The 46,887-nt window shown below is 38.0% G+C and carries 44 protein-coding genes and 1 pseudogene; 19 read left to right on the top strand and 26 right to left on the bottom strand.

Annotated elements, in window-relative coordinates:
* Positions 1 to 159: 159 nt before the first annotated feature.
* Together AC1M84_RS13410 and AC1M84_RS13405 are read right to left on the bottom strand one after the other, a co-directional pair.
* Entirely contained in the window at positions 160 to 726 is a 567-nt protein-coding gene (locus tag AC1M84_RS13410) for a peptidylprolyl isomerase (protein ID WP_481595162.1), read from the bottom strand.
* Positions 727 to 892: 166 nt separating this feature from the next.
* The gene (locus AC1M84_RS13405; RefSeq protein ID WP_092768668.1) at positions 893 to 1,963 is read right to left on the bottom strand and encodes an alpha/beta hydrolase; all 1,071 of its coding nucleotides are present in this window, start codon (positions 1,961 to 1,963) and stop codon (positions 893 to 895) included.
* A gap of 199 nt (positions 1,964 to 2,162) precedes the next feature.
* On the opposite strand from AC1M84_RS13405, the gene AC1M84_RS13400 reads away from it, so the two are divergent.
* Positions 2,163 to 2,615 (top strand): cell envelope integrity TolA family protein, encoded by a 453-nt coding sequence (locus AC1M84_RS13400; RefSeq protein WP_092768671.1) that lies wholly within the window; start codon positions 2,163 to 2,165, stop codon positions 2,613 to 2,615.
* Positions 2,616 to 2,809: 194 nt separating this feature from the next.
* Here AC1M84_RS13400 and AC1M84_RS13395 read toward each other — a convergent pair whose 3' ends face one another.
* Complete coding sequence (locus AC1M84_RS13395) at positions 2,810 to 3,070, bottom strand: molybdenum ABC transporter substrate-binding protein (protein ID WP_180029016.1); 261 nt, start codon at positions 3,068 to 3,070, stop codon at positions 2,810 to 2,812.
* A gap of 707 nt (positions 3,071 to 3,777) precedes the next feature.
* Between AC1M84_RS13395 and grpE the strand changes: the two genes are divergently transcribed.
* Positions 3,778 to 4,350, top strand: coding sequence for a nucleotide exchange factor GrpE (gene grpE / locus AC1M84_RS13390; RefSeq protein ID WP_257219952.1), 573 nt, complete (start codon positions 3,778 to 3,780; stop codon positions 4,348 to 4,350).
* 118 nt (positions 4,351 to 4,468) lie between these two features.
* Complete coding sequence (gene dnaK / locus AC1M84_RS13385) at positions 4,469 to 6,415, top strand: molecular chaperone DnaK (RefSeq protein WP_481592405.1); 1,947 nt, start codon at positions 4,469 to 4,471, stop codon at positions 6,413 to 6,415.
* Between the two features lie 41 nt (positions 6,416 to 6,456).
* Here the strand turns inward: dnaK and AC1M84_RS13380 are convergent, their stop codons facing one another.
* From AC1M84_RS13380 to tyrS, 3 genes are all read right to left on the bottom strand, one after another.
* Positions 6,457 to 7,368 (bottom strand): DUF6236 family protein, encoded by a 912-nt coding sequence (locus tag AC1M84_RS13380; protein ID WP_481590919.1) that lies wholly within the window; start codon positions 7,366 to 7,368, stop codon positions 6,457 to 6,459.
* A 122-nt stretch (positions 7,369 to 7,490) separates the two neighbouring features.
* Positions 7,491 to 9,428 (bottom strand): ATP-binding cassette domain-containing protein, encoded by a 1,938-nt coding sequence (locus tag AC1M84_RS13375; RefSeq protein ID WP_481595161.1) that lies wholly within the window; start codon positions 9,426 to 9,428, stop codon positions 7,491 to 7,493.
* A gap of 151 nt (positions 9,429 to 9,579) precedes the next feature.
* Positions 9,580 to 10,812 (bottom strand): tyrosine--tRNA ligase, encoded by a 1,233-nt coding sequence (tyrS, locus tag AC1M84_RS13370; protein WP_481595160.1) that lies wholly within the window; start codon positions 10,810 to 10,812, stop codon positions 9,580 to 9,582.
* A gap of 63 nt (positions 10,813 to 10,875) precedes the next feature.
* Between tyrS and AC1M84_RS13365 the strand changes: the two genes are divergently transcribed.
* On the top strand, positions 10,876 to 12,003 hold the full coding sequence (locus AC1M84_RS13365) for an anhydro-N-acetylmuramic acid kinase (protein WP_035269457.1): 1,128 nt from the start codon (positions 10,876 to 10,878) through the stop codon (positions 12,001 to 12,003).
* Positions 12,004 to 12,050: 47 nt separating this feature from the next.
* Here the strand turns inward: AC1M84_RS13365 and AC1M84_RS13360 are convergent, their stop codons facing one another.
* Together AC1M84_RS13360 and AC1M84_RS13355 are read right to left on the bottom strand one after the other, a co-directional pair.
* The gene (locus AC1M84_RS13360; protein ID WP_481595159.1) at positions 12,051 to 12,353 is read right to left on the bottom strand and encodes a monooxygenase; all 303 of its coding nucleotides are present in this window, start codon (positions 12,351 to 12,353) and stop codon (positions 12,051 to 12,053) included.
* A gap of 11 nt (positions 12,354 to 12,364) precedes the next feature.
* The gene (locus AC1M84_RS13355) at positions 12,365 to 13,099 is read right to left on the bottom strand and encodes a DsbA family protein (protein ID WP_481595158.1); all 735 of its coding nucleotides are present in this window, start codon (positions 13,097 to 13,099) and stop codon (positions 12,365 to 12,367) included.
* 117 nt (positions 13,100 to 13,216) lie between these two features.
* Here AC1M84_RS13355 and AC1M84_RS13350 point away from each other — a divergent pair, with 117 nt between their 5' ends.
* Together AC1M84_RS13350 and AC1M84_RS13345 are read left to right on the top strand one after the other, a co-directional pair.
* On the top strand, positions 13,217 to 14,131 hold the full coding sequence (locus AC1M84_RS13350; protein ID WP_481595157.1) for a LysR family transcriptional regulator: 915 nt from the start codon (positions 13,217 to 13,219) through the stop codon (positions 14,129 to 14,131).
* A 107-nt stretch (positions 14,132 to 14,238) separates the two neighbouring features.
* Entirely contained in the window at positions 14,239 to 15,084 is an 846-nt protein-coding gene (locus AC1M84_RS13345; RefSeq protein ID WP_092768699.1) for an alpha/beta fold hydrolase, read from the top strand.
* 35 nt (positions 15,085 to 15,119) lie between these two features.
* Here AC1M84_RS13345 and erpA read toward each other — a convergent pair whose 3' ends face one another.
* From erpA to dnaA, 7 genes are all read right to left on the bottom strand, one after another.
* Entirely contained in the window at positions 15,120 to 15,455 is a 336-nt protein-coding gene (gene erpA / locus AC1M84_RS13340; protein WP_035268624.1) for an iron-sulfur cluster insertion protein ErpA, read from the bottom strand.
* Between the two features lie 143 nt (positions 15,456 to 15,598).
* Complete coding sequence (locus AC1M84_RS13335) at positions 15,599 to 16,603, bottom strand: putative solute-binding protein (RefSeq protein WP_035268621.1); 1,005 nt, start codon at positions 16,601 to 16,603, stop codon at positions 15,599 to 15,601.
* A 286-nt stretch (positions 16,604 to 16,889) separates the two neighbouring features.
* Entirely contained in the window at positions 16,890 to 17,897 is a 1,008-nt protein-coding gene (locus tag AC1M84_RS13330; protein WP_092768702.1) for a putative solute-binding protein, read from the bottom strand.
* Between the two features lie 307 nt (positions 17,898 to 18,204).
* On the bottom strand, positions 18,205 to 20,673 hold the full coding sequence (gyrB, locus tag AC1M84_RS13325) for a DNA topoisomerase (ATP-hydrolyzing) subunit B (protein ID WP_035268615.1): 2,469 nt from the start codon (positions 20,671 to 20,673) through the stop codon (positions 18,205 to 18,207).
* A 55-nt stretch (positions 20,674 to 20,728) separates the two neighbouring features.
* Positions 20,729 to 21,811: a DNA replication/repair protein RecF gene (gene recF, locus AC1M84_RS13320; RefSeq protein WP_481589591.1), complete on the bottom strand. Its 1,083-nt coding sequence runs from the start codon at positions 21,809 to 21,811 to the stop codon at positions 20,729 to 20,731.
* Positions 21,812 to 21,840: 29 nt separating this feature from the next.
* A complete protein-coding gene (dnaN, locus tag AC1M84_RS13315) occupies positions 21,841 to 22,989 on the bottom strand; it encodes a DNA polymerase III subunit beta (RefSeq protein WP_180028822.1) in 1,149 nt (382 codons plus the stop codon).
* A gap of 106 nt (positions 22,990 to 23,095) precedes the next feature.
* Entirely contained in the window at positions 23,096 to 24,481 is a 1,386-nt protein-coding gene (gene dnaA / locus AC1M84_RS13310) for a chromosomal replication initiator protein DnaA (RefSeq protein ID WP_092768712.1), read from the bottom strand.
* Positions 24,482 to 25,125: 644 nt separating this feature from the next.
* On the opposite strand from dnaA, the gene rpmH reads away from it, so the two are divergent.
* The 5 genes and pseudogenes from rpmH (at position 25,126) to mnmE (ending at position 29,221) form a co-directional block, all read left to right on the top strand.
* Positions 25,126 to 25,260, top strand: a complete 135-nt coding sequence (gene rpmH, locus AC1M84_RS13305; protein ID WP_000831329.1) for a 50S ribosomal protein L34 — start codon at positions 25,126 to 25,128, stop codon at positions 25,258 to 25,260.
* A 32-nt stretch (positions 25,261 to 25,292) separates the two neighbouring features.
* Positions 25,293 to 25,685, top strand: coding sequence for a ribonuclease P protein component (gene rnpA, locus AC1M84_RS13300; protein ID WP_035268604.1), 393 nt, complete (start codon positions 25,293 to 25,295; stop codon positions 25,683 to 25,685).
* A 9-nt stretch (positions 25,686 to 25,694) separates the two neighbouring features.
* Positions 25,695 to 26,016: pseudogene (yidD, locus tag AC1M84_RS13295) on the top strand (membrane protein insertion efficiency factor YidD).
* 5 nt (positions 26,017 to 26,021) lie between these two features.
* Positions 26,022 to 27,776 (top strand): membrane protein insertase YidC, encoded by a 1,755-nt coding sequence (gene yidC, locus AC1M84_RS13290; RefSeq protein ID WP_481595156.1) that lies wholly within the window; start codon positions 26,022 to 26,024, stop codon positions 27,774 to 27,776.
* An 80-nt stretch (positions 27,777 to 27,856) separates the two neighbouring features.
* On the top strand, positions 27,857 to 29,221 hold the full coding sequence (mnmE, locus tag AC1M84_RS13285; RefSeq protein ID WP_092768715.1) for a tRNA uridine-5-carboxymethylaminomethyl(34) synthesis GTPase MnmE: 1,365 nt from the start codon (positions 27,857 to 27,859) through the stop codon (positions 29,219 to 29,221).
* 47 nt (positions 29,222 to 29,268) lie between these two features.
* Here mnmE and AC1M84_RS13280 read toward each other — a convergent pair whose 3' ends face one another.
* Positions 29,269 to 30,462, bottom strand: coding sequence for an MFS transporter (locus tag AC1M84_RS13280; protein ID WP_481588058.1), 1,194 nt, complete (start codon positions 30,460 to 30,462; stop codon positions 29,269 to 29,271).
* A gap of 217 nt (positions 30,463 to 30,679) precedes the next feature.
* Between AC1M84_RS13280 and AC1M84_RS13275 the strand changes: the two genes are divergently transcribed.
* Positions 30,680 to 31,381 (top strand): DsbC family protein, encoded by a 702-nt coding sequence (locus AC1M84_RS13275; protein ID WP_481592399.1) that lies wholly within the window; start codon positions 30,680 to 30,682, stop codon positions 31,379 to 31,381.
* A 52-nt stretch (positions 31,382 to 31,433) separates the two neighbouring features.
* Here the strand turns inward: AC1M84_RS13275 and AC1M84_RS13270 are convergent, their stop codons facing one another.
* From AC1M84_RS13270 to AC1M84_RS13250, 5 genes are all read right to left on the bottom strand, one after another.
* Positions 31,434 to 31,685 carry a GlsB/YeaQ/YmgE family stress response membrane protein gene (locus AC1M84_RS13270; RefSeq protein ID WP_035268591.1) on the bottom strand — a complete coding sequence of 84 codons (252 nt, stop codon included), beginning with the start codon at positions 31,683 to 31,685 and terminating at the stop codon, positions 31,434 to 31,436.
* Between the two features lie 149 nt (positions 31,686 to 31,834).
* Complete coding sequence (gene hpt / locus AC1M84_RS13265; RefSeq protein WP_035268589.1) at positions 31,835 to 32,362, bottom strand: hypoxanthine phosphoribosyltransferase; 528 nt, start codon at positions 32,360 to 32,362, stop codon at positions 31,835 to 31,837.
* A 136-nt stretch (positions 32,363 to 32,498) separates the two neighbouring features.
* A complete protein-coding gene (locus tag AC1M84_RS13260) occupies positions 32,499 to 32,630 on the bottom strand; it encodes a hypothetical protein (RefSeq protein ID WP_257219949.1) in 132 nt (43 codons plus the stop codon).
* Positions 32,596 to 33,927, bottom strand: a complete 1,332-nt coding sequence (gene guaD, locus AC1M84_RS13255; protein WP_481595155.1) for a guanine deaminase — start codon at positions 33,925 to 33,927, stop codon at positions 32,596 to 32,598. Before guaD ends, AC1M84_RS13260 begins: the two co-directional genes overlap by 35 nt.
* A gap of 52 nt (positions 33,928 to 33,979) precedes the next feature.
* Positions 33,980 to 35,035 carry a Rieske 2Fe-2S domain-containing protein gene (locus tag AC1M84_RS13250; RefSeq protein ID WP_481595154.1) on the bottom strand — a complete coding sequence of 352 codons (1,056 nt, stop codon included), beginning with the start codon at positions 35,033 to 35,035 and terminating at the stop codon, positions 33,980 to 33,982.
* A 152-nt stretch (positions 35,036 to 35,187) separates the two neighbouring features.
* Here AC1M84_RS13250 and AC1M84_RS13245 point away from each other — a divergent pair, with 152 nt between their 5' ends.
* The gene (locus AC1M84_RS13245) at positions 35,188 to 35,763 is read left to right on the top strand and encodes a nucleotidyltransferase family protein (RefSeq protein ID WP_481595153.1); all 576 of its coding nucleotides are present in this window, start codon (positions 35,188 to 35,190) and stop codon (positions 35,761 to 35,763) included.
* A 68-nt stretch (positions 35,764 to 35,831) separates the two neighbouring features.
* On the opposite strand, the gene AC1M84_RS13240 is transcribed toward AC1M84_RS13245, so the two are convergent.
* Positions 35,832 to 36,794, bottom strand: a complete 963-nt coding sequence (locus AC1M84_RS13240; RefSeq protein WP_481595152.1) for a TerC family protein — start codon at positions 36,792 to 36,794, stop codon at positions 35,832 to 35,834.
* Positions 36,795 to 37,430: 636 nt separating this feature from the next.
* Here AC1M84_RS13240 and AC1M84_RS13235 point away from each other — a divergent pair.
* On the top strand, positions 37,431 to 37,718 hold the full coding sequence (locus tag AC1M84_RS13235) for a GNAT family N-acetyltransferase (protein WP_035268578.1): 288 nt from the start codon (positions 37,431 to 37,433) through the stop codon (positions 37,716 to 37,718).
* A 21-nt stretch (positions 37,719 to 37,739) separates the two neighbouring features.
* The gene (locus AC1M84_RS13230; RefSeq protein WP_035268576.1) at positions 37,740 to 38,027 is read left to right on the top strand and encodes a GNAT family N-acetyltransferase; all 288 of its coding nucleotides are present in this window, start codon (positions 37,740 to 37,742) and stop codon (positions 38,025 to 38,027) included.
* Between the two features lie 33 nt (positions 38,028 to 38,060).
* On the opposite strand, the gene mpl is transcribed toward AC1M84_RS13230, so the two are convergent.
* Positions 38,061 to 39,431, bottom strand: coding sequence for a UDP-N-acetylmuramate:L-alanyl-gamma-D-glutamyl-meso-diaminopimelate ligase (mpl, locus tag AC1M84_RS13225; RefSeq protein ID WP_092768737.1), 1,371 nt, complete (start codon positions 39,429 to 39,431; stop codon positions 38,061 to 38,063).
* A gap of 252 nt (positions 39,432 to 39,683) precedes the next feature.
* Between mpl and AC1M84_RS13220 the strand changes: the two genes are divergently transcribed.
* A complete protein-coding gene (locus AC1M84_RS13220; protein WP_035270328.1) occupies positions 39,684 to 40,028 on the top strand; it encodes a DMT family protein in 345 nt (114 codons plus the stop codon).
* 16 nt (positions 40,029 to 40,044) lie between these two features.
* On the opposite strand, the gene AC1M84_RS13215 is transcribed toward AC1M84_RS13220, so the two are convergent.
* Positions 40,045 to 41,307, bottom strand: a complete 1,263-nt coding sequence (locus AC1M84_RS13215) for a DUF2254 domain-containing protein (protein ID WP_481589601.1) — start codon at positions 41,305 to 41,307, stop codon at positions 40,045 to 40,047.
* Positions 41,308 to 41,593: 286 nt separating this feature from the next.
* Here AC1M84_RS13215 and purE point away from each other — a divergent pair, with 286 nt between their 5' ends.
* From purE to AC1M84_RS13200, 3 genes are all read left to right on the top strand, one after another.
* On the top strand, positions 41,594 to 42,106 hold the full coding sequence (gene purE, locus AC1M84_RS13210) for a 5-(carboxyamino)imidazole ribonucleotide mutase (protein WP_035270333.1): 513 nt from the start codon (positions 41,594 to 41,596) through the stop codon (positions 42,104 to 42,106).
* Between the two features lie 15 nt (positions 42,107 to 42,121).
* Complete coding sequence (locus AC1M84_RS13205) at positions 42,122 to 43,243, top strand: 5-(carboxyamino)imidazole ribonucleotide synthase (RefSeq protein WP_180028799.1); 1,122 nt, start codon at positions 42,122 to 42,124, stop codon at positions 43,241 to 43,243.
* Positions 43,244 to 43,904: 661 nt separating this feature from the next.
* Positions 43,905 to 45,185 (top strand): lytic murein transglycosylase, encoded by a 1,281-nt coding sequence (locus tag AC1M84_RS13200; RefSeq protein ID WP_481595151.1) that lies wholly within the window; start codon positions 43,905 to 43,907, stop codon positions 45,183 to 45,185.
* Positions 45,186 to 45,242: 57 nt separating this feature from the next.
* Here the strand turns inward: AC1M84_RS13200 and AC1M84_RS13195 are convergent, their stop codons facing one another.
* Positions 45,243 to 45,617: a hypothetical protein gene (locus tag AC1M84_RS13195; protein ID WP_035270344.1), complete on the bottom strand. Its 375-nt coding sequence runs from the start codon at positions 45,615 to 45,617 to the stop codon at positions 45,243 to 45,245.
* A gap of 100 nt (positions 45,618 to 45,717) precedes the next feature.
* Positions 45,718 to 46,635 (bottom strand): matrixin family metalloprotease, encoded by a 918-nt coding sequence (locus tag AC1M84_RS13190; RefSeq protein WP_180028797.1) that lies wholly within the window; start codon positions 46,633 to 46,635, stop codon positions 45,718 to 45,720.
* Positions 46,636 to 46,887 lie beyond the last annotated feature (252 nt).

Below are 46,887 nucleotides of genomic sequence, written 5' to 3'. Positions count from 1 at the left end.
GAGCATTTCGAAATCATTGCAAGTGCTTTTAACCCCATGTTTTATTGAGTGTTCTATTTTTATGCACCATTATGATTCATTAATAATCACATTTACACTTAACCCTATAATATTGAAGCAAAAATATTAATTTAATATTTCTGCTTCTTTTTTTAATCACTATTTCGCTTTTGAAGGTTTTATATTCACACTTAAAATTTTAATAGGATTTTTTGGCACATCTTGATGCATACCAAATCTACCAGTAGGCACTTTTGCAATTTTATCGACAACATCCATGCCTTTAGTTACCTGACCAAACACAGCATAACCAGGATTCATTGGCGCTTTATTTAGAAAATCATTATCCGCAATATTGATAAAAAATTGGCTTGTTGCTGAATCAGGCTGGTTTGTACGTGCCATGGCTAAAGTGCCACGGTTATTCTTTAAGCCATTATAAGACTCGTTCTTGATTGGAGGTCGATTCACTTTTTCTTTCATCGATACATCTAATCCTCCACCTTGGATCATGAACCCTGGAATAACCCGATGGAAGATTGTGCCGTTATAAAAATTAGCTTTCGCATAAGTTTCAAAGTTCTTTGCTGAAATCGGAGCTTTATCATTAAACAACTCGATTTCGATATCTCCTGCTGATGTTTTGATTTGCATATGCGTATTTGCTGCCAAAGACAAAGTACTCATCGCCGCAACAGAAACACCTAACATCATTTTTTTTAACATACGCTATCCTCTTATTGATTTTTTTATCTTATCTATTATTCATGAATCAATCGCCAGAAAAGATTCAGTTTTTTGTTAAGCATCAAAGTATTTTTATTCGATTACTCTATATAAAGAAAAAATCCTGAGTTTCGTTTGAATCTCAGGATTTGAAAGTAAGCATCTATTAACTATTTTTATCCCAAAATCTTCTAAACTCTTTACTCATTTCAATCAACAATTTTTTAGAACGCCCTGAGACTAGCGTTAGATTAATAAATCCGTGTGTTTGATCTTCAAAATCTTGATACAACACTTTAGTGCCATTTTGACGTAATTTGTGGGCGTAAATTTTGCCTTCATCATGCAATACATCATGTCCCGCTGTAACAACATAGGCTGGTGCCAATTTTTTTAGATTACCGTATGTTGGGGAGATTAGTGGATTATCCAAAGCAACTTTATGTCTTGTCGCGTAGTATTCTGTCACATAGTCAATATCGCTGTTGGTTAATACTAAACCATCTTTATACGCAAAGAATGATGGATGACGACTTTTGAAATCTACCGCAGGATATATTAAAAATTGAGCTTGAGGCGCATAACTGGCATTTAATGCACGTTGAGCAACGACAGCACTAATATTACCGCCAGCACTATCTCCTGCTACAGCAATACGATTTTTTAAGATTTTAAAGTGACGGCGATTTTGATATACCCATGCCAATGCGTCTTCACATGATTGAATCAATGATTGTGGAGAAACTTCTGGCGCTAAAGGATAATCAATACTGATCACTTGTACTTTTGCATAATTCGCAATGATTCGGCACGCTTCATCATGTGTATTCACACTTCCGACAACAAACCCACCACCATGATAAAACACAATCATTGGTAATTTTTTATTCGGAGCAGGATGATAATGTCTGGCAAATACAGTACCACTTTGTAGAGGAAGACGAATATCTTCTACATATTGAACATGAGATGATTTATGTGTGATGGATTGGATTTGATTTTCAAATTCTTTTCTTGATTTATCAATATCAGCGCCAATAAAGCCTGATTTTCCTTGTTTCAACTGTGCAGCCATCAAGCATTTTGTAAAACTATCGAGTTGAGGATAGTCATAGGGATAGCCAAGTAACTTCACTAGAGATTCTTGAACGATCTTTGGGAGTCGATCTAATGCACGTCCTGCAGAACCCTGACCATTTTCAAGTAATTGTTGTATTTTTTGATTCACGATTCCGATCCTTTTAAAAATCCGTATTCTTCATAATTTCTACACGATCAGCCATTTCATGACTATTTTGTTAACTAAGTCTACTGATCAATATACAAACTTCAATTCCATTTACGCTAATCTTACTATAGCAGTCTTGTCATTGACTATTTAATCCAACATCAGGAATTTTTTGGTTGTCCTGATTCAACATATAAAGGTGAAAGCTATGGCAATAAAAGTAATGATAATGTCATTGGCCACAGCAGTTCTTGCAGTCGGTTGTGTGGCCTTCCCTGACGATGGCCCTTATTATAATGGTAATTATGACCATCGTTATGATCGTGATTATGATCGCAACTATGACCGTCAACGTTGGGAGAGAGAACGCGCACAACGTTTACATCAACAGCGCCTTGAACAAGAAAAGCGCAAACGTGAATATGAACGTCAACGCCAACAACGTGAATTAGCAGATCGACGTAATAAAGAACGTGCTGAGCATGATCGTCGTAAACAGATTGAACAACGTCAAAAGGAAATTCTAAAACAACGTCAAGCTGAACGTAATCGTTGGAATCAAGATAATCGTAAAAAAGCGATTGAAGAACAACGTAAGCGCTTAGAACAGGACCGCAAGAAGCGAGAACAGGAACGTCAACACGATCGCCGAGATCGTTAAGCTTTCTTGGACTCAAGACAATTGATTTAAAGTTACCTCACAAACCTAACATTCACATTTGAATGTTAGGTTTTTTTAAGTGCTGTGATTCTAAAAATAGACAGTAAAGGCATCCTATTTACTCTCTATTCTCTGCTTTTTCATAAAATTTAATCCATTATAAGCAGTTTAAATGAATTAAATTTCATTGCATTTTACTCAACAACTTGAGGGGCTTCTGCACCTTCAGCTGGGACAGCTTGAATCGGTTCAGCAGACTCTACACTTGGGTCAGCTTGTACAGCCACACCATTTTGGGTATCCATTTCAGTAGTTGCCGCTTGCGCTATAGAAGCATCTGTTTGTGTGGTCGGCTGAGTCGCTTGAGCAGTTTCAGCAGATTGGTTTGAAGTACAACCTACAGTAGCAAAACCAATAGCTGCAAATGCCAGGGAAATGAGACCTAATTTTTTCATTGTTTAATTCCTTACTTGAAACATTCAAAGTCAGAGTTAACTTTGAAGGCTTATCATTCCTGACTTTTTTATTTCATGCGTCAGTTCTTGGTTCAAGTTTCGATGACTTCAGGTTGAACTTATGAAAAAAGTGTAAAGAAAATGCAATTCAACTTTTATAGTTGAATATATCTCCTAAGCCATTTATTTAATTTATTTTTTAGTGAATATGTGGTGCGATATAAGCCCTTTTTGAAGGTGACTGAATCACAGTGTGGCTACACGGTATATCGGTTGCTTAACATTGTTACTCAGATCTCGACAAGCAAAAAAAAACTCATCCAAGGAGGTTGGATGAGCTATTAAAAAGCAAAAACAAAATAAATAGAAACTACAGCGTTAGTATCTGGTTAAAGATAATACAGTTTTGATTATTTAAAAGGAAAGACTTGTTTTATCTGAATCTATATTTTTTATATATAAAATATACACTAAATCATATTTTTATAATCTTTCTTCAGCTCATCTCCTCTTCTTATTCTAGACTTTAGATTTCTCTAAATGGATCGAAAAATTTTCATTCCTTGTTGTAAAGATGAATTTAGTAGAAATAAACATCGTTTAAGCTTGAATTATTTATAGTCGCCCACATTACCTTTGTATTGATGAATTACACACGCATGGCAGTTCAGATTAACGCAGTTAACACTGATGCCAAAGGACTGTACATGTTTAAAAACCCATTTAAGCGGAGATCTTCCATGGCAAATGAGCAAAACGAACAAACTCAGGACGTTCAAACGGAACAAACTGAACAGCAAGTTGAAAATCAACAAGCTGAAGTTGAAGTTTCTGTAGAAGACCTTCAAGCGCAAATCGCAACGCTGACTGAAAACTTAAAATATGAAAAAGCAGTTGCTGCAAATGCGAAGTATGAAGCAGAAAAAACCAAAGAACGTTTAGAGCGTGAAGCGGATACTGCGAAAAAATTTGCTTTAGAGAAATTTGCAAAAGAATTATTGGATTCAGTTGACAACCTTGAACGTGCAATTGCTGCTGCAGGTGATGAAAAAACTCCTTTATCAGAAGGTGTAGAACTCACACTGAAGTCATTATTAGCAACATTAGAAAAATTTGGTGTTGTGGCAGTTGACACTGAAAATGGTTTTAATGCTGATTTGCATCAAGCAGTAGGTATTGCTCCAGATGCAAAAGCGGGTGAGATTGGTACGGTACTTCAAAAAGGTTACACCCTTTCTGGCCGTTTACTTCGTCCTGCAATGGTCATGGTAGGCCAATAAGTCAAGAAATACGGGAGTTTGTAAAAATTTTTTAAGTTTTTAACTTGAAAAATAATGAATGGCTCTCATATCGGATAACAAGTGAAAGATCACAACAAAATTTTCGAGGAACACATCAATGGCTAAAATTATTGGTATTGACTTAGGTACTACAAACTCATGTGTTGCAGTACTTGAAGGCGATAAAGTTAAAGTAATCGACAACGCTGAAGGCGCTCGTACAACTCCGTCTATTATTGCGTATAAAGATGGCGAGATCCTTGTTGGTCAATCAGCTAAACGTCAAGCGGTAACAAACCCGAAAAATACATTATTCGCGATCAAACGTTTGATCGGTCGTCGTTACGAAGATCAAGCAGTTCAAAAAGATATTGGTCTTGTACCTTACAAAATCATCAAAGCTGACAATGGCGATGCTTGGGTTGATGTAAACGACAAGAAACTAGCACCACAACAAATCTCTGCAGAAGTTCTTAAGAAAATGAAGAAAACTGCGGAAGATTACTTAGGTGAAACAGTTACTGAAGCGGTAGTTACTGTTCCTGCATACTTCAACGATGCTCAACGTCAAGCAACGAAAGATGCTGGTAAAATTGCTGGTTTAGATGTTAAACGTATCATCAACGAACCAACAGCTGCAGCGCTTGCGTTCGGTATGGACAAGAAAGAAGGCGACCGTAAAATCGCAGTTTACGACTTAGGTGGTGGTACTTTCGACGTATCAATCATTGAAATCGCTGACCTTGATGGCGACCAACAAATCGAAGTGTTGTCTACTAATGGTGACACATTCCTTGGTGGTGAAGACTTTGATAACGCGTTAATCGATTACTTGGTTGAAGAGTTTAAGAAAGAACAAAATGTGAATCTGAAAAATGATCCACTTGCGTTACAACGTTTGAAAGAAGCTGCTGAGAAAGCGAAGATTGAATTGTCTTCTTCTAATGCAACTGAAATTAACCTTCCATATATCACGGCTGATGCGACTGGTCCTAAACACTTAGTGATCAACGTAACACGTGCGAAATTAGAAGGTCTTGTTGCTGACTTAGTTGCTCGTACAATCGAGCCATGTAAGATTGCACTTAAAGATGCAGGTCTATCAACTTCTGATATCTCTGACGTGATCTTGGTTGGTGGTCAGTCTCGTATGCCACTTGTACAACAAAAAGTACAAGAGTTCTTTGGTAAAGAGCCACGTAAAGACGTGAACCCTGACGAAGCTGTGGCAATGGGTGCTGCGATCCAAGGTGCTGTACTTTCAGGTGATAAGAACGACGTTCTATTACTTGACGTAACACCGTTGACACTTGGTATTGAAACAATGGGTGGCGTGTTAACTCCAATCATCGAGAAAAACACAACAATCCCTGCGAAAAAATCACAAGTGTTCTCTACAGCTGCTGATAACCAGCCTGCAGTAGACATTTCGGTTTACCAAGGTGAACGTAAAATGGCTCAACAAAACAAATTGTTGGGTAACTTCCAATTGGGCGATATCCCACCTGCTCCACGTGGCGTGCCGCAAATTGAAGTATCGTTCGACATCAACGCTGATGGTATCTTGAAAGTATCTGCGAAAGACAAGAGCACTGGTAAAGAGCAATCAATTCAAATTAAAGCAAACTCAGGTTTGAGCGATGCTGAAATTGAAGCGATGATCAAAGATGCTGAAGCGAATGCTGAAGAAGATCGTAAGTTTGAAGAACTTGCTAAAGCACGTAACGAAGCTGATGCATTAGTTTCTTCTGCTCAAAAAGCAGTAAAAGACCTTGGCGAACAAGTAACTGCTGATGAAAAAACTGCGGTTGAAACTGCTGTTTCAGAACTTGAAGCTGCAACCAAAGAAAATGATGTTGATGCGATCAAAGCGAAAACTGAAGCACTTCAAAACATCATCATGCCGATCACTCAACGTGCTTATGAAGCTGCGCAGGGTGCTCAAGGTGGTGCGCAAGGTTTTGATCCAAATGCATTCCAAGGTGATGCTGCTGGTCAACAACAAAAAGCGGACGACGGTGTTGTAGATGCTGAGTTCACTGAAGTTAAAGATGACAAAAAATAATTTGTCACTTTAAATAAAAGACCGCGCGAAAGCGCGGTTTTTTAATTTTGGTTATTAAACTTTTGCAGAATTATTCCATTACTTATTGCTGAGGATATGAATTGAAATTCAGGGGAATTCTGCTTTGCTTCATGAATTTTTTGTTTAGAACTAAATAAATTAAAAAATGTTTTTCCAAAATTATATGTTCCTGAAAGATTAAATCCACCAAGAACTAAATCACCTGCAGCTAAACCAACTTCTAAAAGTTCTGACTTATTATGCCGAATATCACTAATTAAAGATTTCATAGAGTAATATCTAAACCTACATGAAAAAGCGTGCTCATAATCTCGAATCGCTCTTTCAAACTCTTCCAGCTCATAACATTTTGCTAAATCTCTACGTGCTAAATTCTCATGAGAACTAATCTTTTCAAATAATTTATATTTAGCAAAATGTAATCTATCTAATTCATCCAAATAATCTTCTCTAAATTTTCTTAATGTATCAATCGGAACATACGTACTTGGATAAGGTAAACATTTTGAAATTTCAACTCGAATAGAATCCTGTTCAATTAAACTTTCAGATTCAATACTATTAAATCCCTCAGCAACATTATTATAAATTATCCAATCTGCATCTTTATTTTGTCTTCTTACACTTTGACATGCTAATAATGATTCTAATGCCATTCTTTGCATTTCTGATGAATGCATTGACTGTGGGGGTGCATTAGAATAAAACTCAATGACACCATTACTTCTAAATTCTTCAATTACATCATTAGTAAAATGAAACATTGGAATTTGTGTGACTATTATATTATCCCAATAAAGCCCATAAAACATTAAATCTGCATGTGTTAAATCTTTAGCAACAAGTCCATTTTCATTCGAAACACCACCCATTCCTGAAATTATTAAACCTTTAGTAATTCTTTTCTTTTTAAATTGAATTATGTCACCCATTATAAAACTCAAAAAATTATTAATATTTTCAATATTTAATCACATAAATAAAATTATATAACTCAATATTTTATAAAAAAAGCCCAATTTTCATTGGGCTTTTTTTATTTAGAAATTATTCATTAATCTTCGAATGAACTTTCTAACTCTTCAAGTTCCATCATCAGTTCAAGCATTTTTTCTTCTGCTTGTGCTAATTTTCCTTTTAGTTCCGTTTGTTCATTCATCAATTTTAAAAGATCATCTTTCCGAGACGCATCATAAAGTGATGCATCCCCTAAAGCATCCTCAATTTGACCTAAACGTGGTTGGATTTTCGCAATCTCAGCTTCCAATTTTTCAATATTTTTACGAATTGGGCGGCTCATTTCACGGCGACGCGCAGCTTCTTTACGCTGTGCTTCTTTATCTACTTTAGAAACTACAGGCTTATCGATCACTTGAGATTTTACTGGCTCAGGTGCTTGCTGCCCTTGCTTCATCAACTCTGCACGTGCTTGACGTAACCAGTCTGCGTAAGCGACCAGATCACCTTCAAACTCACGACATTTACCGTTATGCACTAGGAGTAATTCATCACAGACACTTGCAATTAATTGGCGTTCATGTGAGACCAACACCACTGCCCCCTCAAAGTCTTGTAGTGCCATAGTTAATGCATGACGCATATCCAAGTCTAAATGGTTGGTCGGTTCATCTAAAATTAAAACATTTGGACGCTGCCAGACAATCAAAGCCAATGCTAAACGTGCACGCTCACCCCCAGAGAAGCTTTCACACGGCGTATCCATACGCTCACCAGAGAAACCAAAACTCCCTAAGAAGGCACGTAAAGTCGCTTCACTAATCTTTTTATCTGCAATACGAGATAACTGCAACATTGGACTCGCATTACCATCTAACGCATCCATTTGATGTTGGGCGAAATAACCAATATTAAGTAATTCGGATGCTTTGCGTTGACCTTGAATTAAAGGTAAATCACCCACCAATGATTTAATTAATGTGGACTTACCTGCACCATTCATTCCCAGTAAACCGATACGGCTGGTTGGCGTGATTTGTAGTTTCACATTGGTCACAATCAGTTTTTTACCATAACCAATATCAGCACTATCCAGTTGTAACAACGGAGAACTCATTTTGGTCGGTTCACGGAAGCTAAAGGTAAAAGGCGTATCGACATGCGCAGCAGAAAGCTCTTGCATTCGTTCGAGCTGTTTAATACGGCTTTGTGCCTGTTTTGCTTTGGTTGCCTTAGCTTTAAAACGATCGATATATTTTTGCAGATGTGCACGTAGCTCAAGCTGTTTCTCATAGGCTTGTTGTTGTTGAGCTAAACGTTCACTTCGAGTACGTTCAAAGGTTGAATAGTTGCCGGTATAAAGCGTTAGTTCTTGGTTTTCGATATGTAAAATATGGTCGGTAATGGCATCCAAGAAATCACGGTCATGCGAAATCAGTACCAATGTGCCTTCATATGCTTTTAACCAGTCTTCTAACCATAAAATAGCGTCTAAATCTAAATGATTCGTCGGTTCATCAAGTAAGAGTAAATCTGAACGACTCATCAAAGTACGCGCAAGATTTAAACGCATACGCCATCCACCAGAGAAACTTTTTACACTAAGTTCTGACTGATGTTCAAAGAAGCCTAGGCCAGCCATCAGTTGTGATGCTTTAGACGGCGCTGAATAGCCACTAATTTCATCAAAACGACCATATAAATTTGCCAAATCTTGATCAGACAATCCGTCAGGATGCTCAAGTTTGTGTTGGATATCCCAATACTCTTCATCACCGGATAGAACGAAATCAATCGCTTTCATATCCAGCGCTTTAATCTCTTGCGCCATATGTGCCACTGTCCAAACCGATGGTCGTGTCAATGAGCCACCATCTGATTCCATGCCCCCAAGTAATGCTGAAAACAACGTCGATTTTCCTGCACCATTGACACCTGTTAAACCAATCTTCCAACCAGGGTGAAGTTGCATAGACGCTTTTTCAAATAAAATGCGACCGCCGCGGCGAATGGTAAGTTGGTCTAACTGAATCATAGATATTCAAACAAATAAGTATTGGATGGCACATTTTAATGGATTTCAACCAGAACAACCAAAAATTAATCCATCTTTCATCTTCATTTCATTCTTGACATAAAAAAGCCATCACTTGGGATGGCTTTTTAATCATGCAAAACTTAATGATTTAGTCAGTAAAAGTTACTTTAGCAATGGCCTTTTTACCTGCTTGAACAATCACTGTTTTGTTTTCGTTAATTGAGAATGATGCATCCACCACTTCCCAATCAACTTTTACGGCTCCACGTGAAACAGCATCTTTTGCTTGCGCTGCATTTTTGGTTAAACCTGCTGCACGAACAATAGAAGCAATAAACATTTCACCACCGAATTCACCACGTGAAATCGTCACTTCTGGCGTTCCTTCAGGAAGCTCACCCTCTGTGATGATATTCCCTGCACCTTTATGTGCATTCGCAGCAGCTTCGCTTCCATGGAAACGCTCCACTAACTCGAGCGCTAAGATACGTTTAATTTCTTGAGGGTTACGACCTTCAGCCATTTCTTTCAATAAGCCTTCGATCTCTTCCATTGACTTGAAGCTCAGCAGTTCGAAATATCGCTCAATTAAGCTGTCTGGCATCGAAAGTACTTTTTGGTACATCACACCAGGTGCATCAAATACACCAATGTAGTTACCTAAAGATTTAGACATTTTGTTGACGCCATCTAAACCTTCAAGAATTGGTACAGTGATACACACTTGTGGCTCTTGATTATAACGACCTTGTAAAGTACGCCCCATCAGCAAGTTAAAGGTTTGATCTGTACCACCTAACTCAACATCTGCCTCAAGCGCGATAGAGTCATAGCCTTGCACCAATGGATACAAAAACTCGTGAATCGCAATCGGCTGTTGGTTGTTATAGCGTTTAGTAAAGTCATCACGTTCAAGCATACGTGCAACCGTTTGCTGTGAAGCCAATTGGATCAGATCAGCAGCAGTTTTTTGAGCAAACCATTCTGAGTTAAACACCACCTTAGTTTTATTTGGATCAAGAATTTTGAACACTTGTTCCTGATAGGTTTTCGCGTTTTCTAAGACTTGCTCACGTGACAATGGTGGACGAGTTGCACTTTTACCTGTTGGGTCACCAATCATCGCAGTGTAATCACCAATCAAGAAGAATACTTCATGACCTAAGTCTTGGAACACTTTAAGCTTGTTAATTAATACCGTATGACCTAAGTGTAAGTCTGGTGCTGTAGGATCAAAACCCGCCTTAATTTTCAAAGGACGATTCAATTTTAATTTCTTCAGAAGATCTTCTTCTGAAATAATTTCATGTGTGCCTCGTTGAATGAGGGCAAGTTGTTCTTCAGCAGGCAGGAAATTTGACATCACAAAACCCAAATACATCTGTTGTTCAATTTGTGCGATATACTAACACTTTTTCAGCACAATGCAGGCTTAAGAATAATCATGACCACAATCTACATTGGTGTAATGACTGGCACGAGTATGGACGGCGTCGATTTTGTAGCCGCTTCTTTTGATCCATTACAGATCCATGCAACGCTGACATTAGCCTTTGATCCAGATTTACGTGATGAACTGATGGCACTTACTTTGCCAGACGATAATGAAATTGACCGCATGGGTAAAGCTGATGTCGCTTTAGCACAGATGATCGGTCATGGAATCAATCAACTTATACAAGAAAATAATCTCGATAGAACTCAAATAAAAGCCATTGGATCTCATGGTCAAACGATTCGTCATCGTCCCGAACATGGATTTACCCTTCAAATTGGTGATCCCAACATTATTACTGAAATCACTCAAATTCCTGTGGTATCAGATTTTAGACGCCGTGATATGGCTGCTGGTGGTCAAGGTGCACCTCTAGTGCCAGCATTCCATCAAGCCTTATTTCAGCATCCGACGATACACCGTGTGATCTTAAATCTCGGTGGAATTGCCAATGTCAGTATGTTACCTGCGGGTGATCCTAAAGGCGTATATGGCTTCGATACTGGACCAGCCAATATTTTGATGGATGCTTGGTGTGAACGTTACACAGGTCAGCCTTATGATGAAAATGGCAATTGGGCTGCTTATGGTACGCCTATTCGCGCTTTGCTTGATCGTTTGCAATCACATGACTTTTTCTCGAAAGAGCCGCCAAAAAGTACCGGTCGTGAAGACTTTAACTTGGAATGGTTAGATGAACAAATTGCCGATTGGCGTAGCGATGTTGAATACGATGAACTTGAAGATACGCCTGAAAATGTTCAAGCAACGCTGATGAAACTCACGACACGTGCCATTAAAAAAGCCATTTATCGTTCCCCTATGGACACAGGTGAAGTTTATGTCTGTGGAGGTGGTGCATACAACTCACAATTATTAGAACAATTACGTTGGCGTTTACGTAAACATGAGTGGAGTGTTCAAACCACAGCAGATTTGGGATTAGCACCGACTTGGGTGGAGGCGACCGCTTTTGCGTGGTTGGCTATGCGATTTGTAAACCAACTTGCTGGTAATTTACCTGAAGTGACAGGAGCTCAAGGAGATCGAGTTTTAGGAACGATCACTGCGGTTTAAATGAAGAATCGGTGTATCCACTATCCTGAGTTGATACATCGATTAACTTAAACAGGTGCAAAATTCAATTTTGAAAGTGCCGAGTTAACAGCAAAGATCCGATATCTACATTCAGTAAAGCCATTTTCCCTTAAACGCTGAAGATGCATATTTAGATAGTCCTCTGCATCTGCTTGGCTTTCAAATAAGTAAATTCCACCTGCTTCTTTGGATACTTCATTTTCAGTCCAAATTTTCCAAATCAAGCCTTTCTCATTTGCTATTGAATCCGCGAGTGTTTTGAAACTTTCAAACATTTCATGACCCCAAGGTCCATCATAGGGAAAATCAATTTGTAGAATAATCGCCATTCAACTTTTCCTTATATACGCGCATCTTTGATTAAGTCATCAATAGCTTGTGTTAATTTTTCCAATGCCACATGACCAGAGCCTATGATTTTGACATTGTCTCCATGACGTATCGCAAAACTTGGGAACCCTTTTATGCCCCAACTTCGATTAAGCTTGAACTCTTCATAGGTCGCTGCTTGGGTCTCAGGTAATTCAAACAACGTTGAGAATACGTCAAAATCCAGCTCAAACGTTTCACATATACTTCGATAATATTCAAGCTCGTTCGGATCTTCACCATCCACATAAAATTTATATTGGATTGCTGAAAAAAATGCCAAAAGTTTTTCATCATGATGATCATGGTCTTGCCAAAGTTGTCGAGCAACGTAAACAGCACGTGCTGAAGGCTCGGTATCATAGTTAAAATGTGCTCTTTCTAACAATTTTTCAGTGAAAGGTTGTTTAGTCAGTCTCTGAATATTTTTCCATTCGGTGCGTAAAAAATTCTTGAAAGTATCGGTCCAAGCATCACCTCCACCAGGTCTTAAACCACCGCTAATCACTTGAAAGCCAACACCATGCTGAATTGCATATTCACTCGCTTGTTTAATGATATTTGAACTTCCCCAACACCATGAGCACATTGGGTCACCCACATAAATCAGGCTGAGGTCAGATGCTACATTGACCACTGCATTTTGGCCTTTTTCCAATTCGGCTACTGAACAAGTACCAGTTTCTAAATCACAATTCATTGTCATTGCTATGTCCTCAATTTGCTAAATCAGATCATTTGCTACATCGGATCAATTGACTTAACTTAGCGGTTATATAATGATGTGAATAGACAATAAAAATGAAAGGTGGTGTTCGATTTTATGAACAGCTTACCCTACTCAATCGATGACCTATATTGGTTCGTACTGATTGCAGATGCTGGAAGTTTATCCGCGGCAGCAAGACGTTATGATATTGCTAAATCCACGTTATCCAATCGACTTTCAAGACTTGAAGAATCCTTAAATATTAGATTATTAAATCGAAATACCAATTCAAGCTCACTAACTGATGCTGGGAAGATTTTCTTAAAAGAAATCTCCCCCCTATTTCATCAAATTGAATCGCTGACGAACGATCTCACACAATTAGAAATACAACCCAAAGGTCGAATTCGAATAGCTGCTTCGGGAACTTTTGGAAAATTGGTGGTATTGCCTTTAATCTCTCAATTTTTAATTGAATACCCACACATTGATATTGAAATTGATTTGAATGACAGCAAAGTTGATTTAATTTCTGGAGGATATGACTTAGCCATCAGACTTGGTGATTTAGCAGACTCTACACTCCATGCTCAAAAGGTTGGACAAGTTCGAAGAATTTTATGTGCCAGTCCGACCTATCAAATGCATTGTGGCATTCCTGAACACCCAGAGCAACTGTGTGATCATCATTTTATCTCGCATAACCGCGAGCTGTCCAAAATCACACTTTTCAAAAACGGTACGATAAAAAAATTTAAAATTTATACACATCTGATGGTGACACCATCCGAACATGGACTTGCTGCTGTAGAAGCACATTTAGGTATTGCCGCCGTTGCAGAAATCCAAGTGGCCCATCAATTAGTCAACTCAACGTTAATTCATATTTTACCTGAATGGTCTCTAATCCCTGAAGATGTCCACTTGGTTACTCCGAGCTTAAGCTATCGGACCTTAGCTTTGAGACTTTGCTTAACGTTCTTACAAAAACAAATCCCAATACAAATACACCGTTTAATCAACCCATAATATTGTCAGACAATGAACGACCTTCTTTCACCTAGAACTGACCCGTTCAGCCCTAGTTCTATCATCCAAATTTGATAAAGATATGTAAAGGAAAGAGGATATAGATCATGGAAAAACAACAACGAATCACTGAGTTTCAAAAAGGTAATCTTATTTTTGATGTAATAGATAGCGGTCCAATCGATGGCAGTCCAATTGTGCTATTACATGGTTTTCCTGAAACATCAAAAATTTGGCAGCATAGTGCCGAAATACTAAACCAACATGGTTTTCGCACCTATGCGTTAAACCAACGTGGATATAGCTTAAGGGCTCAACCGAAAAAACGCGCAGATTATGCCATTCAACATTTAGCAGATGATGTAAATGTTCTACTCGACTTAATTGGAGAGCCTTCATATATCGTAGGACACGACTGGGGCGCAGTCGTTGCTTGGGAAGTTGCTCTACGTTATCCTAATAAAATTAAACATTTGACCGCGATCTCCGTCCCTCACAAAGCAGCATTTATGCGGGCTTTTTACAGCAGTACACAACTTTTTAAATCCTATTATATGGGACTATTTCAGCTTCCATGGATACCTGAGTTGCTCTTTAATAAAACACCTCAAATTGGCGAGGCTTTATTAAAAAATTCTGGAATGACAGTTGAACAATTAAATGACTTTAAACAAGAAATGATTATAGAAAAACGGCTCAGCCCATCACTCAATTGGTATCGAGGTTTACCTTTTAGCTCTAATAAAACGCTATTCAATAAAGTCAAAGTTCCCACTTTATTTATTTGGGGCAAAGATGACGTTGCAATTGATGCTAAAGGGGTTCAGTTCAATCAAAATTATGTTGAAGGTCCATATACGGAAATTCATTTAGAGGCGAATCATTGGATTCCAGTTCAAAATTATCATGAGCTGACTGATTTAATTCTGAAAGAACAGCAAAAATTATCATAAAAAAAGCCCGCTTAGCGGGCTTTTTTTGCTGCATATTAAATTGAGAATGAAGATCCACAACCACATGTCGTTGTCGCATTAGGATTTTGCACGATAAAGCGAGATCCTTCCAAACCTTCGACATAATCAACAACTGAACCAACGAGATATTGATAACTCAGTGAGTCAACAAGCATCTTCACATCACCATTCACAAATTCAGCATCGTCTTCATTTTGAGATTCAGCAAAATTGAATCCGTAAGAAAAACCAGAGCAACCACCACCTGTCACATATACACGTAACATCAAATCTTGATTTCCTTCGCTCTCACGAAGTTGACGAACTTTATTCGCAGCATTGTCAGTCAGCTCAAGTGCTTGGGCAGTCATGATGGATTCCTCAAAAAATTAAATAGGCTTTGAAATTAAAAGACCATATATCAAGTATAACATACTCAATATATGGTCATAACTCGAACTTTAAAGTTTATTCAAAGTAAATTTATCGGATTTAAATGTAACGTCCTATGAACTTATTTGTAGTTCTCATCCTGCAAGCTACATTCAAAGTTTGTCGGTTCATTCTTACAACGGAACTGCCAAAGTAGTTTCATCATTTGTTTGTTGTAAACACCTTGTTTAGTAAGTGCAATACGAGATTCACGCATCAATTTTTGGTAACCAGGTTTATCTCCAGCTGGAACATTCATCCAATATTTAGCCGGAATATCCGCTTTCATTTTGCCTAAAATTTGATTCGCACGTGGTAACTGTGTTTTCACCCAATCACGCGATTTCTGTCCGAAACCTTCAGGGAATTTATCATGACGAATGATGATATTACCGGTCACTTGAAGAATTGGATAATTCACAATTGCACCTTTCGTTCCTAGCCCTTTATGAAGTTCTAAAGGACGGAATACCGCTGCTGGTGCACCAATAATATCAACTTGGCCATTATTGAATTTACTACCAAAATTAGTGACATCAGAACTCACTGCTTGCGCACCAATTTGCTGTACCATAATTTTTTGTGCCTGATCATAATCAAGTACGGCGATCTTTTTACCCGCAGCTTTAGCAACCGTATTAATACTACGATCACGCACCATTAAATAAGCATCGCCAACAGGAATCACACCTGCAACTTCATAGTTGCCATTTTTCATATGTTTTGCAAAGGTTGGACTTGCTAAACCTTGCATGACTTTAACAGCTAAATTGAGATTAGTAATCGCACCAATGGCATCTAAAGAGCCAGTGAAATTATTAAACTGACGACCGCGCATCCCTGTGATACTTACACCGTCACATTTACCTGCTTTGAAATCTTCAGCAATTACGCCTTCATTTTGTCCGACTTTAAGCTCAATATCAGCTCCCCACTGCTTAGCAGCAAGTTGATAATCTTTCATTAACGCATAGACATCGCCGTTTTTCCCGACGAGATCAAACACGCAGACGACTTGCTTTGCTTGTGAAGCCGTTGCAGCAGTCATTAAACCTGCTGATAGCAATAATGTTTTGGTTAAATTCATTTTATTGTTTCCTATTCCTTCTTTCTTATATTCTCGAATATCCCATATCAAACACCTTAAACTTCAGTGTCAGTGTGTTGAACTAAAATGAGATTACACGATCCAATTGTGTAGATACTGATCCTGAGATGCTGTATGTATATGGTTTTTAGATACAGATCATTTAAATAGTACTTATTGTGATTAAAGCATACTTTTTTCTTATAAATGTGCATTGGCAAAAATGACATAAAATGAATAAAAAAATCCTAGACCAGGTCTAGGATTTTTTCTTTAGAAATCAGAATTATTCACCACCAAGTGAACATTCGAAGTTGGATTTATCGACAGAGCAACGTGCTTTCTTAAGAACAGACATCATCTCTTTGTCATAAATACCTTGTTTAGTGAGATCCATACGACCATCACGAAGTAGTTTTTGATATTTCAGCTTTTCTTCAGCTGAGAATTGCATTTTGTACTTAGCAGGAATTTCACTCTCTAAACGCTTGATCATTGCGTAGCTTTTCGGCAAGTTTTTAACAAACCAATCACGTGATTTTTGACCAAACCCTTCAGGGAATTTTTCAGGCTTCATCACAAAGTTTGCTGTAATGTGTACTACAGGGAAATCAAACATTGCCCCTGTATTGCCTAAACCTTTATAAATTTCAAGAGGCTTATAGGCATATGCTGGTGCACCCACCATATCCACTTGACCATTATTGAACTTCGCAACAAAGTTCGAAACATCAGATCCGACTGCTTGAGCACCGACACGTTGCACCATAATTTTTTGTGCTGGGTCATAGCTTAATACTGCGAATTTCTTACCAGCGGCTTTTTCAATAGAATCAATTTTTTTATCACGCACGAAAATATATGCCGCGCCTAGTGGTGCAATACCAGCAACTTCATATTTTTTCCCACCGAGATTTGTGACCATCTTTGCAGCATTACGTTTGTCTAAAGCAAAAGTAATCGCACGTTGTGCAATTGCATTTGATGGTGCGCCACCTAAAGAGTCAATCGAACCCACAAACTTGTTATATTGACGAGAACGCATCGCTGTTAAGAAAACAGCATCACACTTACCTGCTTTAAAATCATTATCGGCTACAGCCTCATCTTGACGTGGAATCAGATTGATATCTGCCCCCCAACCCTTTGCTGCCAATGCCCATTCCTGAGCCATTTGGAACGATTCACCAGACTTACCGAGTAAATCAAATACACACACATCAACCTTTGCTTGAGCAGTTGAAACCATACCCATGGTTGAAGCCGCCAATAAAGCCAGAGTTGTTTTTTTCATTCTTAGTTCCTTTTAAGCATTTAAATGGATTCTTTTCCATGACAAAAATTTTAATCACTCTCTATTTAAAAAAATAGAGCTATTGCTCTATTTTTTATTATTCAATTATAAGTTGTTGAATTTTATAATTTTAATTATTTATTAATTTCGTAAACGCTTATTTAATTATCTTTATATTTCATATAATAAATAAAATATGTGACTTCAAGCACATCATTTTATTGAAATTAATTCCAAAAAAATGACTTAAGATTTTAGATTGATACAAAAAAAGCACTCCTAAGAGTGCTTTTTTTAACTTATAGCATTAAGCATCAATATCTGCATTCAATGCATTCTCTTCAATAAATGCACGACGTGGTTCAACATCATCACCCATGAGACAAGAGAACATGCGATCTGCTTCAATTGCATCATCAATCGTCACTTGAAGCATATTACGATTTTCAGGATCCATCGTGGTCTCCCAAAGCTGCTCTGCATTCATCTCGCCCAAGCCTTTATAGCGTTGGATCATCATGCCACGGCGTGAATCTGCCAATACTTGTTGCCATACTTGATGGAAGTTAGCAACATTGACTTTACGCTCACCTTTTTGCAAATAAGCCCCGTCTTCAAGTAACGTAAACCAACTCTTTGAGTTTTGAAGTAAACGTTTATATTCACCTGAACCCAATAAACCAGCATCTAATAAATAGTGATGAGGAAGGTTGTGTACATACACTGTTAAACGTGGCCAATAATGTGTTTCACGTGAACCATCTGCGAGTTCTTTTTCGAATGCTTCGAGCGTGAATTCAGGTCTTAAGCTTGGCTGTTGTGTTTCAATTGCTTGACGCAATTGCTCAGCCCAAGACGTCACATAAGCTTCATCTTGATTTTGATCTAATTTAAATGCATCTAAACCAAGTAAAGCATCTAACAAAGTTGCAGGATAACGAATCGTTAATCGCTGTAAGCTTTTTTGTGATGTCTGATAATCAGCAATGACTTTTGCAAGCGCTTCACCACGAATCGCAGGTGCGTCAGCACTGATATGTAATGCCAACTCATCAATTGCATTCGAAATTAAATATGTTTCAAGCGCATCATTATCTTTAATATACTGCTCTTGCTTACCTTTCTTTAATTTATAAAGTGGTGGCTGAGCAATATAAATATGACCACGTTCCACTAATTCCGGCATTTGACGGAAGAAGAACGTTAATAACAGCGTACGAATATGTGAACCATCCACGTCCGCATCGGTCATAATAATAATTTTGTGGTAACGTAATTTGTCTGGATTATATTCTTCACGACCGATACCACAACCTAATGCTGTAATCAGTGTTCCGACTTCAGCAGAAGAAATCATCTTGTCAAAACGAGCACGTTCCACGTTTAAGATTTTACCTTTGAGCGGTAAAATCGCTTGCATTTTACGGTTACGACCTTGTTTCGCTGAACCACCTGCTGAATCACCCTCGACAAGATATAGTTCAGATAAAGCTGGATCTTTTTCTTGGCAGTCCGCCAATTTACCTGGAAGACCTGCTATATCAAGCGCACTCTTACGGCGAGTCATTTCACGTGCTTTACGCGCCGCATCGCGTGCACGTGCGGCATCAATAATTTTACCCGCAATTGATTTAGCTGCAGCTGGATTTTCAAGAAGATACTCTGAAAAAGCTTTATTCATTGCTTGTTCAACAGCAGGTTTTACTTCACTCGATACCAATTTTTCTTTGGTTTGAGAAGAGAATTTTGGATCAGGAACTTTCACTGAAACAATTGCTGTTAAACCTTCACGTGCATCATCACCAGAAACTGCAACCTTCTCTTTTTTGAGTAAGTTTTCGTTTTCCATGTAGTTATTAAGGCCACGAGTTAAAGCAGCTCGGAAACCAGCTAAGTGAGTACCACCATCTTTTTGAGGAATGTTATTGGTAAAGCAACGTACGTTTTCTTGGTACGTATCATTCCATTGCAATGCAACTTCAACACCAATGCCATTATCAGCTTGCGTGGTAAAGTGAAAAATATCGTTAAGATGCGTTTTTCCTTCGTTAATGTATTTAACGAATTCTGATAAACCACCCTCATAATCAAATACATGTTCTAAACCAACACGTTCGTCACGTAGAACAATTCGGACGCCCGCATTTAAAAATGACAGTTCACGTAAACGACGAGCTAAAATATCGACATTGAAAATGGTCTGACTGAATGTTTCAGCACTTGGATAAAAACGTACACGAGTACCTGAACGATCTGTATCGCCCACCACCTTTAAAGGGTATTGAGGGTCACCATGGCGGTATTCTTGTTCATGAATTTTACCAGCACGATGAATTGTGAGTTCCAGTTTACTAGACAAAGCGTTTACAACTGAAACACCTACACCGTGTAAGCCACCAGAAACCTTATAGCTGTTGTCATCAAACTTACCACCCGCATGAAGAATCGTTAAGATGACTTCAGCAGCAGATACACCTTCTTCAGGGTGAATATCTGTGGGAATACCACGACCGTTATCTGCGACAGAAACAGATTCGTCTTCGTGAATGGTAACCAGAATTTCATCACAGTGACCAGCAAGGGCTTCATCAATCGAGTTGTCCACCACTTCAAACACCATATGGTGTAAACCAGTACCATCATCCGTATCACCAATATACATGCCTGGACGCTTACGTACTGCGTCTAAACCACGTAATACCTTGATGCTAGAGGAATCATAAGCCTTTTCAATGGTTTGTTCTGTTTGAGAAGCAGCTTGATCTTCTGAACTCATGGTTACTCCCTAGTGAAAAAAAGGTCTATCCAAAGATGGAGAAAACTTCAAAAAATTATTGCACAACAACTTGAACAGAACCGTTTTCAACATTGAATAATTGATAGGAAATAGACAAATCATGTAAATGCTTTTGTACAGATTCATGGTCTAAAGTGGTAATGAAAACTTGACTACCAAGTTGGCTCAATCGCTCAATTAAACGTTGTTGTGCGGTTATATCTAATTCTGCTGTCACATCATCTAATAATACCACAGTTTCCTTATTAGACGCATGCAACATTGCGATCTGTGACAATTTTAAAGCCATGATTAATAATTTTTTTTGCCCCCGTGACAGTACGGCATCTGCATCTCCTGTTGGGGTTTTTAACTTTAAATCTGCCCGGTGTGGACCATATTCTGTATAGCGTCTTTCGCAGTCTTTTTGATGATACAAAATCAAGTCTTCAGCCAAGCCATGTTCCACATGAAAGCCTGCTGCATACTCCATATGGATCTCGATATCTGGTAATAGTGTTTTAAGATCTTGCTGAAAAAATATCTGCCACTGTTCAACAATGGACTGACGTTGTAAATGTAATATTTCACCGTACTCACTAAGCATTTTGTTCCATGCTTCTAAATCTTGCAGCGTCAGATTACGTTTTGATTTTAATAAGCTGTTTCGTTGTTTTAAAGCTCTAGAATAAAATTGCCATGCATAGTAAAAATCTGGTTCCACGTGAAACATTAACCAATCTAGCAATTGTCGTCTTGGTTTAGCTCCGTGATCAATAATATCTGTACTCAGAGGGTCAATAAGCTGTAATGGTAAAATTTTGGCTAGCTGTCCTTGCGTGGCAATACTATCCCCATTCACTTTAATATTTTGCTCACCTGTAATGAGCTTTTGCATACCAATCTTTTCAGTAGCAGACTGTGCAAATACAATCGCATCCTGCATTTGATTTTGAATGTAATGTTTAGGAATATGTGTACGAAAAGATCGACCAGTGGCTAATAAGTGAATTGCTTCTAATATAGACGTTTTTCCTGAACCATTTTGTCCATAAAAAACATTAAACGGTTGCAACTCTTGGAGTGCAACCGCTTTTAAATTTCTCACACGCTGGATATTTAAACGCGTAATGAACATGACCAGATTAAACTAAATCAAAAACAACATTAAACACGCATCGGCATGACGACATAGGTTTGATCTTGATGTGCTGGATCTTGAACCAATACAGATTGGTTTGCCTCAGTCATCGTCATTAATACATCATCACCATCCAGCACATTCAATACATCCAAAATGTATTGTGCGTTGAATGACATTTCCATAGGTGCATTATTGTATTGAATCGCAAGATCTTCAACTGCCTCATCTTGCTCTGGATTATTGGCACGAAGTTGTAGTGAATCTGGATTGAAGTTTAAAAATACTCCACGTAATTTTTCATTACTCAGGATAGCAACTCGCTGTAATGATTGTTTGAAAATATCATGTGCAATCGTAACTGTTTTATCACCGCCACGAGGAATAACACGTCGATAATCAGGGAATTTACCATCAATTAATTTTGTAGTAATACGAACAGTAATATCACCCTGCTCTTTATCACGGCTTGGAATTGTCAAAGTAACATTCAGGAGCTCACGACCAATTAACAGCGAGAGTTGATTATCTTCGATACTCAATAGACGCTGTAATTCACCGACCGCTTTACGAGGCACAATTGCTTGCACTAACTGCGAAGCATTTGAACTTGCCAATGTTTCACAAAGAGCAAGACGATGTCCATCTGTCGTCACTGCACGAAGCTGATTTTCATCAATTTCAAGTAAAGTACCTGTAAGATAAAAACGGACATCCTGAACAGCCATCGCAAAAGAGGTTTTTTCAAATAAACGTTTTAGTTCACGTTCAGTGACCTGAACTTGAGTCCCTTGACTATTTTCAGTCGTTAATAAAGGGTAATCCTCAGCAGATAATGTTCCTAATACAAAGCGGCTATTACCAGATTTCAAAATACAACGCTGGTCTTCTGTGATTTGTAAATCAATCAGTGCTGCTGTCGGTAAAGATTTACAGATATCCATCAATTTACGTGCGGGTACTGTGGTTTGACCTGCTTGTAAACATGCTCCCTCTAAAAGCGTTGTACTCGCAACAAGTTCAACTTCAAGATCGGAACCTGTAATCGTCAGTGCATCTTGAGTAACCTGAACTTTGACGTTTGAAAGAATATTTAACGTATGGCGACGTTCTACAGCACCTACAACATGAGACAAAACATTGAGTAAGCTTTCTTTCGCGATCTTCAAACGCACGATGGATTTCCTCTAAAAACAGTATATCGACGACAGACTAAAACACTTTTAATCATGTACTATGCGGCAGAATATGCCGCATTGCAAGAATAGAATTTAAACAGATTTAGCTTTGTAATAAGCGCATTAAATTTTTGTAATCTTCATTAAAGATAGGATCTTCAGCACACAAACTCTGCACTTTTTCACAGGCATGCATGACTGTACTGTGATCACGACCACCAAATGCCATGCCAATTTCAGGAAAACTGTCACCCGTTAATTCTCTCGCAAGCCCCATTGCTAATTGACGTGGTCGAGCATAAATACGAGTTCGTTTAGGTCCAACCAACTCTTTCAATGGGATACGAAAATATTCACTGACTACACGCTGAATATTTTCGGTGCTAATAGTACGAGCACGAATCGCAAGAACATCTTTCAGTGATTCTCGCACCACATCTAAGTCGATTGGTGTCCCTTTAAAACGAGAAATCGCGACGACTTTATTTAATGCACCCTCAAGTTCACGTACGTTTGCCACAACTTGCTGTGCAATAAAGAGCGCACAGTTACGAGGCAAATCGATACCATTACTTTCAGCTTTTTTAAGTAAAATCTCAATTCGAGTTTCAATATCAGGCGGTTCTACCCCTACCGATAATCCCCATGAAAAGCGAGATACCAAACGAGGATCTAACTCGGTCAACTCTTTAGGATAGCGATCTGAGGTTAAAATAATTTGTTTAGATTCATCTAATAAGGCATTAAACGTGTAAAAAAACTCAACCAAGCTGGCTTCTTTACCTGCAAGTAAATGAATATCATCAACTAAAAGTAAGTCTAATGAACGGCAATTCTTTTTAAATTCTTCGACTTTACCTTGTTGAAGTGAGCTCACAAAATCCTGAACAAAACTTTCAGCAGTCATGTACATCACACGAGCATTTGGTTTAGCTTGTAATAAAGCATTACCCACTGCTTGCATCAAATGTGTTTTACCTAAACCGGTCGGACCGTATAAAAATAACGGGTTATGTTGAGGTTCGCCTAACTGAGTTAACACTTTACGGCAGGTTTCTGCCGCCATCTGATTTGAACGCCCTTCGACGAACAATGCAAAATTAAACAGAGGATTTAATAATCGTTTTTTTGATGTTTTTGCATTTTGCTGCTCATTGCTTTCTTTTTTTGCTCTGACTACAGGTGCTGCTGCTGAAGACTCAAGCGCTGCAGTTGTTGTCGCTGGTTGCTCTGAAGCAGATAAAATCGCGCCTGGTCGTGAGTCGACTAAAATTTCAACTTTACAAACACGTCCTTCAGACATTTGTTCTGCAAGAATGCTAATTAATTCTAAATGATGTTCTTGAATATAGCGTGTCCAGTAAGGATTAGGTGCATAAAGCTTTAAAACACCATCTACCTCTTCGGCAACCAATGGACGTATCCACATTGCAAAGACATTATCTGAGAGCTCTTGTCGCAAGCGATTTAAGCAGTCTGTCCACAGCATGTGAAACCCCTCATTCCATTTAAATTTAAAAACAACCCCATGAGATTGGGGAGGCAATCATACCCAAGTTATCCACATATGTCATGAGTAATTTTGAACTTTAACCACAAATAATCAAATTTAAAAGTCTAAATTTAAATTTAAAACAGGGTGTGGATAAGGTTTTCCACAAACTGTGGATAAATAAAAACAATAACTTATCCACAATCTATAAAAAATATGGAAACATAGTTATCAACAACATAAGTATATATATTTTAAAAAAAATAATGCCTTATCCATAGAAAATTACAACCCTAATAATAATAAATTTAAATTTATAAATTTGAATTTATTTAATAAGATTCTGTTTTCTGTGGATAATCACTCCTTGTGTTTAAATTTAAATTCAAATTTAAAAATCAGCCATAATTGAATTTCATCTTGTGTATAAGTTTATGGATATTTCTGTGGTTAACTCAAATACTATAATAAAAACATATATTTATTTTGTGTATAAATAGATTATTTAACAAATTTGTATCTTTCTCAGAGTCAAGCAACTTTCATCAAAAGTGTTACACAATACTGTTTAATATTGACAGAACAAACAATGCACAATACAATCGCGAACCTTTATAGAACACCAACTTTGGAGTTTCGATATGAAACGTACTTTCCAACCATCTGAATTAAAGCGTAAACGCGTTCATGGTTTCCGTGCTCGTATGGCGACTAAAGCTGGCCGTCAAGTATTAGCTCGTCGTCGTGCAAAAGGTCGTCACAGCTTAACTGTTTAATACCAGTTTAGTTTATCGACGATTTGGGTGTTATGACACTTTATAGTTTCAGTCCAGAGGTGAGAATCCGCTGTGCTGCAGATTACAAAGGTGTATTTGATGGTGCGCTTTTTAAAGTGCATCAACCCCATTTCTTATTTTTAGCTACACCAACTAAACAGCCTAAAAGCCGTTTAGGTATTGTTGTTGCTAAAAAGAAAGTGCGCCGTGCACATGAAAGAAATCGAATAAAACGTATTGCTCGCGAAAGTTTTCGCTTAAATCAGCAAGATATAGATTTATTGGATATTGTGGTCATGCCTAAGGTAGGTATTGAGTCGATTCCGAATGCTGAATTGCATAAGCAATTACAATTTGCATGGCAGAAGCTACAGCGTCTTGTAAAAAAACATCATAAAATATCAGTTCCCTCTCCTCAAAGTTAGAGGTGGCCAATGGTCCGTATATTGCATTGGTTGATTCGTTTCTATCAAATTGCGATTAGTCCGCTCCTTGGACCTCGTTGCCGTTATTTCCCAACTTGTTCTCAATACTCGTTAGAAGCTATTCATATACATGGCCCGATTAAAGGTGTCTGGTATGCAACGCGACGGATTTGTCGTTGCCATCCGTGGGGTGGAAGTGGATATGATCCTGTTCCCAAAAAAGCAATTCGTTTTATTTCATTTCAGCAAATAGATTCTCAAATGACTCACGTTACTGTACCCTTGCGTGAGCGTTTATTGAACCAAAAATCACTCTAACCAATTGGGGTAATCGATATGCAACAATGGGCCAGGTTTGCAATTCTCGGGGCCATGTTTGTCACCGCATATTTGCTTATTCTTGCTTGGCAAAAAGACTATGGTCAAACTGAAACAACTGCTGCGACAGCACCTGCTGCCGTCGTTGCCCAAGATGTTTCTGCTGATCTGCCAACGAGCCAAACGACAGCGGGTTTAACTGATATTCCGCAAGCAAATATTGCAGCTGAACAACAAGACACAACTACACCTGCAACAGCAAATCAACAATTAGTTGCTGTTCAAACTGATTTATATCATCTTTGGATTAACCCTAAAGGTGGTGACATTGTCCGTGTTGAACTACTCAATCATGATAAAAGTAAAAATAGCGAACAACCGTTCGTTATGCTTGAAAATGATGAGAAACGTACTTATGTCGCTCAATCAGGTTTAATTGGTTTAAATGGACCTGACAGTAGCCGTAGTGGACGTCCAACATTTGAGTTTGAAAAGTCGACTTATACTTTAGCTGATGCTCAAGCAACCACCAATAAAGATGGTGAAGCTGAGAAAGTGTTAAAAGTACCAATGGTATTAAAAACGGCTGATGGTGTTGAAATCATCAAAACGTTCACTTTCCAAGAAGGTGCATATCCAGTTAACGTAAGTTATCAAGTGATTAACCGTAGTCAGCAAAACTGGCAAGGTCAAATGTTTGGTCAGATCAAACGTGACAACTCTGAAGATCCAGGTAAAACTGATCAAGGAATCTTTACACTGGGCACTTATTTAGGTGGTGCTTGGGGTACACCAGATGAACACTACAACAAATTAAAATTTGATAATTTTAATGAAGAAAAGTTAAGTGTTGAGGCTCAAGGTGGTTGGGTTGCAATGGTTCAGCATTACTTTGTAAGTGCTTGGGTACCTGGTAACTTCGGTAACCAGCCGTATTCTGCAAAAATGGAGTCACGTAAATCTGCTGATGGTATGAATATCATTGGCTTTACTTCGCCTACCATTAATGTGCCAGCTGGCAAAACAATGACTGTTGATGCAACATTCTACTCAGGTCCAAAAATTCAATCTGAATTAAAAGACTTGGCAACTGGTTTAAATCAAACGGTTGATTATGGTTGGTTATGGCCAATTGCGAAATTGCTATTCTTAGGTTTGCAATTCTTCCATGGCATTGTTGGAAACTGGGGTTGGTCAATTATTCTGTTGACAATTCTTGTGAAACTTATTCTTTGGCCTCTTTCATCTAAGAGCTATCGCTCTATGGCGAAAATGCGTGTGATTGCACCAGAAATGCAACGCATGAAAGAAGAGTTTGGTGAAGACCGTATGCGTTTCTCACAAGAAATGATGGCACTTTATAAGCGTGAACAAGTCAATCCATTATCTGGTTGTTTACCTTTACTTCTTCAAATGCCAATTTTCTTGGCTTTGTATTGGGTGCTCATGGAGTCTGTTGAGTTACGCCACGCTCCTTGGTTAGGTTGGATTCAAGATTTATCTGCAATGGACCCATGGTTTATCCTACCATTGTTGATGGGTGTGACGATGTATGTTCAACAAATGTTGAACCCACAGCCGACAGATCCAATGCAAGCAAAAGTCTTTAAGTTTATGCCGATTATTTTCACGGTGTTCTTATTGTTCTTCCCTGCTGGTCTTGTGCTTTACTGGATTGTCAACAACTTGATCACGATTCTTCAGCAAGGTCTGATCAATAAGAGTGTTGAGAAAGCTCGCTTAGCAAAAGAAGATACAGCATCTATGAACTAAGTTTTGTTAGTAGCTGAATCGATCCGCTTAAGGTGATATCCTTAGGCGGATTTTTTTTGCCTTGCTTTGAGATCATTTCAATGACGAACCTACAACATCAAACCACTATTGCTGCGATTGCAACACCGCCAGGTCGTGGAGGTGTAGGTGTAATTCGACTGTCTGGTCCTAAGGCATATGCCATAGCAGAGGCTTTAACTGGTAAGGCACTCGGTCCTGCTCGTTATGCTGCATTTCGTCAATTTCTTGATGCGAATGGGCAAGTCATGGATGAGGGTTTGGTCATTTGTTTTCCAAATCCGAATTCTTTTACGGGTGAAGATGTAGTTGAGTTGCAAGGTCATGGTGGACCAGTGATTCAAAATACATTATTGGGCCGACTGTTAGAGCTAGGCGCAATTGCAGCAAAAGCGGGTGAGTTTTCAATGCGCGCTTTTGAAAATGGAAAAATGGATTTAGTCCAAGCCGAAGCAATTGCTGATTTAATCGATGCTACTTCACAAGCAGCTGCTCGTTCTGCAGTACGATCATTACAAGGTGCATTTTCGTCCAAAGTAAATACGGTATTAGAAAAACTCATTCACTTACGATTGCATGTTGAGGCGGCGATTGATTTTCCGGAAGAGGAAATTGATTTTCTTGCAGATGGAAAAATTTTAGCGTTATTGGAAGATGTGCAAGCATCAGTGGGTGCAGTACAACAATCAGCACGCCAAGGTCAACTTCTGCGTGAAGGCTTACAAGTGGTGATTGCAGGGAAACCCAATGCAGGTAAATCTAGTTTATTAAATGCATTGGCTGGTGTTGAACGTGCGATTGTAACGGATATTGCAGGTACAACGCGTGATGTACTACACGAGAAAATAAGCCTAAATGGTTTGCCAATTACCCTGACGGATACCGCAGGTCTGCGTGAAACGGGAGATATTGTTGAGAAAGAAGGTATTCGTCGAGCGATTAAAGAAATAGAAAATGCTGATCTCCTACTCTTGGTTTACGATTTGAGTCAAGGTGAAGATCCGATGCATTTGGCAGATACCTACTTTGCTAATTATATCGATCCTAAACGCTTAATTTTAATCGCTAACAAATGTGATTTAGTAGATAGTGAAGCTAAAGTTGCTGATCTCCAAGGCTTTAGACACATTACGGTCTCAGCCAAGCAAGAAATGGGTGTTCAATCGCTTGTAGATGCGATTACAGCACATGCAGGCTTTCAGCCTGAAGAAGATACCTTTATTGCAAGAACACGCCACCTAGACGCAATGAAGCGCACTCAATCTTATCTTGCGGAAGCTCGTGAACAACTTGTTGTTTACCATGCAGGCGAGCTTGTCGCAGAATCGTTACGTCTCGCACAGAATGCATTAGGTGAAATTACTGGTGATTTTAGTGCGGATGATTTACTCGGAAAAATCTTTGGCTCTTTCTGTATCGGGAAGTAAACGAGTTTTTATCTGTGGTTTAAAAAGCCCAGTAATGGGCTTTTTTGTTAATTGGCTAAAGGTAACTTGCTTGACTTAACCCTCATCTGCTTTATGAATAAAACAATCAATAAAATTGAAATTGCAATACAGAACCAAATCACTGCATTTGTAAGCCCAAAATGGTCAGCTAAATATCCTACTGCTAGGATGGGTAGAATTGTTCCGAGATAGCCGATAAAGAGATAAGTAGACATGACGGCGGCTCGATTGTGAGGTGTGGTCATGTGATGAATAAGCCCGAAAGCCCCAAGTAAAGCTAAGCCATGTCCAATCCCAAACAGACCATCGCTTAGGAAGAATAACCAGCTGATTTTAAACTCCATACAGAGGAATAAAGCGATCACACTAATGAAGCAAGTCATGATACCCAGTAATAGGCTGGATTGCGGTTTGATTGATCTTGAAAAAAATTGTGTCGCAGCTGAAATCAGTAAAATGACAGTAATGGCAGAACCACTAATCAGTGGACCGTGCCAAGGCAAAATGTCTTTAACAAATGAAGGAGATAGTGAGGCGTATAAACTAAATCCTGCAAAAACAGCAAATGCAGTCAAGCTCAGTATAAAAAATTGAGTGCGATCATGTGATTGTGGTGTTAATAATTTGGGAGCAAAATTAAATTTTTGCACATCAAAAGGTATAGGTTTGAGTGTAAGTAGACTAAAGAAGCAAAATATTGAACCTATCACAATGGGTACATAAGGTATTACCAAAGGATATGCAAAAAATTCAGCAAAGAATCCCCCAAATAAAGGACCTAAACCAAATCCAACAGCAGTAATGATTGAGCTTAATTGTGGTGCAATTTGTTTGTGGGAAGTTGGAACAGTTTGAATAAGCCCAATAAGAGCAGATGTCGTCATCAATCCAGATGCAATACCAATGATAAATCTTCCCCATGAGAGAGACATGACATCGCTCGAAAAGATAGACATTAACAAGCCAATGGTGATAAAAATAAGCCCAAGTTGCATAGTTTTTACATAACCAATGGTATTACTGGTTCTGCCCAAAAACAGTAAAGTGGTCAGGCACCCTAGCATGTAGGAAACGAAAATAAAGGTGATATCGCTCGGGTTTAACCCCCATAATTCTTGGTAAATTGGATAAAGTGGGCTAGCAAGCGCTGTTCCAATGGTGCCGATACAGAGTGCGATACTTACGAGAATAAAATCTCGCCACGATTGGTTTTCATTCATTATTTGTCTTATAGAACAGCAGTGCTGATACGAAGATTCATTAGTCTATGTCGACTGTTAAGCATGAGTCAATTATCTTCAATCAGTTAAAATTCAACTGTCATATTTGGTTTCACGTGAAACAATTTATGAGGTTTAAAATTACATAAAAACTGATCTTTGTAGAAAGTAGAAGATTAGAATAAGCAATAATATCCATCAAACATATGCTCAACTTATGTATAAAAAAATTTTAATCAGTGCTTTACTTGCACTGTCTACAAGTTCTAGCTTTGCGAATATTGAATTGCTTCAGCAAAAAATTAAAACGCAGCACCCAAAATTGAATATTCAAAATTTACAAAAAACTGAGATGAAAGGTCTCTATAGCGGATCTTTAGACAATCAGATTATTTATATTGATGAAGAAGCTAAGCATTTATTCTTTGGATCAATGATTCGTATCGAAGATCAAAAAAATCTAACACGTGATTTGGTGCTGAAACATAATTCAGTCGACTTTAAACAACTTCCACTTCAAGATGCCATTAAGACTGTAAGGGGGAATGGTAAGCGTCAGCTCGCGATCTTTTCTGACCCAAATTGTCCATATTGTAAGACGCTTGAAAATAATTTAAGCCAGTTAAAAGATGTGACAATTTATACGTTTATGTATCCAATTAAATCTCAATCGATCCAGCCCTCTAAACAAGTTTGGTGCTCCGCAAACCGTGAGTTTGCATGGAATGCCCTTTTACAAAAGAATCAACAACCAACAGCCCAAGCTGATTGTTCAAACCCTATTGAAAGAAATTTGGAACTTGGACGTCGTCTAGGTGTTCAAGGAACGCCAGCAATTATTTTTGAAAATGGATTTAAGGTAACAGGCGCTTATCCAGCTTCAGAAATTGAAAAAATTTGGAAAGAGCTGAACTTATAAAATCTAGTTCATAGAAATGAAAAAAAGCACCTTAACAAGGTGCTTTTTTTCGTTAAGATTTTTTGGTAACGAGGTTATAAATAAACAGAACGATAATTGCACCTATGACTGAAGCAATAAAACCTGCCGATGAACCTTCGGGATAAATATTAAGAAGGCGTCCACCATATGTAGCAAGTAATGAACCAGCAATACCTAATAACGTCGTGACGATGAAGCCTGCTTTATCGTCACCAGGATGAATTGCGCGAGCAATTAAACCTGCTATAAAACCGATAAGAATAGCTCCAATAAGTGAAAACATATTTGTTCTCCTTTTTATCATGAATTTTTATTGTGTCGCTCAAATATAGTTGATTATGTATCGATGTTTGAAAAGAAGAATCACGCTACATGTTGTTGTTATTTTGTTGTTTATAAAAAAAGTGGCATATGCCACTTTCTTAAAAAAAATTACAGACCGATTTCACCAATGAATGGAATGTGACGGTATTTTTGATCGTAATCTAGTCCATAACCTACGATAAATTTATCTTCAACTTCAAATCCTAGAAACTCTACTTCCAAGTCGATTTCTCTTCGAGAAGGCTTACTGATCAGCGTGCAAAGTTTGATAGAGTTTGGCTCACGAGTTTCAAGGATTTCTACCACTTTACTCAGCGTATTGCCTGAATCGATGATGTCCTCTACGACAAGAACATCTTTACCACGAATTTCACCATCAAGGTCTTTTAGAATTTTAACATCACGACTAGAAGTCGTTCCACTGCCGTAACTTGAAACTGTCATAAAGTCGAGTTCGTGTGGTTTTTCAATGGTGCGGCATAGGTCTGCCATGAAAATCACTGAACCGCGAAGTAAGCCTACAAGAACCAATTCTCGATCACTATTTGCATAGTGAGCATTAATTTGATTACCAAGTTCATTAACTTTCGCTTGAATTTCTTCAGCGGAAATCAACACTTTCATGTCAATGGTCATGGGTAGATACCTAAAACAACAATTCTAAAATTAAAAAAGGTGTTGACCTGCAACACCTGAAATATGCTTCGATTTTAAAACATATCCCAGAATGTTGCACCCTTTTTAAAAAAACGAAATGTAAACTAATGGTTTATTAATGCGCATCGCGTTTTAGTACGACAGCACAAACTAAGAATACAGCACCAATTAACACATATTTTTTAATTGGGTGTTGTGGTTGAGTCTGAGCATTAGGATGCTGATTGTTGATATGCTTTTTGTCCATAAATATAAGTCGCCTCAATATTTCGATCATCACCCATGGTAAACAATGCGAAAAGTGCATCTTCAATATTTTTAGCGCGTTGTTGTCTTAATGTTTGTAATGCAGTGGCATTCAAATTTAATACAACAAAATCCGCTTCTTTTCCAATATTAAAGTTACCAAGTTTATCCTCGAGCGCTAATGCTTTTGCTCCACCTAGGGTCGCATGATAAAGCGATTCAAATGCAGATAATTTGTCGCCTTGGAGTTGTTGAACTTTATAGGCTTCATTCAACGTTTGAAGCTGATTAAATGAAGTCCCCGCACCGATGTCAGTGCCAAGACCGACTTTGACTTGTTTATCCCAAGTTTTTTTCAAGGGAAACAACCCACTTCCTAGAAAGAGGTTTGAAGTCGGGCAGAATGCGATTGCAGAGTTTGTTTGATGCATACAATCCCATTCATGCTCTTCTAAATGAACGCAGTGAGCGAAAACAGATTTATTGCCTGTTAATCCATAGTGGTGATACACATCTAAATATCCATTTTGCTCAGGAAAAAGCTCTTTCACCCAAGCGATTTCATTGGTGTTTTCACTCAAATGAGTATGAATATATACATCAGGATATTCAGTTTTTAACTGCCCTGCTCTTTTTAATTGTTCTGGTGTAGAGGTAGGCGCAAAGCGAGGCGTAATGGCATAAAGGTTTCGACCTTTACCATGCCATTTCTCAATCAATTCTTTGCTATCTGTATAAGCAGTTTCAGCGGTGTCTGTCAGTGCCTCAGGTGCATGACGATCCATTAATACTTTGCCTGCAATCAAACGCATCTGGTATTGTTCTGCCGCTCCAAATAGTGCATCAACAGATTCTTTGTGAACTGTACAAAAAACCAATGCAGTCGTTGTGCCATTTTTCAGCAGCTCATTGACAAAAAAGTGTGCAATTTGGTCTGCATAAGCTTTGTCTTGAAATTGGATTTCTGTAGGAAAGGTATAAGTATTCAGCCATTCGAGTAATTGTTCGCCATACGCACCTACCATTTCGGTTTGAGGAAAGTGAATATGCGTATCGATAAAACCAGGAACAATCAGTTGATCTGGGTAATGCTCAACTTGAATAGAGGATTCAAGCTGATGGAGCTGTTGTTGCCCATCTTCCCAACGACCAAACCATTGAATTTTACCCGCTTGAGTAATCAATAAACCATCTTCTACGTAACGCACTTGGTCGTGAATTTCACGCGCTTGGGCAACCGTATTCTGAATATCTAGGAAGCGACCGCGAATCGCCGTCGATGCAACTACAGAAGACATTTAAAACCTACACTTTTAATTTTTTCGGTTGATTGTAACTGATCTATCTTAATTAAACTGTATATCGTTTGCTGAGCCCCCACTCTGCGAGAATACGACGATAAGTAGTCGAAGATCGATCAGCCTCAAAATGAGCTTCCATCATTAAATCAAGCGGTAATTCCTCAGGTTTTTGCGATTCTACGATGTCTTGGTCTTCGGCAAAAATTTGGGCATTAAAATCATAGACTGCTTGTAAATCTCCAGTCTGATCAAAATTACGCATCAAAGGAACAAATAATCTGGTTTGATTGACCGATACAGGACAACACGCATTCAAGATTTTTAAAATCCCATTGTCTGGAAAATCTACAGTTAATATTGCTGAAAATGGTGGGTAAATATCAAAAGTTCTTTTCCACTCAAAACCTTCTGGCTCTAAGTGTTTCAAAGCATGCGGGTAATTACTGACACCACTAATATAAATTGTTTTTAAACCATAGTCTGTTCTCTCAGTATGGTATTTCGGTACAACTGGGTTGTTTCGATCAGCAAAAGCTTCGTGATGCACCCATGCAAAGTGAGCTACATCAATGAATCCTTCGAGTTGACGACCTGCTGAACCTGCAATATCAACGTACGGAGGTAAAATAGACTGATGATCAGGATGATCCCAAGTATCGAGTTGAGGAATATTATTGTGTTGAAAATCACGTCCATGCAAGCTGGTCCAGACCAGTCCATATCTCAAAATTACTGGAAATTGGGTTAAGCTAAAACGATCAGATATCTTAGTTAAATCAGGTTGAGCAGGAATTTTCGTACATTTCCCTGCAAGGTCGAATCTTAGCCCGTGATATCGGCAAATAATTTCTTCACCTTCTACCCATCCTTTGCTTAGAGGTACACCTCGATGAGGGCAGATATCACGCACTAATCGAATTTCCCCCTTGTCAGTTTGGTAAATCGCCATTTTTACATCAAGTAAAGTGACCTGATGTGGTGTGGTTGAAACATCTTGAATACGAGCCACTGGATACCAATATTGCGCGAGAATCTCCCAATCTTGTAAGTCGAAACTACATTGGCAAGGTGCACTGAGTGGATTTAATGCGGGAATCATATTCATCGTCATTTCCTAAAAAAAAGAGCTCCGAAGAGCTGCGCTAAATTTACTGAGCTTTTTCTTGGGTGATAATGCAAGATCTTTGCCAACCGCCTCTTAACATTTAAAATTGGAGAGCTAAGTGGAAATGTTAAATTCTAATCAAAAGATATAAAGTGAATTTACCCATGGACTTATATGAGAAGTTAAGTCATTTAATACGATCTAATGCAGATATTTATGAACTTTTACAGTGTTTACGTCAGATTGATAGTGCGGCCTATTTTAGTGCGGGCTTGATTCGAAATTGGATCTGGTCTTATTTACATAATAAAAATTATTCAATTTTTGAAACTGAAATTGATGTCATCTATTTTGATCCTTCAGAAAAAATGGATGAGAGGCGAAATTATTTAAAGGATGCACTTCAACATAGATATCCTAATATTCACTGGGACATTACAAATCAAGCTCTGGTACATCATTGGTACAGAACTGATGAAGGTGCTCAAATTGATCCATATACTTCAGTACATCATGCTATGAGTTTTTGGCCAGAAACGGCAACCGCAATCGCCATCAAATTAATGGAGAATAATCATATTGAAATTCTCGCACCTTTGGGGCTTGAAGATTTATTTACTTTAAAATTAAGGTGGAATGATCGTTTGGTTTCACGTGGAGTCTTTGAACATAGGCTTAAGTCAAAATGTTTTTTGGAACGATGGCCTAAGTTAAGCTTTGTGAATTAGATGGCTCATCTAAGGATATAAATAAAGCCTTCAGATGAAGGCTTTATTGAATTCAACAAAGTTTGACCTTATAAGGTCGTTTGATGATGTTTTTTACTATAACGGATTGAAAGCCATGCAGTAATTGAAAGGACAATAACGATAAAACTTAATGAAATCCAAATTGGCATATGAAATACGTCAAGCATAAGCATTTTGAAACCGATAAAAATTAAAATAGCCCCAAGTCCATAAGGTAAATAATGCATTTTTGAAGCGGCTCCAGACAGTAAGAAAAACATAGCCCGTAGACCGAGGATAGCCATCAAGTTGGCTGTAAGGACGATAAAAGGATCAGTGGTCACCGCAAAAATCGCTGGAATAGAATCGACTGCAAAAATAACATCAGAGGCCTCGACTAAAATCAGCACTAAAAATAATGGGGTTGCCCTTAGAACGCCAGTTTGCCTTACGAAAAATTTATTTCCTTCCAATTGAGGAGTAATTCGCATGTGTTTACGTAGCCATTTAAGAATGGCCATATCTTCAATATTTGGATCATCCTCTTGTCCTTTAAGGAATTTAAATCCGGTGTATACAAGGAAAGCACCGAAGATATAGAGGATCCAAGAAAATTCCTGAACGAACCACGCACCGATAAAAATAAAAATTGTTCTGAGAATAATAGCGCCCAATACGCCATAAAGGAGTAATTGACGTTGAAGTGCAGGAGGTATAGCGAATGCAGCAAAAATCATTAGCCACACAAAGACGTTATCAATTGCGAGTGACTTTTCCAGTAAATAGCCGGCAAAATATTCCATAACTTTCGTATTGGCTACGTTTATACCAGCGGTATTTTCTAGATATAGCCATAGTCCACCACCAAAAAGTGTTGCGACAGTGACCCATGCAATACTCCAATAAGCAGCAGTTTTAACTTTAACTTCTTGACCTTCTTTTTGTTTAAAACCTAGAAAGTCAATTAAGAGCATAATCGTGACGATGCCAAAAAAAATGACATAAAGCCAAATATTGCCTATGGTTTCCATAGTGATCTCCAATACTGGCAATTGATTTTGGCATAAAAAAACCTCGACCAGTTGCCAGATAATAATTCTGAAACAACATGATCAAGGTCTTGCCTACACCATTTTGATTATGCATTTTAGATAATCGAAATGATGCTCAGATACCGACTTCTTTCAAAGTGTAATGACGATATTCTGACACAGTATTTAAGTACTGTTGGAGGAGGCTACTCCCCTTGTTCAAATTTGATAATAAATTACGTTGAAATCGTTTCATTTGATTTCGAGTGCACAAAGGATGACACACTTATAAGTTGTGTGCAAATTATTTAAATGGGTTATTAAATTTGTCTTTAAAAATTGAAATTAATAAGATTATTGCAATGATGATCAATACTACAATTGATATTAAATAGATATCCATTTCATTTACTCATTAATGTTTTAACAATAATAATACATTTATATATTAAAAAAATAACATTTAATGATTATGACTGACAATATATATTTTTGTTTTTTATAATATTTCTTTTTTTAAAATAAATTAAAGTTTTGAATTTGTAATTGATAGACAAGTTTGTCCCATTTTTTCATAGTGTTATGTAAATATGTCGTTCTAATCTATATTTAATAACGAATGATAGGATAATGATAATGTTAGAAATTAAACATCAAGAAAATGGATCAAAAGGTGAGTTTTTTATTGGTGAAGATGGCCATCATTTAGCTGAAATGACTTATTCATGGGCAGGTGAAGATAAATTTATTATTGATCATACTTGGGTTGATGATTCATTAAGAGGGCAAAACGTGGGACGTCAACTTGTTGACCGTGCGGTGGAATTAGCTCGTCAAAAGAATGTTAAAATCCTACCGCTTTGTCCATTTGCTAAATCTGTTTTCAACAAAGATGAAGCAATCCATGATGTTCTGTTTAAATAAAATCATACAGTGAGCGGTCATATGCAGTTTGAACATATCGATAGTGTGAAAGGCGGTGAGTTTTATCTCACGGACGCAGATCAATCAAGAATTGCAGAAATCAGCTATCGTTACCAAACTCCACAGATCATTATAGCGGATCATACTTGGGTCGATGATCGTTTACGTGGACAAGGAACTGCAAAGTTATTGTTAGATCGACTTGTAGAATTTGCTCGTACAGAAAAATTAAAAATTGTTCCAACTTGCTCTTATGTGGTTGTCATGTTTAAGCGTTTTCATAATGAATATCATGACGTTATCGCTTAAATATAAAAAAGCCCGCAGAGCGGGCTTTTTTATTTATTCTTTTGCTTTGAGTGCTTGAATGAGTTTTTGATGCAAACCACCAAATCCACCGTTTGACATGATCACAACGGCATCCCCCTCGCCTGCTTCATTCACGACATTTCGGATGATCTCTTCTAAAGTACGCGCTACCACAGCTTTATTCGGAGCAGCTTCAACAACAGGTTGTAGATCCCAATCTAAACCCTCAGGTTGATACCAAATCACTTCATCTGCCAATCGAGCAGAATATGCTAAACCATCTTTGTGGCTTCCCATTCGCATCGTATTTGAGCGCGGCTCAATAATAGCCCATAGTTTACGTTCGCCTAGTCGTTTACGAGCACCATCCAGTGTTGTGTCAATTGCTGTTGGGTGATGAGCAAAATCATCGAAAACTTCAATACCTCGAATGGTATCGAGGAGCTCCATACGGCGTTTTACACCACCAAAATTCGATAATGCTTCGCATGCAGTTTCAATGGAAACACCTACATGCTCTGCAGCTGCAATGGTTGCTAAAGCATTTGCAACGGAGTGTTGACCTGTCATCGACCATTGGACTGTACCTTTTACTTCGCCGTCTTTTAAGACTTGGAAATGAGTACCATCTGCAGAAAGTTGGTTTGCAGAGATAGTTGCTTGATCATGAGATTCAAGCGATGTACGGACGATCGGTGTCCAACAGCCTTGTGACAAAACTTCATCAATATTTGATTCAGTGATTGGTGCGATGATACGGCCTTCACTTGGAATAGTACGAACCAAATGATGAAATTGTTTTTGAATGGCAGCGAGATCATCAAAGATATCTGCATGATCAAATTCAAGATTATTCAGAATAGCTGTCTTTGGATGGTAATGAACAAATTTAGATCGTTTATCAAAGAAGGCAGAGTCGTATTCATCTGCTTCTACACAGAAATATTGACCTCCGCCTAGACGAGCACTTTCTTTAAATCCAAGTGGTACACCACCAATTAAAAAGCCCGGTTCCAAGCCCGCTTGATCTAATACCCAAGCTAACATCGTGGTAGTGGTTGTTTTTCCGTGTGTACCAGCAACCCCTAATACATGTTTACCTTGTAGCACATGGTCGGCAAGGAACTGTGGTCCAGAGATATAGGGTAAACCCTGATTTAGCATGTATTCAACGGCGTCAATTCCACGTTTCATGGCATTACCAACGATCACTAAATCTGGGTGTGGTTGCAAATGACTACGGTCATAACCTTGCATTAAGGTAATACCCGCATTTTCAAGTTGTGTCGACATAGGTGGATACACATTTTGGTCCGAGCCTGTCACTGTGTGCCCTAGGTCTCGAGCTAACAGTGCTAACGATCCCATAAAGGTGCCACAGATTCCCAAAATATGCAGATGCATGATGATTTACTCCACTACTCTTTTCGACACAAACATCTTTTTGGTGCTGTTGTCATGTGTTATTTGATTTGATGTCAACGATAACAAGGGTCTTGGTGAAAAGATAGTGATTATTAGAAGGCATTCCGTAAAATTTTGCAGAAATAAATTTTTAAACTTATGAGCTAAAATCTATAAATATTTTTAATCTAGTATGATGAAACGAAATGATTTAATCGTAGAATAACGCGGACGATTTAACTTGAGATTTAAATGATTTATTTACCTTTATTGCTTCTGATTTTAGCAAATTGCTTTATGACTTTGGCGTGGTATGGTCATTTAAAATTTTTGCCGCATGATGCCCCTTTATGGCAAGCCATTCTATTTAGTTGGATCATTGCATTATTCGAATACAGCTTAATGATTCCTGCAACCAAGATGCTGGCTCAAAATGGCTGGGCTGTGGGACAAATGAAAATCACTCAGGAAGTCGTTACGCTATTGGTATTTGTTCCTTTCATGATTTTCATGTTTAAACAGCCTTTCAAATTAGATTATGTATGGGCTGCACTTTGCTTATGTGGTTGTGTCTATTTTGTATTTAGAACACCATGATTCAAAAGGATGAAGATTAACTAAAGTTATTTTCATATTCCCGAACTAATCTTTGACGATCAGGTTCAAAATCAAAATGTTTTAAGCAGCGTGCCAAGATTTCATGTGCCATTTCATGAGCAGCTTCCCGTAGTTCCGGTTCAGATACATTTTTTTCAATCATGGATAAGCATTTAATTATTCTTTGATTTAATTCGATATTACTTATACAGTCCCGTGCCATCGGTGCAAAGCTACTGCTAATAAACTCACGAATATCAAACATATCGACACTGATATTCGAGAAATTAAAAGTTTTCTGTTCTGGATCTGGCTGACTATCAATAATAATCCGCGTTAAGGCATTGATCGCACTAATTGCTGAACCCACATCATTAATTGCAGCTGACATCGCTTTTTGTCCAACCTCGCTCATGACCAATAAACCAAATCTTGGGTCTTGTAAAAAGCTACGGTTCGTTTCGATAATTACGTATTCATGAATTTGTTGTTCTAAATTTTTTAATTCTTCATCATCTATTAGATTTTCTGCAAAGACTTCAATCAGAACCAGTGATGGGTCTACAAATTTCCCAGGAAGAAAAGCAAGATGAATATGTGCATTGTGAGTTTGAGCAAGAAGATTTAAGGACTCAATATCAAAATGAGTAAAATAACCTGTCTGTTTTGGGTGTATTTTGAGTTGGCTTTCGCCCAATGGTTTTTGTCCAGAAGCGCCAAAGTTGGGGTGTGTACGGAATGTACTTAAAGCTTGAGATGCTGCTGTTTCAATTTTAGAAATAGCATTGGTTAATGTGCCAAGCTGAGACAATGTTTGTACCCAGCGAATTAATGTCACAATCAAATAAATGAGAACCAAAATGGTACTTACGAATAAGACAAATCGACCCGAAACGCCATAATATTGTAAACCTAAAGCGATTTTTGCGATGACGGCATAGATAAATGCGGAAATAAAACTGGTAATTGCGAGACGAGTATTATCATCATTCATCATCAGCTTATAAGCACGTGGCGTACCACTCGATGAAGCTGAAGCAAATGCGGCAACCATAATCGAAAGTGAAAATGTAGTGACCGCCAGCATACTCGAAGCAATGATATCCAGTAGGCTACTTAGTGTTTCAATACTGATATTTGGAACCGCGTGTGATGGAATAAAATAACGACTTGCAGTTGCAAATAAAGAGAAAAAAATCGCTAATAAAGCTCCAAGTGCTGGTGTAAACCATAAATTTTCTGCAGGGTTATTCCACCATAATTTCAGTTTAAACCACATTCTATATTCTCCTTTTTATTTTTTAATTTGAATGGCTTAGTTCAGTTTAATCCAAATTCAATTTCAATTTATCTTGAATGAGCCAGATGTTTAAGGTGGATGAGGCAGAACAATGACCAATCATAAAATTCATTTTTATGTCTATTAACAAGTATATATTTTTAATCCTTATTTTATCAGCTTAACTTTAGACCTATTCATTTTCAGTCTATAATAGTGAGTTCTTATTAAAGCTTGGCTCTCGTCGAGATTTATCTCTCTTACTTTAATCTCTGGAAACATTGCAATGAATGCGGCCGCTTCACAAGACACTCCTCTCGTTGGAATTATCATGGGCTCTCAGTCAGACTGGGCGACACTCGAACACACTGCCAATATGTTGAATCAGCTTGGTGTACCTTTTGAAGCGGAAGTTGTGTCAGCACATCGTACGCCAGATCGTTTGTTTGAATATGCTGAGCAAGCTCGTGATCGTGGTATCCAAGTGATTATTGCGGGTGCTGGTGGTGCAGCGCATTTACCGGGTATGTGCGCAGCGAAGACTGATCTTCCTGTTCTAGGTGTGCCGGTTAAATCTTCGATCTTGAATGGTGTTGATTCATTGCTTTCAATTGTACAAATGCCAGCAGGTATTGCTGTCGGTACATTGGCAATTGGTCCTGCAGGTGCGACCAATGCTGCGATTATGGCGGCACAAATTTTAGGTTTAACTCGCCCTGATATTGCAAAGAATGTAGCCGATTTTCGTTTAGCGCAAACTGAGAAAGTTGCGAGTAAAAATATTCCTGGTCAAGCTTAATTCGAGAGAAATCTTATGGATAAAACCATCGGTATTTTTGGTGGCGGTCAATTGGGTCGAATGATGGCGCAGGCGGCACTTCCATTAAATATTCAATGTACTTTTTTTGAAGCAAGTACAGACTGCCCTTCTGCTGCTTTGGGTCCAGTGATCTCAACCCAAGCTAAAAATGGCTTACAGGATTTCATTAATAGTGCAGAAGTCTTTTCTTTAGAATTTGAAAATACGCCATTGTCAGATGTAGACGTATTAACTGAAACTAAGCAACTGCATCCCCCGCGTCAGGCTTTAGCGATTGCTCAACATCGCTTGTCTGAAAAAGCGTTATTTGATGAGTTAGATATTCCAGTAGCACCTTACAAAGCGGTGACATCACTAGAAAGTTTACAAAACGCGGTCGCTGAACTTGGTCTTCCAATCGTACTAAAAACTTCACGTGGTGGTTATGATGGTAAAGGTCAGTTTGTCTTACGCACTGCGGATCAAATTGATCAAGCATGGGCGGAACTTGGTCCTGCGGGTGAATTGATTGCTGAAAGTTTTGTGACTTTCTCGCGTGAAGTGTCAATCATTGCAGTACGTGGTCAGAATGGTGATGTGAAAACATGGCCATTGGCTGAGAACCACCATCACAATGGTATCTTATCGCACTCGATTGTCCCTGCACCGAACAGTGTAGATCTACAACCTGTAGCACAAGATTACGTCACTCGCTTGCTTAACCATTTGAACTATGTCGGTGTGCTGACGCTTGAGCTATTTGTGACGGACAAAGGCTTATATGCTAATGAGATGGCGCCACGTGTACACAACTCAGGTCATTGGTCGATTGAAGGTGCTGTGTGCTCTCAGTTTGAAAACCATATCCGTGCTGTTGCAGGCTTACCTTTGGGTTCAACTGAGATAATTCGTCCAACGGTATTGGTGAACATTATTGGTGAGCATCCAAAGACTGAAGATGTATTGGCTTTAGAGGGTGCTCATTTGCACCTTTATAATAAGTCAGAACGTGAAGGTCGTAAAATTGGTCATATTACCTTAATGCCAATCAATAGCTCAGAATTGACTACACTCTGTCGTCAGTTGTCGAAAATTTTACCAAACCCATTAGCATTAAGTGAAGATATGACCATCTAAACTTTAAGTTGCTGATAAAAAAAGCGATCACACGAGTGGTCGCTTTTTTATTTATCTTGTTTAAGGCATGATTGCGCCTCTTTAAAAATCACTGGCCATTGGTCGGATGAAATTTTAAAAAATTGCATAATAATTATACTATTAGTTCTGATTAGAACACATATTTTGAACTGTGTATAAGTTTGATTATGGCTTATGTGAGCCATCTTAACTTTGAATTCAAAGCGGTTTTAAATTCAAATAAAATGCATACGCAGTTTTTAAATTTAAAATAATAGGCTTGCAGGATATTTTGAATTCAAAGTTACTATTGAGGTTTGAATTCAAAAATGTATTTAAAGATTTATATTTAAATTCTTATCTATTGAGTAAATTAAATTATTTTAATATTTATAATTTTCAATGATTTATGTTAATTTGTGGTATTGGATGACTGTGGATAAGTTTTTTTGAATTTAAATATTGTGTGGCGGTTTAAATTTAAATTCAATAACAAATGAATTTAAAACTAGGTTGTGGATAAGTTTTTAAATTTAAATTTTCAAAATAAATTTAAAAAAGTAGAAAGTATGAATTTAAATTTACGATTCGATGCTTTAATTTTTAGAGTGAGCTGTTAAGGTAAAGACATAATTCCAACATTTTAGAATTACAGGGTCTTATGCAACGGCTTGCACTCACGATAGGTTCATTTTTTTTAGCGATGTCTCAAACTCATGCTGAGTTGATTATTAATGGTCAGTCTGTGACAGCCTCGCCATCCATGACGGCAACTGTGTCATCCGCTCCTAATTTTCAGCAATGCATCTCGAATTTAAAATCACAAGCGATTACTAAAGGGGTTAGCTCGGCGACGTATGATCGTTACACGCAGAATTTAACTCCTGACTATTCTGTGATTGAACGTTTAAATTATCAGCCTGAATTTTCGACGCCAATTTGGGATTATTTGTCAGGTTTAGTTGATGATGAACGTGTTCAATTGGGGCAACAGAAACTTCAACAGCATCGAGAAACACTTGACCGTGTAAGTGTGGCTTATGGCATTCCAGCTGAAATGGTGGTTGCAGTTTGGGGAGTTGAGAGTAATTATGGTGATATTTCTGGACGCTATCCATTGCTTCAAGCTTTGGGAACTTTAAGCTGTGAGGGGCGCCGTCAATCGTATTTTAGAGGTGAATTTTTTACCACCATGAAACTTTTACAGCGTGGTGATGTTCGGGAAGAACAATTGAGAGGATCGTGGGCAGGGGCTTTTGGTCATACTCAGTTTATGCCTTCAACCTATGATGAGCTTGCTGTAGATTTTGATGGTGATGGACGACGTGATCTAGTCTCGAGTATTCCAGATGCTTTGGCTTCAACAGCAAATTTTTTGAAGAAAAGAGGATGGCAAACTGGTCAACCTTGGGGATTTGAAGTGCAGATTCCTGCAGGAATGTCAGTTGTAGGTGAGGGGCGACGTAATAAGAAAGCATTGTCTTATTGGGTTAATCAAGGATTGAATAGAGTGGATGGCTCCCCTTTAATTCAGGGTAATCTTTCTGCATCTTCTCAAGCTGGGTTGCTTGCGCCTGCTGGCAGTGCTGGGCCGGTCTTTCTAGTATTTAAAAATTTTGATGCTATATATAGTTATAACGCAGCAGAAAGTTATGCGTTGGCAATCGCACATTTATCAGATCGATTGCAAGGAAAAGCTAAAATTGCAAAAGCTTGGCCGACTGATGATCCTGGTACATCAAGAGCAGAACGCCGAGAAATTCAACGCTATTTAATCCAGCGCGGTTACGATATTGGTGCGATTGATGGTTTAATTGGGGATAAAACTCGACAGGCAATTCGTCAAGAGCAAACCCGATTGGGGTTAAATCCTACAGGTCGAGCGGGACAGCAGATATTGAGTGCATTTAGAAATGAGCAGGCTCAGCTGATGATGCAATAAATAGGTTCTCGGATTAAAAAAGGTCAACATAGGTTGACCTTTTTTCTGATGATGTTTCTAAATAATAGAGCGATCGATTTTAACAGCATCGAGTAAGTCAAAAATGACTAAGGTTACATCTTGACTTAATTCTCGATCGTTAAAAATTTCATAAGCTGTAATGGTGACATCTGTATCGCTTGGAAGCTGGCGTTGTTCCTCTTCAATTAAATCTTGAATAGGTAATAATGTTTGCTTAATTTGAATATGTAAGACGTCTTCGAATTTAATGTTCTCATCATCGAGTTCGATGAGTTGTTTATTGAAATATGGCAGTAAAATTGAGTAGAGATAAGGTTGAAGCTCGACAATATCAAATATTTCAATATCACGAGTTTCCTCGATCGTGCTGATATGATCATTTACCTCAAGAATAATATGATAATAACTCACGTCTCTCTCCTCTGATTAATTTTAAAATACCTTAACACGAATTCAAAACTATTCAATTAAATCCTTAATTTAATTATGGGATTGAGATGTGATGCTGATTTTATCGACTTTTGAGTAGTTCGAGATCAGCAGCAGTCAATTTAAAATTGGAGAAATTCTGCTTTTCTAGAATTGGATACATTAAGGCATTGGGGTCATTAGTATGCTGAAGACCTAATGCATGACCAAATTCGTGAGCCAATGTGATTCGAAGCTCATCTATAGATTGAAATTCATAAATATTGATTTCACGACCATTAAACTCGCCTTTATGGAACATTTTGGCTTGAAAAACTTGGTTGAATTCATCAATGGCTTTACGTTGTTGGTGTTGGGATTGATTGAATTTTTCTACTTTATCGTTGAGTTCTGTTCGTAAGGTGTTAAATCGTTCAATATTGCTTTCAATCTCAAGCTTTTGTTGTGTGAGTCGTGTCTTAGAGGTATTGATCTGCTGAAATTGTGAATCTGTAATAGATGTGTTTAAGCCATTAATATGGTGGACAAAATTATTATGTTGATCTAGATCACTACTATAGTTATGTTGCTGCTGTTCAATTTGCTGTTTTAAAAATTCAAGTTGTTGTGATTCTTGCTCTAGCTGTAATCTCATTTGGTCGGCTAATGATTTGCTATTTTCAAATTGCTTTAGCGTATGCTTTCTATAATTGGATTCATTTTGACGTTCATCAAAAATGAGATTAATTGTAAGACGAGCATTGGGGTCGTAAACGAAATACTTTTGTTGAGTTTGATTTTCCCAGATATTCGCTGCCTCTTGAGTTATTTGGCGTAATGCCTCTGTATCAAGTTGAAATCTTGGGTCAATAAACCCAATACGATATCTTAGGCGTTGATCAATGGGGTGTTGAAGCCGATCTAAAGTTGAATTGTGATTTAATTGAGGATGAATAAAACGTTGTACAGCAAAATATGCAACGCATAAAAAGGAAAAGATCAGAATAATGGAGCGCATCATGCGAGCAATTCAACTTAATTTTTATTCAATGTAGCCTAAAAAAACATTTTGGAAAATAAAACATCAAAATATATGAGCTCCAGTGTGTATAAAAATGAAAATTATTCGTAAAATTTAAATGAATGATGAAAATAAATATGAATAATGATTAAAAAACGAGTGAAAATTCATGTTTTTCATCTTTTTAGTCGAAAAAAGCAACACCCGTTGAAAATAAGTGAAATAAGGGGTTGCAAGGGAAGAAAAAATCTA

Source organism: Acinetobacter sp. 24-47-66 (assembly GCF_056779755.1).
This window is presented reverse-complemented; position numbering and strand designations above follow the sequence as displayed.

Bases quoted from the DNA above. Each gene is read 5' to 3' on its own strand.
- AC1M84_RS13230 (WP_035268576.1), top strand. From the start codon at position 37,740: ATGCAGTTTGAACATATCGATAGTGTGAAAGGCGGTGAGTTTTATCTC.
- rpmH (WP_000831329.1), top strand. From the start codon at position 25,126: ATGAAACGTACTTTCCAACCATCTGAATTAAAGCGTAAACGCGTTCAT.
- AC1M84_RS13235 (WP_035268578.1), top strand. From the start codon at position 37,431: ATGTTAGAAATTAAACATCAAGAAAATGGATCAAAAGGTGAGTTTTTT.
- AC1M84_RS13375 (WP_481595161.1), bottom strand. From the start codon at position 9,428: ATGATTCAGTTAGACCAACTTACCATTCGCCGCGGCGGTCGCATTTTA.
- dnaK (WP_481592405.1), top strand. From the start codon at position 4,469: ATGGCTAAAATTATTGGTATTGACTTAGGTACTACAAACTCATGTGTT.
- AC1M84_RS13275 (WP_481592399.1), top strand. From the start codon at position 30,680: ATGTATAAAAAAATTTTAATCAGTGCTTTACTTGCACTGTCTACAAGT.
- AC1M84_RS13250 (WP_481595154.1), bottom strand. From the start codon at position 35,035: ATGAATATGATTCCCGCATTAAATCCACTCAGTGCACCTTGCCAATGT.
- AC1M84_RS13270 (WP_035268591.1), bottom strand. From the start codon at position 31,685: ATGTTTTCACTTATTGGAGCTATTCTTATCGGTTTTATAGCAGGTTTA.
- AC1M84_RS13190 (WP_180028797.1), bottom strand. From the start codon at position 46,635: ATGATGCGCTCCATTATTCTGATCTTTTCCTTTTTATGCGTTGCATAT.
- AC1M84_RS13400 (WP_092768671.1), top strand. From the start codon at position 2,163: ATGGCAATAAAAGTAATGATAATGTCATTGGCCACAGCAGTTCTTGCA.
- AC1M84_RS13410 (WP_481595162.1), bottom strand. From the start codon at position 726: ATGTTAAAAAAAATGATGTTAGGTGTTTCTGTTGCGGCGATGAGTACT.
- gyrB (WP_035268615.1), bottom strand. From the start codon at position 20,673: ATGAGTTCAGAAGATCAAGCTGCTTCTCAAACAGAACAAACCATTGAA.
- AC1M84_RS13345 (WP_092768699.1), top strand. From the start codon at position 14,239: ATGGAAAAACAACAACGAATCACTGAGTTTCAAAAAGGTAATCTTATT.
- AC1M84_RS13330 (WP_092768702.1), bottom strand. From the start codon at position 17,897: ATGAAAAAAACAACTCTGGCTTTATTGGCGGCTTCAACCATGGGTATG.
- erpA (WP_035268624.1), bottom strand. From the start codon at position 15,455: ATGACTGCCCAAGCACTTGAGCTGACTGACAATGCTGCGAATAAAGTT.
- AC1M84_RS13335 (WP_035268621.1), bottom strand. From the start codon at position 16,603: ATGAATTTAACCAAAACATTATTGCTATCAGCAGGTTTAATGACTGCT.
- AC1M84_RS13365 (WP_035269457.1), top strand. From the start codon at position 10,876: ATGACCACAATCTACATTGGTGTAATGACTGGCACGAGTATGGACGGC.
- mnmE (WP_092768715.1), top strand. From the start codon at position 27,857: ATGACGAACCTACAACATCAAACCACTATTGCTGCGATTGCAACACCG.
- AC1M84_RS13260 (WP_257219949.1), bottom strand. From the start codon at position 32,630: ATGGACAAAAAGCATATCAACAATCAGCATCCTAATGCTCAGACTCAA.
- AC1M84_RS13280 (WP_481588058.1), bottom strand. From the start codon at position 30,462: ATGAATGAAAACCAATCGTGGCGAGATTTTATTCTCGTAAGTATCGCA.
- AC1M84_RS13220 (WP_035270328.1), top strand. From the start codon at position 39,684: ATGATTTATTTACCTTTATTGCTTCTGATTTTAGCAAATTGCTTTATG.
- dnaA (WP_092768712.1), bottom strand. From the start codon at position 24,481: ATGCTGTGGACAGACTGCTTAAATCGCTTGCGACAAGAGCTCTCAGAT.
- AC1M84_RS13380 (WP_481590919.1), bottom strand. From the start codon at position 7,368: ATGGGTGACATAATTCAATTTAAAAAGAAAAGAATTACTAAAGGTTTA.
- yidC (WP_481595156.1), top strand. From the start codon at position 26,022: ATGCAACAATGGGCCAGGTTTGCAATTCTCGGGGCCATGTTTGTCACC.
- guaD (WP_481595155.1), bottom strand. From the start codon at position 33,927: ATGTCTTCTGTAGTTGCATCGACGGCGATTCGCGGTCGCTTCCTAGAT.
- AC1M84_RS13200 (WP_481595151.1), top strand. From the start codon at position 43,905: ATGCAACGGCTTGCACTCACGATAGGTTCATTTTTTTTAGCGATGTCT.
- AC1M84_RS13215 (WP_481589601.1), bottom strand. From the start codon at position 41,307: ATGTGGTTTAAACTGAAATTATGGTGGAATAACCCTGCAGAAAATTTA.
- AC1M84_RS13395 (WP_180029016.1), bottom strand. From the start codon at position 3,070: ATGAAAAAATTAGGTCTCATTTCCCTGGCATTTGCAGCTATTGGTTTT.
- mpl (WP_092768737.1), bottom strand. From the start codon at position 39,431: ATGCATCTGCATATTTTGGGAATCTGTGGCACCTTTATGGGATCGTTA.
- AC1M84_RS13360 (WP_481595159.1), bottom strand. From the start codon at position 12,353: ATGGCGATTATTCTACAAATTGATTTTCCCTATGATGGACCTTGGGGT.
- recF (WP_481589591.1), bottom strand. From the start codon at position 21,811: ATGTTCATTACGCGTTTAAATATCCAGCGTGTGAGAAATTTAAAAGCG.
- AC1M84_RS13355 (WP_481595158.1), bottom strand. From the start codon at position 13,099: ATGACAATGAATTGTGATTTAGAAACTGGTACTTGTTCAGTAGCCGAA.
- grpE (WP_257219952.1), top strand. From the start codon at position 3,778: ATGTTTAAAAACCCATTTAAGCGGAGATCTTCCATGGCAAATGAGCAA.
- tyrS (WP_481595160.1), bottom strand. From the start codon at position 10,812: ATGTATTTGGGTTTTGTGATGTCAAATTTCCTGCCTGCTGAAGAACAA.
- AC1M84_RS13350 (WP_481595157.1), top strand. From the start codon at position 13,217: ATGAACAGCTTACCCTACTCAATCGATGACCTATATTGGTTCGTACTG.
- AC1M84_RS13240 (WP_481595152.1), bottom strand. From the start codon at position 36,794: ATGGAAACCATAGGCAATATTTGGCTTTATGTCATTTTTTTTGGCATC.
- hpt (WP_035268589.1), bottom strand. From the start codon at position 32,362: ATGACCATTGACATGAAAGTGTTGATTTCCGCTGAAGAAATTCAAGCG.
- rnpA (WP_035268604.1), top strand. From the start codon at position 25,293: ATGACACTTTATAGTTTCAGTCCAGAGGTGAGAATCCGCTGTGCTGCA.
- AC1M84_RS13205 (WP_180028799.1), top strand. From the start codon at position 42,122: ATGGATAAAACCATCGGTATTTTTGGTGGCGGTCAATTGGGTCGAATG.
- purE (WP_035270333.1), top strand. From the start codon at position 41,594: ATGAATGCGGCCGCTTCACAAGACACTCCTCTCGTTGGAATTATCATG.